Below are 55,954 nucleotides of genomic sequence, written 5' to 3' on the forward strand. Positions count from 1 at the left end.
CACTCACAGAGCACAAGTCTCGCCGGGGTCGCTTCTCTCCCCGGTCTCGCTATGCACTCACAGAGCACAAGTCTCGCCGGGGTCGCTTCTCTCCCGGTCTCGCTATGCACTCACAGAGCACAAGTCTCGCCGGGGTCGCTCTCTCCCGGTCTCGCTATGCACTCCACAGAGCACAAGTCTCGCCGGGGTCGCTCTCTCCCGGTCTCGCTATGCACTCACAGAGCACAAGTCTCGCCGGGGTCGCTCTCTCCCGGTCTCGCTATGCACTCACAGAGCACAAGTCTCGCCGGGGTCGCTTCTTCTGAGCCTCGCCATTTAGGCAAAAGAACCCTCTTTTTCAAAAGGACATTTTTCCCGACTTCCTCTCAGCGGCTCTCCAGAATCAGAGTCACCGGGCCATCGTTGGTCAGTTCCACCTGCATCATCGCCCCGAACACCCCGGTTTCCACCGGTACACCGTGGGACAACAGCTGTTGGTTGAACCGGTGGTAGAGCTCTTCAGCCACCTCCGGGGGAGCGGCGGCCATGAAATTGGGACGGCGGCCTTTCCGGCAATCTCCGTAGAGGGTGAACTGGGATACGGACAGGATGGCTCCGCCCACATCCAGGAGGGAACGGTTCATCTTGCCGTTTTCGTCTTCAAAGATCCGAAGGTGGACCAGCTTGTCCGCGATGTATCGGATCTCCTCCGGGCCGTCCCCTTCGGTGAATCCGACCAGGCAGACCAATCCGTGATCGATGGCACCGGTGGTTTCTCCTTCCACCGTCACGCGGGCGGCTTTCGCCCGTTGGATTACGACCCGCACAGTTTTCCTCCTCTGCTTTCAACGGTTGGGTGTGTGGATGACCCCTATGGGGTCGGCGGACGTGTTTTGCCACGCGACCGTTGGCCATCCAGCATGGAAATGGAAGTGCTGACTCTCCGCTCGAATCATCCTGTCGGCAGGGACAAAGCCCTTCGGGGCGCTTCAGCCTCTGAGTGCCCTCCCCCGAGATCCTTCGCGAACAGGATGGCAAAAGTCGCTTTGGCAATAACGCCTCCTCCACACGAGTGAATGGTGAATCGACAGTGGGGTTATTGCATGATTCGACGGACGCTGTAAATATCGCGCACCCTTTTGATTCTCTCCACCACAGATTGCTAGTGATTGATGTTCCGGATCGAGATCGACATGTTGATGGTGGCCATCCCCCGACGGTCGGCTTTCCCGTTGACGGCGGACAGATTGACCCGGCATTCCGAGACAGCCTGAAGCACCTCGTTCAGGAGCCCGTTCCGATCGAGACCCGAGACTTCGATGTCCACATTGTAATACTGATCGGGGACGCCTTCCCACTCCACGGGAATCATCCGGTTTTCTTCCACTCCCTGCAGGTTGGGACAGTCCGCCCGGTGGACCGAAACCCCGCGTCCCTGGGTGACGAAACCCTTGATTTCATCACCGGGTACGGGATTGCAGCAGCGGGAGAGCCGGACCAGGAGATTGTCAACGCCCCGCACGCGGACCCCGTGACCGACCCGTTTCCGCCGGGTCGGCATCGCTTTGACGTCGGGAAGAACCAGGGGTTTCTCTTCTTCCGGACGAAGGCCTTCCGTCAAGCGGTTCACCACCTGGGCCGGTGAGATTCCCCCATAACCGACGGCGGCGTACATGTCGTCTTCATCGGGAAAGTTGAACGTGTTGGCCACTTCCTTGACCCGGTCTGAGGAAAGGACGGAAGCGGGATCGAAATCCTGCTTTTTGAGCGCCGTCTCGATTGCTTCCCGTCCCTTGGCGACGCTTTCCTCCCGCTGCTCTTTTTTGAACCAGTTACGGATTTTGTTTCGGGCATGGGAAGATTTAACCAGTTTCAACCAGTCCCGGCTCGGTCCGTAACTGTGTTTGGAGGTTAGAATCTCCACGATGTCCCCCGTTTTCAACTGGTAATCCAGGGGAACCATTTTATTGTTCACTTTGGCCCCGATGCACCGGTTGCCCACTTCCGTGTGAATCCGGTAGGCGAAATCCAGCGGAACGGACCCGGCCGGCAACTCCAATACGTCCCCCTTGGGCGTGAAGACAAACACCACGTCAGAAAACCAGTCGACCTTCAGGTTTTCCACGAATTCCCGGGCATCACGGGTTTCCTGTTGCATCTCCAGGATTTCCCGGAAGTATTTCAGCTTTTCGTTAAAGGTCGTCTCCGCCTCAACCCCTTCTTTGTAGGCCCAGTGTGCGGCAATCCCGTACTCGGCGACACGGTGCATTTCACGGGTTCGGATCTGGACCTCGATCGGTTCTCCCTTCGGACCGATCACTGTCGTGTGGAGGGACTGATACAGGTTGGCCTTGGGCATGGCGATATAATCTTTAAACCGGCCCGGCATCGGTTTCCAGATGGTATGGATGATTCCCAGCACGGCATAGCAGTCCCGGATGGAATCGACCAAAACCCGAACGGCCAACAGATCGTAGATTTCGTTGAATTGCTTTTGGTGTTTGACCATCTTACGGTAAATGCTGTAGATGTGTTTCGGCCGTCCCGATATTTCCGCCTCCACATCCATGTCCTTGAGGCGTTCGCGAATCGTCGAAATCACTTCTTCCAAGTTCTTTTCCCGTTCCGCCCGCTTTTGTTTCATCAGGTTGACGATCCGATAGTATTGCTGGGGATTCAGGTTCCGGAGGGCAATATCCTCCAGCTCCCACTTGATCGTCGAAATCCCCAACCGGTGGGCAAGAGGGGCAAAAATCTCCAACGTTTCCTGGGAGATGCGACGCCGTTTGGCTTCCGGCAGATACCGCAGCGTCCGCATGTTGTGGAGCCGATCCGCCAGTTTGATCAGAATCACCCGGATGTCCTGGGCCATCGCCACAAACATCTTTCGGTGATTTTCCGCCTGATGCTCGGCGTTGGATTTATATTTCATCCGCTTTTTCAGTTTGGTGAGGCCATCCACAATCTGGGCCACCGTTTCCCCGAACTCTTCTTCCAAAGTTTCCAGGCTGACCCCGGTATCCTCCACCACGTCGTGAAGGATGGCGGCGGTCAGGGTGGTGGCATCCATCTGCAGTTCCCCCAGAATCCCGGCAACCGCCACCGGATGGTGAATATATTCTTCCCCGGATTTGCGGGTTTGGCCTTTATGCGCTTCAGCGGCAAAGAGATAGGCCCGTTTCACCTGTTCCAGTTCTTCTTTTGTTAAATAACGGGCCACGATCTCCATTAATTTTTCAATCGGCATATCTCCACACCCTAATAGCGTGATCCAACATTTTTCCTTTCATTATCTCTAAATGGAACGATGAAGTAAAGAGATAACCTCCGCCGGGGAAAGGAACGCGGCTCCCCTTCAAACAGGACAAACCCGGCGGATAAGCCGGGTTTGGTTGAAAGCTGCGGTCAACGATGGCGGCGACGGAAACCGAAGCCGCCGCTCTGGTAACGAATATACAGAAACAGGGCGGAAGCGAGGATCGCCAGGATCATCATCACCGTATACTGTGCCACCCCGTCTTCGCTGTCCTGCATCATGATCGGTGCCACAATCACCCCGCCGTAAGCGGCCAGTTCAAAGGAAAACAAAAACCTTTTCCAGGCCCGATAGAGATAGTCCCGTACATTGATATCACCGGGGGTGAACAGTTCCCTGAAAAAGAGAAGCATAATGAAGACCATCCATATGAGAAAACCACCTACCACCAGTCGGGCAAAACCACCTACCAAATCTGAAAAGAAATCTTCAAACATCGGTTGCCCTCCCTTCTTCCATGCATTTAAGGATAACAGAACCGTCAACGGAAAAGCAAAAGGAGGAGCGGGATTTCCCGGCCCGGGATCAGTCACGCTTCCATTCTTCCATCTTTTTCTTCCATTTCTCCCGCTTCTTTTTCAGCTCTTTCTCCCACTTGTCTTTCTTTTTCTCCCACTCCTTCTTCAGTTTTTCCCTCAGATTTCCGTCTTTCTTTTCATTTTTCTCCTTCTCCCGTTCCACTCTGGGGGGTTCCTTCCATTTCACGGTGGAAAGATCGAACTTCCCTGCCGGTTGCCCCCGGAGGGCGCCGGTCATCAACTCCCTGAAAACGGGAGCGGCTGTGGAACCGCTGGAGGCGTTCAGATAATGTTCGGAATCCGTCTTGTCATAACCGATCCAGACCGCCCCCACCAGGTTGGGGGTGTATCCCACAAACCATACGTCTTTGGCACCGTCCCCGCCGCCGGGAAGCTGGGTCGTGCCTGTTTTTCCCGCAGTGGGATGACCGGGAATGAGAGCGTTTTTACCGGTTCCTTCCCTGACCACCCCCTTGAGCATGTAGGTGATGTGCTGAGCCACTTTGGGCTGGGTGACCCGGACCGATTTTTTGTACCATTTTCCCAACAGCTTCCCGTCCGCCGTTTCCACCCGGCGGATGGTGTGAGCATCGACCATGATGCCGTTGTTGGCGAATGCGGAGTACGCCTGGGCCATCTGCAAGGGCGAGACCCCCTCGTTCAACCCTCCCAGAGCGAGACCCAGTTGACGGTCCTCCTTGGTCAGCGGGATCCCGAGGGATTTTGAAAAGCGGTACCCTTTTTCCACTCCGATCTGGTCCAGCAGCCAGACCGCCGGCACATTGAGGGAATCGACCACGGCTTCATACATGGTCACCCCGCCCCGGTACCGTCCGTCATAGTTTTTGGGGGCGTAATCGCCAAACTGCATCGGTTCGTCCTTCAGGCGCATGTCGATCCCGTGTCCCTCCGCCAAGGCGGGAGCATAAACCGACAGCGGCTTCATCGTGGACCCGGGTTGGCGTTTCAATTGGGTGGCCCGGTTAAACCCACGGAAAACGTGTTCTCCACGGCCTCCCATCAGGGCACGCACCCCACCGGTTTTGGGATCCACCAGAACACTGCCGCTTTGAACGAGCCGGTCTCCCGCACCCGTGGGAAAGAGATCGTTCCGGCTGTAAACTTTTTCCGCCGCCCGCTGCATGCGGGGGTCCAGCTCGGTATGGATGCGCAGCCCCCCGGAAAGGACCTCTTTTTCGGTCAGATCGTAGCGCTGAATCGCCTCTTGGATAATCGCGTCGACATAGGAGGCGTAACGGCCCCGGTAATCATCCGGTTTCTGCCCTTGCAGCACGATGTCTTTCGCTTTGGCTCGTTCGACGGCCTGTTCGTCGATAAACCCTTCCTCTTCCATCCGCTTCAGCACCACATCCCGGCGTGCCATCGCCGTGTTGAAATTCTTGAAGGGGGAAAGGGAAGAGGGGGCTTTGATCATTCCCGCCAACAGGGCCGATTCCCCGAGGGTCAGTTCCTTCGGCTCTTTCCCGAAGTACGTGTGAGCGGCCTTTTTCAGTCCCCAGGCCCCTTCACCGAAATAAACGGTGTTAAAGTAGTACTCCATGATCTCTTCTTTGGTGTATCGACGCTCGATCTTTTTGGCCAAGAGAATCTCTTTCCATTTTCTCTTATACGTGCGGTCCTGGGTGAGGAAGACGTTTTTGGCCAACTGCTGGGTGATGGTGCTCCCGCCCTGAACCGTCTCACCCGCCCGCAGATTGGCAAGGCCCGCGCGAAGGGTTCCCCAATAGTCCACTCCGGAATGGCGGTAGAAACGGTGGTCTTCGATGGCCACCACCGCCTGAATCATATGGTTGGGAACTTCCTTCATATCGACGCTTTCCGATTTGGAGGCGGAGATTTTACTGGCCACCTCCCCGTTCCGGTCCAGAATGACGGTCGGCTGGGGTGACGCTTTCTCCAGTGCGCTCACATCCCGGGTCCAGATCATGAGATTGAAGATGAGTACCAGGATCACTGCAAAAGCGGCCAACCCCCAGACGGTCTTCCGGAACCAGCCTGTTTGCCACCAACGGAATACGGTGCGCTTCAATCCCTTTCGATCCAATTTCGGCTCCATGATTCTGATCTCCTTCTGATTCTGTGCCCCCGAAGGGACACCCCATCCCCGCGAGAGGGCGGCCCGCCTGAAGCGGAACCGCCCTTCCCCGGGATGGATGACGTTCCTGTTGTGGCGTTTGACGCAAAAAACCGGGGCGATCCCGATCAAAGGGGCATCCCGTGCCCCGGGCCCTCTGATTCACCCCGACTTACAGCTAAATTGTACCAGAAAACATTTGCCTTGAGGAGAGTGGAGATCCGCAATGGATCCACTTCCCCCTACATCCTTTTCCCGCCACAGGGACACCCTTTGGAATACCGGGCCGCCGATGGGATCACTTTCGGAAGGGGGAAGGAAATTTGAAACCCAAAGACCGCCGCATGAAAGCGGAGATGAAAGCCGAGAACCTCCTCTCGGCTTCGGATGCGAATGAAGACGTGAGCCCGCCCGGGTCCGGACGGACGGAACGCCGGATTTCCACCTCATTCCGCTCCGATAAGGGAAACTTCACCGGACCCTTGCCGAATAAGGAGCAGGACAGCCGGGATGAAGCATGAACCATCCAAGATCGCCCGGTCCATTGGGGCCGGGCCGCTTTATTCCGGATCATGCTTCACGGCACTTTTTTTATGGTATTATAATGGATCGGACCGATGAGGGGGGTGTTTTCCATGACAGATGCATTTCTGAAAAAGATCGGCCTCTTCCGGGAGGTGGAGGAACCGGTCTTGGAATGGCTTCAAAACAGTATGATCCAACGGAAATATTCAAAAGGAAATACCGTCTTCTTCCGGGGGGAGGAAATCAACCGTCTCTTCATCGTCCGAGCGGGACGGATCCGGTTGTCCGGAACGGATCCGGAGGGACACAGACTCTTCCGGATCGACCAACTGGAAGGAGATTGGTTTCCCAAATTCGGTTTTTTCCACCCCGCCACCTTTCTGTGGGACGCCCAGGCCACGGAAGAAACCACCCTTCTTGTCCTCCCGGCAGAGTGCATCAGAGAAGGTTTTGACACCTCTCCTCCATTCGCCCGCTCCCTGCTCAGGGGAATGAGCCTCTGGATTGCGTCCTTGGAGGAACAGCTGAAAGAAATGGCTGTCTATCAAACACGGGAACGCCTCACATCGCTTCTCCTCCGGCTCGGCACTCCACCTGACCGAAACGGCTGGAGTCGCATTCCTGTCTCTTTCACCCACCGGGAGATGGCCCAGATGATCGGGTCCAGCCGGGAAACGGTCAACCGGTTGATCGCGCGTCTTACAGCAGAAAACATTCTACGGTGGGATAAGGGAACCTGGATGATCCACGTGGGAAAAGCCGATTGCCGGATTAACGGGCAACATGACTGGCCGGGTGGAAACCCATGACAAGTGTGACCCAGGTCATACTTGTCATGACCGGAATCTGTTAAAGTAAGAACTGGTTACCCTCTGTTCCATGTTCATTCCATCCGTCGTGCAACCCGTTCCCATCTAATATGAGAGGGGGGACCATGGATGACCAACCATTCTCTTTATGAGGCTCTTGGTGGAAAAGAAGGAATTGCTGCAGTGGTCAATGAATTCTATGATCGAATGATCACCGATGAAAGCGTCAGCCATTATTTTTTGGATACGGATACCGATGCCCTGCGGGACCATCAGATTACATATTTTATCAGTCATGTGCTCGGAGGGCCGAAAGAATACAAGGGAAGCACCCTTCGCCATGCGCATAAAGGCCTCCATATCACGTTTGAAGCTTATGAAACGGCGATCCGTCACATGAACGGAGCGTTGAGAAAGTACAACGTACCGATCGACATACGGGTGACCATCGAAGCTTTTCTTCGCTCGGTCAAGCCCCACATCATCGAAAAGTAAACGGAGACGGTGCCGTGGCGGCTCCGTTTTTTTTTGCCTCTCCCGCCCTGTGATAAAATGAAAGGAGACCGATTCTTACGATTAGAAGGAGAGACCGTCTCATGAGAGACATCCATATCCGTCAAGCGATCAAGGAAAAAAACGTCCGGTGGATCGACGTCCGATCCCCCGGTGAATATGAGACCGCCACCGTACCCGGGGCGGTCAATATTCCTCTCTTTGACAATGAAGAACGGGCGCAAATCGGAACGGTCTACAAAAAAGAAGGGCGCGAAACAGCGGTTCGGCTGGGGATGGAAATCGTCTCGCCGAAAATCCCCCGACTGGTGGATACGGTCCTGTCTCATTCCATGGGACGGACTCCCTTGTTGTTCTGCTGGCGTGGAGGTATGCGCAGCCGCGCCCTGGCCACGTTTCTCGACTTGGCTCAGCACCCGGTGCTGCGGCTTGAGGGGGGCTACCGGTCCTACCGGGAATATGTGGTGGAACGGCTCTCCGACGAACCGTTGACATCCCGTATGATCGTGCTGCACGGTTTGACGGGAGTGGGGAAAACCGCTCTCCTGCACCGTCTGAAGGCCCTCGGCGCCCCGGTCCTGGACCTGGAAAGCCTGGCTGGACACCGTGGATCCGCCTTCGGCAGTCTCGGAGAATTACGGCCCCGCAACCAGCGTATGTTTGACTCTTATCTGCTCGAGCAGTTGGAAAGATACAAGGACGAACCCTACCTCTTTATGGAAGCCGAAAGCAAACGGATCGGCCGCGTCCATCTTCCGGATTTTCTGGAAAGGGCCAAAAAGGAAGGGATCCCCGTACTGGTGGAGGCCTCGGCGACCGTAAGGGTGAACCATATCCTGGACACCTACCTCGGGGAGTCCGGTAACCCCGAACGATTCCGGCAACAGTTGGCCGGTTCGATCCGCCGGATTGAACGCCGTCTCTCGCCGGATACGCGGAAAAATCTTTGGCAATGGATCGCAAAAGAGGAATACCGTCCTCTGGTACAGGCGCTGCTCAGGGAATATTACGATCCCCGTTACCGGCACAGCCTGGAACAATACGAAGGACGTTTCGCCCTTCGAATCCGGTCCGACGACCCGGATTCAGCAGCACGGAAACTGAGAGAATTCCACCGGCATCTGATCGGGGAAAAACCGGCAAAAATCCTCCTTTAAGAACCTGCCGGTTTTTCTTTCTCATACGGGGGCATAAAGTTGCGGACTGCCGGCTCTTTCCGGCCGGAGAGGGCATCCGTCAGCCGAACCCTCATCCATCTCCATGTCACTTTCTTCAAGGCTTCCTCCTTGGAAAAAAAACCGGCTTCCACGGCTTCGTCGGTGGGACCTGGATCCCCCCCGAGGGCACGACACAGAAACACCAGACTGACCACATGGAGCTTTTTTTTACCGACGGTTTTGTAGACCCCTGTCAGCCGCACCACTTCCGCATCCACCCCGGTCTCCTCCTTCACTTCCCGCACCACGGCCGACTGAAGTCCGTCAGCCAGTTCCACCACGCCACCGGGCGGCTCCCATCGGAAATTATCCGATCGGCGGATCAAGAGCACTTCTTCCGACGGGTTCAGCACCACCCCAGTGACAGCCACGTAATGCTGGGGGAACACGGGTTGCCTTCCTCCCTTCATCGGTTCCCGACCCGGTTCCTTTTCAGGAAAGGCTCTGGAGGGAAAACGGAATCCTCTCCCCTTCCAACACCTTACGCTCCCGGTTTTGACATATGAACAGGATCACCCGGCGTTCCGGCACCAGCTTCCCGAAAATCCCAAGAAGCGTTGTGATGAATGTTCGTTTCGAGAAACGCCGGAGCGGCTTTGGGTAAATGCTGGCCGCTCACTTTTTCCAACGCTTCAAGAGATCTTCGGAGACGCCTCCCATCAAAACTGGTTCCGACCGATCATCCAGAATCATCGGCAGAGGGACATTTCCCTGCCCGGAAAAAACCGAACAACCAATATGCTACTTGAAGCGTTGTGATTGATGGTCAGGCTCAGAAGAAGGGAAGCGTTAACAGCGACTTTGCTGTATAAAAGTGAAAGGCTTCATCAGGCACCTCGTTCGGGGAGCGGGGGTATGTTCTCACCCTTTTTATCGCAGACTGGTAGCAAGAACTCTGTCAAAAGGAGATTCGGGAATGAACGTATCACGTTGGTTCCTCTGTATTCTTGTGCTTTTGGTGATCCCCTTCCTGACTTCCGTTCTCCTCGGTCGGGCGGATGCCCGCCCCGAAGCCATACCCCCGGCCAAGATCTCCCGGGTGGAAGGGTATCGCGTCATCGCCGGGAAAAAAACGCCGATCCGGATCAACCGAGCCATGCAGACCGAGCTGGAACGGGTGCTCGATGGGGTCCGACAGATGGCCGGGGTACGCTTCGACCTCCCGGAACGTTATGTGCTGTTTCACCTTCCCAGTCCGGCAGTGCTCCCTCTTACGCCGATCGGTCACCCGGTGAAAGAAGTGATTGTCACTCCCGCCCCTTCTTTATGGGAACCACCGCAGCTCCTGATTAAAAACCGTCAGAACCGGTGGGTGGTGTACAAGACCCAACGTTCTCTCCACCTGTTGGTGGACCAGGTGAATATCCCGGTTCCTCAGCCGGGAAAACAGCCGACATTCCGGACCCATTGAAAAAGGCGGCCCGCGATCCGGGTCGTTTTTTTATCCGGTGAACCATGTTATAACATGCGGTCGGATCCATTCCGTGACAACCGCTTCAAAGGGCGATCGTCACCGCTTCTTTCGGCAAACGGTGCCAGCCTTCCGGAAGGAAGCTTCCCCCGACGGAAACCCCCAGCCACACTGTTTCCCCTTGCCCGAAATATTCCCGGAATATGGTCCACATCTCGTCTTCCCACACGATGCCCTCGCATACCGTTTCTCCCGAACCGGAACAAACCGTGACGCGAAGGTCGCCTCCAGGCTCCGGATCGATCCGGGTCAGGAGGGAACCGGCAGTTTCGGAAAGCCAACGGGCGGCGCCCTTGGCTTCTTCTTCCCTCTCAAAATTCAGGGCCACAAACGGATCGGGTTGCTGCTCTTCCTGTTCGTAACCGCCGACAAAGAGAACGGCGGAAGGAAAACGAATCACGGACATCCCTCCCCAACAGATTCTCTTTCAGAATAACACAGATCTTCCCTCCTGCGGCGAACCGATGGACGTCTGGCCTTCCCGGATATGACAAAGGCTGCCACGCCCGTGACGTGACAGCCTGTCTCTTGTGCTCAATGAATGGATACAATTTTAAATTCAATGGTCCCGGAAGGAGCCGGAACCTTGACGATTTCCCCTTCCCGCTTTCCGATCAGCTCGGCGCCGATAGGGGATTCGTTGGAAATTTTTCCGGATACCGGATCCGACTCGGCGCTTCCCACGATGATATAAGTCTCCTGGTCCCCGTCGGGCATCTCCTGAATGGTCACCTTGGTTCCGACGCTGACGAAGTTTTTGTTCTGTGTGTCTTGATCGATGATTTTAGCGTTCCGAATCATGTTTTCGAGCGTCACGATCCGGGATTCCACAAAGGCCTGTTCCTCTTTGGCTGCGTCATATTCGGCATTTTCGCTTAAGTCCCCCTGGGCGATCGCTTCCTTCAACCGGTTGGCCACTTCCTGGCGCTTTTTTGTTTTGAAAAGCTCCAGTTCTTCTTTGACCTTGGCCAGACCCTCTTCGGTCAGAAGCACTTCTTTTTTCTGCACCATACCGATTCCTCCTTGAGAAGACAAACGGGTTGATTCATTTTCCATTTTGTATTGAATGCCCTTTCACAGCGAGAACCGCAACAAAGGGAAACATCCGATTTCAATGATTGTATGCGGCGGGAAGCCTTTCAACACCCGTTGTTTGGCGGAAAGCCTTTGTGTCGGTTCAAACCCGTTTGTGTTCATAACGTCAACAGTCCGGGAAGAGACTGAATGATATATTATCACAAATCCTTCCACCGTAAAAGTGACCTTCCGCCTGCCGGCCGCACGGATGGGGTATAATGGTCGGGAAAGGAGCGGAGAAAATGAGATGGTTCATGTTGGGTGCCAAAATCACCTTCACCTTTCTGATGGCGTTTGCGGCACTTTTCTTTTTCAGTTTGTTGCTCGCTCCCTTTTTTTCTCCCGATGAGTTCGATTTCCCCTATATTATGGCTCAAAACATGGCCTTTGTCCTCGCGGCCTATGTATCCTGGAGACGATTCGAAAAAAAACCGGCTTCGCGACTGGGGTTCCAAAGCCACCGACCCGTGCGGGATTTTGTGCATGGAAGTTTGCTCGGCATCACACTGATCGGCGGCTTGTTTCTGCTGCTGTGGATGACACCGTGGATGAAACTGACAGGGATCCGGGGAGCCGGAGTGCTCATTCCCGCTCTGTACTCGGCCGCCCTGTTCCTGATCGTGGCAGCGGGGGAAGAAGTGTTCACCCGCGGTTACCTCCAAACACTGATAACCGAACGGTTGGGCGTCGGGTGGGGGATTTCCGCCACCTCCCTCATCTTTTCCGCCCTTCATTCACAAAATCCCGCTCTCAGCGCAATCCCCGTGGTCAACCTTTTTTTGGCGGGAGTTTTGCTGGGGTTTGCCCGGTGGGTGACCGGCAGTCTGTGGCTGCCCATGGGGCTTCATTTCACCTGGAATTGGACACAGGATATGCTCTCTCTCCCCGTTTCCGGACTCCGCGTGACACCGGCTCCGTTTATTACAGCGGCGGAGACGGGGCCGAACTGGCTCACCGGCGGCGCCTTCGGTTTGGAAGGCGGAGTCGCCGTCACCGTCGCCCTGGCCGGTGGAATCCTCTGGCTGTACGGCCGACATCATTCATTCGGGTGGAACACGCGTTGAGGAGCCCTCGCCGAGGAGCTCCGCGACGATGTTTTCAGCCGCCCGCCTGGCCATTTGTCCCCGGGTTTCCCGTGTGGCACTCCCCAGATGGGGAGCCAGCACGGCGTTCGGAAGTTGTTTCAAACCCGGGGAAAGACGGGGTTCGTCCTCATACACATCCAGGCCCGCCCCGGCGATCTCCCCGGCTTTCAGAGCTTCCACCAACGCCTTTTCATCCACCAGCCCGCCCCGAGCGGTGTTAATGAGAAACGCCGTTTCTTTCATCAGGGAAAGTTCTTCCCGACCGATCAGGTGGCGGGTCTTTCGAGTGTACGGGGCATGCAGGGAAACAAAGTCCGCTTCCCTGAGAAGCTCCCGGAAGGGGAGATACCGGATCCCCAGTCTGTTTTCCTCCTTCGGATCTTTCCGCCTCCGGGAAAAGTAAACGACTTTCATGTCGAACCCGCGGGCCCGTTTGGCCACCGCACGGCCGATCCGTCCCATTCCCACGATTCCCAGGGTGGAGCCGGTCACTTCCTTCCCCAGATGAAACATGGGGGCCCATTCTTTCCAACCGCCGGCCCGGTTCAAACGATCCCCCTCCGTCACCCGCCGTGCCGCATCCATCAGGAGGGCCCAAGCGAGATCGGCCGTGGCATCCGTCAGCACGCCCGGAGTGTTGGTGACGGCGATGCCTCTCCGGTATGCTTCTCCCACATCGATGTTGTCATACCCCACGGCATAATTGCTGATCACTTTCAGCCCAGGGGCCGCATCCATGACTTCCCCGTCCACCCGATCGGTCAACATGGAAAGCAGTCCGTCCATTCCGGGAATCAGGGCCAGCAGCTCTTCCCGCTTCAACATGCGGTCTTCGGCTCCCACCGTGACCTCACAATGCTCTCTCAGTATATCCATCCCCTCGGCAGGAATTTCCCGGCTGACCAACACTTTGGGGCGAATGTTTTCTTTCAAGATGTCGCCTCCCCATTCTACTTCTTAAGCCCGATCCGGGCAGGAACGTTCGGTTCCGGACTTTTGATCCCTGTGTCGTTCCCGATGTGCCTTCTCCACCTTTACGATTCGCTTTTCCGACCGTTTATTCCTGCTCCAGAAGGGGAACCCGCCGAATGGCGAGCCAGGCGAACAGTTGGACAAAACCGACCGGCATCAGCAACCATCTGAGCTGAATCAGGTCGGGAATCAACCGGATCCACCACAGGAACACGACCACGCTCAACACACGTCCAACATTCAGAGCCAGCTCCCGTGCGACCACATATTCCACCCTCAGCCGGGCTGTATCCTGGTTCTCGCCGATCACGTCAAATACGGCGGAGGTCAATGGCACCATATAGACCGGGTAAAAAAGGGCGGCTCCCACCCCCAGCACCACCAACGTCCAAGTGTTGATATCCCAGATGAGAGGTACAACCACAATCCCCAGCATCGACGCCCCCAGGAGAATGCTCTCGTCCCGCCAAGACAAACGCATGCAACGACCCACCACAAAGTAGGAAATCAGAGCAACGATCGAAGCCGCGGTGAGATAACCGCCGAGAGCCAATTCGTTCCCGGTGCTCACAAAAATCAGCAGGCTGACCAGAAATGCAAACAAACCCTCCCGAGCCCCCTGCGCCACCATCGCCAGGTTCACCCAGTACCAGTGGTTGCCCCTTTGGAGAGCCAGCCGGAGAATCTCTCTCAGCCGGTACTCTCCGCGGGCGTTGCGCCGCTTTAAAAGAAAGCTGACCACGACAGCCGCCATGAACACAGCCAAGGAGAAAGCAAAGATAATGCGGTAACCGGTGAAATGATCCACACGGGTGATGATCCAGCCCGAGATGACCGGGGCCAAAATGCCGGCACCGGAGGTGAGCAGTCCATTGATGCCGTTGTAGATATCCCGGTTGTACCGCTCGGTGATCTCAAAATACAGCACGTTGTAGGACAGCCAGAAAAAACCGGCTCCCACCCCCAAAAACATACCCAACAGAAAAACCAGATCCACGGAACGCGGCCCCAGGAGAAGAACGGCTAAATAAAAAAGAGCCTGCAATGCCACCCCGATCCGAATCGCGATTACCCGGTCCACCTGTTTGGAAAGGCGTCCGGCCAGGACAAAGGTGACGGCCATCGCCAGATAGTTGGCCAAATTGAACCGGCCGATCACCGCAAAATCCTGTTTCAGTTTCCAGAGATAGACGTTGACAAAGGTGTTGGACATCGCGGTGGAGACGGCAAACAACCCGCTGATGATCAAGAGCAGCCATGCCGGGCGGTCCAATCGGTTGGTTTCTCCAAATAAGCTCATTGACCTCACCAGGCATAGCTTAACCAAACCCCGCAGGATTTACGATGACGGAAAGAGGTAAAAACTTCAGCTTCCCCTTTTCAACCGGAGCAACGGACCCGCCAGCAACAGCCCCGATACCAACCCCCCGAGATGGGCGACCAGATTGATAGAGGGATCCATGAAGCTGAGGATCAGATTGATTCCCAACAAAGCCAGCAGCCCTTTTCCCGTCTCCGGATCCATCGAACCTTTTCGGAAAAGATACAGATAGATGTAAACCCCGAAAAGACCGTAGAGGGAACCGGAAGCCCCGGCGCTGATTCCCGAAAAATCGGAGTATACGGTGGCCAAGTTGCCGCACACACCGGTCATGAGATAAAAAAACAAAAACCGCCAGCGGCCGAACAACCATTCCAGCTGGGGACCCAGGATGTACAGGAAAAAGCTGTTGAATAAAAAATGGACAATACCGATATGCAAAAAGATGGGCACCACCAGACGCCACCATTCCCCGGAGTGGAACAGCGCCTTTTCCAACGCACCGAAACGCAGCAAAACAAGGGAATCGTGGGAACCTCCACTGAAGGTCATTAAAAGAAAAAGCAGCGTTTGCAGGACCAGGATGCCGGTAATCACCGGAAAATACGATTTAAATCGCCGAAAAGGCAACCGGGTGTGTTGAAACAAAACGCGATCCCCTTCTTTCTCAATTCGTCTTCCCGGAAAGAATCCGGGCGATCGGCTGTCCCATCCGGACCCGGGTTCCAGGGGAAAGTTCACCGATCCATTCCGTTTTCCCGGGTTCCAAAAGCAATATGACCGTCGATCCGAACTCAAAGCGCCCCAGTTCCTGCCCTTTTTCCAGTTCATTCGATTCGGGATAAATCCGGGTGACCATCCGACGTTTTCCCGGGTGGTTCGTGGTGATTTCCGGATCATAAACCACCCGGATGCTGCCTACATTGGTCGCCCCCACCTTGACCAGGGCCACTTTCCCCGCCGGGCTGTCGAGATACGTGATCAGCCGCTCGTTTCTGGCAAACAGTCCCCGGACACGCTTGACCCCCAGAGCATTGACCGGAAAAAGGCTTCCCGGAATATAAGTGAGACCCTTCACCTTTCCTGTAACCGGTGTGTGGATCCGATGATAATCCCGGGGGCTGAGATAGAGGGTGATAAAACGGCCCCCTGAAAAAAGGCGGACTTTTTCCTCATCTCCCCCGAGCAGCGCCTCCAACGTGTACGTAACCCCCTTGGCTTGGAGAAGCGTCCCGTCGCTGACGGTACCGCACTGGGAAACCATACCGTCCACGGGGCTGACGATGAAATCAGGATCCGGATTCACCGGTCGTGCCCCTTCCTTCAAACCCCGGACAAAAAAATCGAGCAGGGTCGGATAGTCGGAGACCGGCTTTTCCACTTGGGTCAGATCCACATCGAAGCGGCGGATGAAATAGGGGATCAGGCGACGGCTGAAGGGGGAACGTGCAAACCGCCCCATCCAGCGGGAGATCGTATTTTTCGGCATGCAGTTGAGAATCGCCATTAAGATTCTTTCCTTCATGGTGCCTCCTTAGGCAATAAATGTTTCTATATCCAACGAGTGAATCCCCTGTTTCGGGATACAATACTTAGCACGGAGGTGATACAAATGGCTTACCAACCCAAAGGCGCTGCTAAAACCAACGCCCAACAAGTGCGCCAGAAAAACCAACAGGCCGCCCAGGGCTACCAGCAACAACAGCAACAATTCGGCACTGAGTTTGCTACCGAGACGAACGCCCAACAAGTTCGTCAACAGAACCAGCAATCTCAAGCCCGCAAAAACCAAAACCAACAGTAACATCCCGATAACGGATCCCATTCTGCCTCAGGCAGAATGGGATTTTTTTACTTTCCGGCAATTCCTGCCGACAGCACAATCCGAAGCGCTTCATCGACAGAAAGATCCAATACCTCCACACGGTCGGCTTCAAACCAGTGAAGATCCCCGGCGAACTGCATGCTTTGCGGAAAGTACACCCCGACATACTCCTTCCCGTCCGCTGTCCGGAAACGGGGTTCTTTCACGGTGAGGAAGCCGATCCTTTTGGAATCCGCCACGGTGACGAAAACCACCGTGTCAAAGGATGTTTTGTCCCCAAAAAAGGAATGCATGGTGTCCTTCAAGGTTCCATACACTCCCTTGACCAGCGGAATCCGGCTGATCACGGCCTCCATCCCGTCAATCAATTTTTTCACCGCAAACCAGCGGGCGAACATTCCGGTCAGTGTCACCACTGCCAGGATCAGAAGAATGCCGGCACCGGGAAGCTCCATCAGATCCGAAAGCCACGGGAGCCCCGACGATCGTTCCGGAAGCCAGCCGACCCCCCAGTCGTTGACCAGTCGGTAGAAGTATTGCAACAGATAAAGCGTGCCCGCCAGAGGAAGAATCACCAGCAATCCGTTGAAAAAGTACAGAGTCAAACGTTTCAGGATCCGTCGACCCATGATCTCCCGACCTTTCGTTATTTTTCCATAAATTCCCGGTAATATAAACGGATCATTTTTTCGGCGATGGGTCCGGCGGCGATCCCCCCGTACCCTCCTTCGGGAACGACGACCGCAACGGCGATTTTGGGATCATCCGCAGGTGCGAAAGCGATAAAAACGGAATTTTCCACCCGCCCCCGTCCGGGAATGTCCTGTTCGGAGGTCCCGGTCTTGGCCGCCACCTTGAAGGGGAGATCTTGAAACAGCCGGGAAGCTGTTCCCCCGGGTTGGGTCACTTTCACCATGCCGGACTTGACGGTCTGAAAGTGTCGGGGATCGATTTTGGAACGGTTGAGTACTTTCGGCTTGAACGTTTTGACCGTTTTCCCTTCGTGGGTTTTGACGGCTTCCGCCAACACGGGTTTCATCCGTTTTCCCTCGTTGGCCAGGGTGGCCGTATACTGAGCCAGTTGCATCACGGTGTAGCGCTGCGCCTGCCCGAAAGAACCAAGCACCATGGCCCCCATCGGGGAAAAGTGATCGGCGATGGACAGGTAGTCTTCCGTTCCGTCCTGTTCCCCTTTTAACGGCACTTCTGTCGGGACACCCAATCCGAATTGATGGGTGTAATCCTTAAACTGCCCGACACTCTTCTTCCCTTCTTTCCGGTACCACCGGCTTCCGGTCCAAGCAAAAAAGGTGTTGGCCGATTTTTGAATGGCTTTTTCCACGTTCATGACCCCATAGTTGTGATTCCCTGAGTTCCGCACCGGAGGGGTGGCCGGAGCGTAATAATACGTTCCCGGATCCCGAAACAGGGTATGGGGGCCGATCAGTCCTTCGTTGAGGGCCATCAGGGACATCATCGGTTTGAAGGTGGAGCCGGGAGGGAGAACGGAAAGGGGATGCCGTTGGTACTCCTTCCCGGGGTTGTCCGCATAACGGGCATCGTATGGAGCTTCCCGGATCGTCCCGTTTCGGATGGTATAGGTCAAATGTTCATAATCTTTGGCAGTGACCGCGCCGTTCCAAATATTGGGGTCATAATCCGGATAGCTGACCATGGTTCGGATTTTCCCCGTCTTGACTTCCATCGCCACGGCGTAGGCATTCCGGGCATAAGGGGCTCGATGGCGGCCCGGGGCCTGGGTTCTCAGCCATTGAAGCTGTTGCTCGATGAATTCTTCCGTTTCCAATTGCATTTTCTTATCCAGAGTGAGGACGAGGTCGTTTCCAGGGCGTGGGTTAACCTCCTTGATCACCTCCACCGGCTTGCCCGTGGAATTGACCCGGACCACTTTGTAACCGTGATGACCGCGCAGCTCGTCCTGGAAACTGTACTCGACCCCGTCCATCCCCACCTGCTCCCAGTCAAGATAACCGTCGTCGTCGGGTTCCTTCTGCGCTTTTTTGTATTTCTCCAGGGACGCTTTCGCCCCGGCGAAGGGACGAACATAACCGATGGTCTGCACGGCGAACGTGTCTTCCCGGTAATCCCGGATGGGTTCGAGAAAAACATTGACCCCTTTATAGTCGGAAGGATGCTCCGACAGCTCCACCACTTCCTCTTCCGTCAACCGGTCCTTGATCTTTTTGGGATAATAGGGAGGTTGTTTTCGGGGAACGGTTTTCCCCTTGACATCCAATCCCACGTCCATCTTTTCCAACACTTTTTTTACGGGCATATCCAGCGCACGGGCCAAGTTTTTGGCCGTTTTCAGTTTGGCTTCCGGTTTATCATCGGTTTCCAGGTAAATGGCGGCGAAAAGGGACTCATTTCCCACCAGAAGCTTTCCGTCCGTGTCATAAATCCGCCCCCGCGGAGCAACGACGGGAATTTGTTTATAGTTGTTTTCTTTTGCCAGCTTCTGAAATTTTTCCCCTCCGCCCAGTTGCACCCAGGACAGGCGCAAAATCAGAGCCACAAACAATAAAAAAACGATCAGCCACAAAATGTGCAGCCGGTTGAAGTTCATTTCCCTGTGTCCGACGGTACGCGGTTTGGGTCTGATCATCTCTTTCGAATTCAACCTCTCTGTCCACAGCGATTGGCAATTTAAAGTTTAACACAAAGGGATCGGTTTGTGGCCGTGAAGGTCCGGGGTCGATTTTCTGACAAATGCCTTTTCCGCCGATGGGCAACGGCTGTGACCGTCTCCTTCTATGAAACATAACTTGCTCATAGATATAAATTCATAGACAGGAGACATTTACATGACCCAAACCCAATATCAATGGATCCGCAAACACGGACGAAGGATGGATTCCGACCTCCGGAGCTCGGTGATTCAACGTTTGCAGATCCTTCGCTACCTTCCGTGTATACTTCACCCTGCCACCGTGGCTCTCATGAGCCGGTTGACCCGCGTCCCCGTTCTCGTGCAGATCGACCGGGAAACCGGCATAAGCAGCCAATTTGAGAGGACACTCTTCAGCCTTTATTCTCCCGTGGATTATTTCAGCAGCATCCATACCTTCCGCATGAACCTCAGTCTGAACCAGCTCCATCGGATGATGACGCTTCCCGAGGTGAAAAGGGTCTTTCTGGACCGGAAGGTCTACACCCTTCTGGACACGGCGAGCCCGACAGTCAACGCCCCACTGGGCTGGTCCTATGAAAACCGCGGAGAAGGGGCCGGGATCGCCGTAATCGACACGGGGATCCACCCCCATCCCGATCTGACGAAACCGGAACTCCGGATCATCGCTTTCAAGGATTTCATCAAAGGAAAAACGAAACCTTACGACGATAACGGCCACGGAACCCATTGCGCGGGAGATGCGGCAGGAAACGGTTACTCTTCACAGGGGAAATACAAAGGCCCCGCCCCCGGGGCGAAATTGATCGGTGTGAAAGTTTTGGGCAAGACCGGTTCCGGAAATCTTTCCGATGTGATCGCTGGGATTGAATGGTGTATTCTTCACCGCAAAAAATACAACATCCGGGTGATCTCCCTTTCCCTCGGAAGCCGAACCCAGGTTTCCTATCGGGATGACCCGGTTTCACAGGCAGTGGAAAAGGCGTGGGAGCAGGGAATCACCGTCGTGGCAGCAGCCGGAAACGACGGCCCCGAAGCCGGGACCGTGGCCAGCCCGGGTATCCACCCCCGCATCATCACCGTGGGCGCTTCCGACGATAAAAACTCCGATGAAATCCGGGATGATGGGGCAGCTTCTTTTTCCAGCCGGGGACCCACCCCCGACGGGATCACAAAACCGGATATCCTGGCTCCTGGTGTCAATATCACCTCTCTTCGAGTCGCTTACTCCTATATTGACAAAATCTCCCCCGATAGTCGCGTGGACCGGCATTACACCACCCTTTCCGGCACCTCCATGTCCACTCCGATCGTTGCCGGATTGGCAGCGGTGCTGCTGACCCGTCATCCGGAATGGTCACCGGATCAGGTGAAAGAAACCCTGATTCGTTCGGGCCGGGATCTGGGTCTTCCCCCGAACACCCAGGGTGCGGGACTGGTCCGGGAGGACGATCACTGGTTTAAGGAATGAACCGACCCATGGAGCGTGCCAGGAGCTGGACCGATTGAAAAGCGTTCAGTTTCCCGTACTGCGGGTGGGTTTGAATCGGCCGGGCGGAATGGATCAACAGATCCCTCACTTGAGCCGGGGTCAAATTCTTTCTGAGATACAAGAGAAGCGCCACCGTCCCGCTCACATGGGGAACCGCCATCGAAGTTCCGCTCATCACCCGGGTGGTCCCGTTCAGCCATGCGGAAGAAATTTTATCCCCCGGAGCGGCCAGATCCACTCCCTCTCCCGTATTGCTGAAAGCCGACAACTTTCCATCCTTCGAGACTGAGGTCACGCCAATCGTCTCTTCATAACGGGCCGGATAATCCACCGTTCCCGAGATTCCCTGATTGCCTGCCGCAGCCACCAGCATAATCCCTTTCCGATGGGCCGTCTGGATCGCCTGACGCAATGAATCGCTCACTTTCGACATTCCAAAGCTCATGTTGACGATATCCATGTCATTTTCGATGCACCAATTGATCGCGCTTAACAGATCAGAGAGGTTGGCACTTCCTTTTCGATTGAATGCTTTGACCGCATAAATCCGAACCCGCGGAGCGACTCCCACCACATTCAGCTCCGTGGCGCGACCGGCGATGGTCCCCGCCACATGGGTGCCGTGTCCGTTGTAATCATAAGGAGTGAACATGGGTGACAGGATGTTGACCCCTCCGGCGTAGTTTTTTTGAATGGACGGGTGGTCGTTTGCGATTCCGGTGTCGACCACCGCCACTTTGATCCCCCGCCCTTTGGTGTACGGCCAGACCTTATACGCTTCCACTTCCCGGATTCCCCAAGGAAGTGGGTCCGTCGTTTTCTCTTTGATTTCCCCTGCGTAAGGGTCGGTGATGGTCACCCTGGAATCAAACTCCCAGTGGGCTACATCCGGATGTCCTTCCAGACTGCGGGGGCCTTCTTTCCCCGCGAATTCGCCGATAATGATACCCAATTGGGGAAGGATCCGCACGGGACGGCCGCCCGCCCGATTCATCTCCCGGATGCAGCTTTTGGGATTGTGGAAGTGCCGTAAATAAAAAATTTTACGAATTCTCTTCGGCTTCCGCTTCATGGGCTCCGGTCCCTGAAACCATTCCGGCTTCGGCATCTGCGCTTCACTCCTTCTCCTCACTAATAAGCTCCCCGTTGAATAGGATGGGAAAGCGACTCAACCACCCGAGGAGTGTGGTATGGATGAAACCGCCCAAGCTGTACACCAACCGCCGGAGTCCAAGCAGAAACCAACGCTCGCCGCGGCCGGCCGCCTCTTCCCGGAATCAAACGGAGGAATCATCCATTTCCGGACGGATGGAGGAAATCCGGAATCTCTCCAGGGAGATTACCGCCGCCACCTCAAAAATGGAACAGTGGCTCGCGGCCATGACCAATCTGAGTTACGCTCTGGAAGATAAAAACGTACTGCAGGATTTCATCGCCAACTTATCCAAGATGCAACTGAAAACTCCCTCAGGAAGCAAAGCCGAATCCTCAAAACCACCGGCCTCAGCCCCCAGTAAAGGAAAAGAAGAATCGACTTCGAACCCCAGTCCCTTTTCCAAAGATGGAGACAGCCTCTATGATTTGATCAATGCCCCGGGGATGGAGAAGATCGTGGACAAAGTGATGAAAAACAGAAGAGGAAGAAAGAAACCGTAGCAAATTCCGAATAATGGGCTGCCGAAGCAGCCCCACTGCTTTTTCAGGACTTCTTTTTTCGAGTGCTTGGCTTCCGTTGTTCCATCGCACGATCCAACCGTCGATCGATTCGCTCGGCCTGCTCCCGGGGAAGCCAATTCTGGTTCACCAGACTTGACAATGCCTTATCCGTCCTTCCGGCACCCACCACGAGATCCATGAGTTGCTTCAGCTCCTGATTGGAAAGCGGTGCCCCCGTTAATCGGCGGATGTATTCGAAAAAACCGTCCAACCCGTTGCGGTTGTAGCTGTTCTTGGCGTTTTTCAGGATGTCGTCCATCATTTTGTCATTGACCACGTTTTGACCCACCATCTGGTTGACCAGATCAGCAAAATCTTTCTTGGACGGACCGGTTGCTGTCATGGTTAAGAGCCCTCCCTGTAGCTCGGCCTGTGAATCCAGCCTTTCACCATAGATGTATGTAAATCGCCCGGAGTTGCACATGACAAACACCCACCGTCCGGGAAAACAGGCCGACGCCCACCAAAAAAAAAAGCCGCCCATTCGGGGCGGCTTTTTGCATCGGAAAGGTCTGGTTCCGAAGATGGTTCTCACTTTAATCCGCGACGGACAATCCCTCAAAAAGCAGAACCCGGGCGGGGGCAGCTTCTGTATCTCTCAGCTTGATGGGTACCGCTGTCAGGAAATACTCCCCCACCGGCACATCTTTCAAGCGGAGGCCTTCCACAATGAGAATCCCGGCACGGAACAAGGTTTTGTGAGTGGGGTGACCAGGCTGACCCCGTTCGATGCCGAGAGCGTCAATCCCGACTCCCCGGACACCGATGGAAGTGAGATACTCCGCACCGTCTTGGCTAAGAAAAACAAACTCAAAATCAAAATCTTCCCTGTCAGAGTTCCGGGTTTTCAGGAGAACAAAATCCCCTTCCCGAATCCCCACACCTTCCAGATCCGCACGTCCGATCCCGCCCGTTACATGAGTCAGATCCAGCAAACGGCAGGGGCCCGTCAGTTTTTCGATCTCAAGCGTCTTCATGGTTCCTCCGTCAGGCAACATATGAAGAGGAGCATCCACATGAGTGCCCGTGTGGACATCCAAATGAATGCGGGACTCCCGGGCGGGACTGGTATCAAAGTCCTGAATCACTTCGATCTCCGGCTTTTTCTCAGCTTTATTCTTGTAGACCGCCATCTCTTCATGAATCGTCATGGAGACATCATAAACTTTGTAACCCATTAAGATTTCCCCTTCCCCTCTTCGGTTATTTGGTTCCCCCTCACCACGGAGGTTGAAAGTCCGGAAGAGTGCCACCGGTAACCATCCCTCGCTAAAAGCGCATCGGCCTCCTTGGGACCGGTGGTGCCGGCCTCGTAAAAACAGAGCGTGGAATCGGTCTGTTGATCCCAGGCTTTGCGGATGGGGTCGACAAATTTCCAAGCAAGGGAGACTTCATCCCAGTGGGTGAAATACGTGCGGTCCCCCTCCACCGCATCCCGAAGCAAACTTTCATACGCCTCCGGGGAACTTTCTTCACAATCATGACAGAAATCCATCGCGATGGGAACGACTTCGTTTTCCGCACCCGGTTTCTTTGCGTTGATTTGAAGGGAAAGACCCTCTTCCGGATTGATCTTGATCACCAGGAGATTGGGATCCAGGTTGTTGTCTTTGTTGAAATAGAGTTGACCGGGAACGCCTTTGAACTGAATGACCACTTCCGTGGTTTTTTGGTTCATCCGTTTGCCGGTTCGTATGTAAAAAGGAACACCGGACCAGCGGAAGTTGTCGATGTACAACCTGCCGGCAACGAAGGTTTCATTGTGAGACCCCTCACGCACCCCGTCTTCCTCCCGATAGCCCAAGACCGGCTTTCCATTCTGGAACCCTCCGGTGTACTGTCCACGGACCATGTTGCGGTTGACCTCTTCTTCTTTCCAACGCCGGAGGGAACGGAGCACTTTGATTTTTTCATCGTGAATCGCTTCCGGTTTGAGCCGGCTGGGAGGTTCCATGGCCACCAGCATCACCATTTGAAGGATGTGATTTTGCACCATATCCCTGAGAGCCCCGGCGCCATCGTAATAACCCGCCCGGTCCTCCACTCCCACCACTTCACTCGCTGTGATTTGCACATGATCGATATACCGGTTGTTCCACATGTTTTCAAAGAGGGTATTGGCAAAACGGATCACCTGGATATTCTGCACCATCTCTTTTCCGAGATAATGATCGATCCGGTAGATCTCGTCCTCCTGAAACGTTTCACGAATCCGGTCGTTCAGTTCTTTGGCGGAGGGATAGTCGTGCCCGAAGGGTTTTTCGATTACCAAACGTTTCCATCCATGGGTCCGGGCCAGCCCGCAGTCCCGCAGGTGGAAAGAAACCTCCCCGAACAGTCCGGGAGCGATCGCCAGATAGAATAACCGGTTTTCCGGAATCCCGAGCCCCCGTTCCCGGTCCTCCACCCGTTCCTTCAATCTGTGGTAACCTTCCCGGTCATGGACATCCAATGAAATGTACTCAAAATGGCGGGAAAAGGCTTCCAGTTCTCCCCTGTGTTCCACCGGCAGCCGAAAATGCTTTTCCACCGACTCCATGATGATCTGACGGTAGTCTTCCGTTTCTCTCGGGGACCGCCCCAACCCGATGACCGAAAAACGTTCATGGATTAATCCATTGCGGTAAAGTCCGTAGAGGGCGGGGATCAGCTTTCGCCTGGCCAGATCCCCCGCCCCCCCGAACAGAATCATCACGAATGGATCCAACTGGGAGGTTTTTAAATTTGACACCTTGCCTTCACTCCTGTTCCGACCGTTTCTACTGCTCCCCCGGATCGACAGGTCTGCTTTCCCTTTCATTTTTCCCCGAAAGTAAAGACTCAATGAGCGGCCGACAGGCCGGGACAGAAAAAAGCTGTTGACAGCAAAACCGACGTCAACAGCCTGTCCATTTTATATATAACACCACGGGTTCCATATAAACCTGTCATTCACTTTGAAGAGCTTCCTTGAAGCCGGGAGTCACACAGCACCCGTTTCCCTGAAAGTCCGTATCCCGACCCAAGTCCCGAATTTGGTTCCAAAACTCGACCACACAATCCAGGGGACGGGACACGGGTTCAATGGGTGCCAGAAAAAGGGTGGCCTCCTGTTTGGAACCGTTCCCTTCCGCGTTGAAAGTCACATAATAAACCGGATAACGAATCACGCCCCGGGAGGGTTCGTCGATATCGAACCGGACCTCATGGCTGCGGTCCAAATGGGAAAAAGGACGGGAAATGCGATGGATCTCGCCCTCATCCGACCGGGTGACGACTTCCACCCGGTCCTCCTCTTCGCTGACAGTAATCCTTTCGGCCTGTCCATATACATATACCGCCTCTTGCTCCATATCCAACAGTCCCGCCAAAAGCGGTCCGTCGTCAGAAAGGGCCTCTTTCAACAAGCGTTTCAGCCAAGGGGCTTTCATCTCCCGGACCGAACCTTGAAAGTTGATGATGTTACAGTGGGGGAAAACGCGCATCTGTCATCCGGCTCCTTCACTTGCGATTCCCTCAGATTATAACCCAGCAGAAGACCCGGTTCAAGGAGCTTGTCTTTTCCTCTTCTTCTCCAAATTCCGGAGTTCCACCCGCCGGATCTTGCCGCTGGCAGTTTTGGGCAGTTCAGTGACAAATTCGATTTCCCGGGGATATTTGTAGGGAGCCGTTGTCTCTTTTACGTGATGTTTGAGTTCCTTCACCCGCTCTTCCGAGGAGGAGTAACCGCTTTTCAATACGACAAAAGCTTTGACAATCGAACCCCGGACCGGGTCGGGACTGGCCACCACCGCACATTCCTGCACCGCCGGGTGTTTGACGAGAGCATCTTCCACTTCAAAGGGCCCGATTGTGTAACCGGAACTGATGATAATATCGTCAGAGCGACCTTCAAACCAAAAATATCCATCTTTATCCCTGCGGGCCTGGTCACCGGTCAAATACCAGTCTCCCCGGTAGGCGTATCGGGTTTTTTCCGGATCCCGGAAATAACCTTTGAAGAGTGCGGGAGCCTCTTTGTGAACAGCAATATCCCCGACTTCGCCGTCAGCGACAGGTCTTCCCTCTTCACCGATCAGTTCAACCCGGTTGCCCGGTGTGGGTTTACCCATGGAGCCGGGTTTCACTTCCATTCCCTTCAACGTTGCGACCAAAAGGGTATTTTCCGTTTGTCCGTAGCCGTCCCGGACATCGACCCCGAAGTGGCGGCGGAACGTGTCGATCACTTCACGGTTCAAGGGTTCGCCGGCACTGACAGCGCTTCGGAGCCCTTCCAACCGGTATTCACCCAGATTGTCCACCTTGGCCATCATCCGGTACTCGGTGGGAGTGCAACACAGAACGTTCACCCGGTATTTCTCCATCAACGCCAAATAACGGTGGGCATCAAAGCGCCCCTGGAATACCAAGGCCGTTGCACCGTTTCCCAAAGTGGAAATGAAGGGACTCCAGACCCATTTCGCCCAACCGGGCCCCGCGGTGGCCCAAACCGTATCTCCTTCGCGGATGTCCAACCACTCCCGGCCCGCCACCGCCTGATGGGGAATGGCCCAGCTGTGATGGTGAACGACGCCTTTCGGGCCCCCGGTCGTGCCCGAAGTATAGGAAATGAAGGCCACGTCGTCGGACCGGGTTTTCGGCAGTTTCTCCCCGCTCCCTTCATCACCCAGGGAGAAAAACGAAAGCCAACGATCCGTCTGCTCCCCCGTCACCCAACCCATTTGAAGGGATGGACAATCAAGAACCGCTTTTTCCACCCGTTCCCGCAAGGAATGGTCAAAAATCACCGCCTTTGCGTCCGCATGGCGGATGCGGTAGGAAATATCTCCTGGCTGAAGCATTTCCGAACCCGGCACCACCGTCAGTCCTGCCTTCAGTGCGCCCAGGTAAGCCACATAAGCCTCCGGGGTCCGGGGAAGAAGGATCATGACGCGATCCCCTTTTTCCAGCCCTGCCGAAAGGAGCCCTCCGGCCACACGATCCGAATCGGCTTTCAGTTCGGTGTAGGTTACTGCCCGTGTCTCGCCATTTTCGTTTTCCCACCGAATCGCAACCCGTTCGGGATGATCGGCAAAACGGTTCACATCCTGCGCCATGTTGTAATATTCCGGAATTTGAAACGGTTCCATCTTTATCGCCCTCCATCCGTTCCGAGTGGTTCATGCCCTACCAGAAGTTTTTTCGACACAGATGGCTTCTTTCCTTTTCCCAATATCATAAAAAGGGCAGCGGTAAGTGCCGCTGCCCGAAGGTACCAGTTATTCATTTTGTTACTTCAATCCGCCACCCAGTTGTTGCTCGGCCAGGGCGACCAGACGCTTGGTAATTTCACCACCGACCGAACCATTGGCACGGGAAGTGGTGTCAGCGCCCAGTTGAACGCCAAACTCGGAAGCGATTTCGTACTTCATTTGATCCAGAGCTTGAGCAGCACCTTCAACCAACAGTTGGTTGGTGTTGCGCTCGCGGTTTTGTTGTTGTTGCATCTTAGGTCTCACCTCCTTGCAGATGGTACTCTTATATTGCTTAGAATGGCTGAGCCCGATGCGTGTGAATTTCTGGAATGGACCTCCTTCAGCTCAATTTGGGCATCTGCCTGAGTTGCTCATGGCCAAATTGGGACATATGATACTCTCAAACAGCCGCCGTCACGAACTGCGGGATTGTCGGCTTTTCGGAAACCATTTTCGTTTTAGCCGCCATTACGGATTTTCTGCGAGGTGTTTTTGATGAAACAGGATTATTATCGTCTGCTCGGCGAACTTCAAACCGTTGATTTTTTCCTGTCGGAACTCAACCTGCATCTCGCCACCCATCCTCAGGATCATCGTGCCCAAGCACAGCGGAAGGAATATCACAGGATCCGCCAGGATCTCAACCGTGAGTATGAACATTGCATCCGGTTGATGCACGCCACTCAAGAACAATTGACCATGCGGAAAGCCCGCAAAAAATAAAAAGGCGCCTTTCGGGCGCCTTTTCACAATTATTATCCGGTTTTCTTTGTCAACTGAGCCCATTGGTTCCTCAGGATTTCCAACTCTTCCCTGATGTCGTGTTGCTCCAGGAATTCATGACGTTCAACCGCCTGTTTGTATTCTTCTTTTTTCACACGATATTTGTTTTTGATTTCCAAGAGTGGATCCTCCAAGGATACACACCTCTTTTACAAGGGAATGCCCAGATGGTATGTTATCTTTACCCTCTCCCTGAAAGGCTCAAACCTCCAGCCATCCCCTGTAGTGATGAAATCCTTGTATCAAGGGAACAAATAAAAAGACGCACTGTTTATCCGTTGTTTTTTCCCTTTTGCCGTTGGTCCAACCACATATTTCGAACGATGACGGAAGAACGGAACAACCGGTACATTTTTGCGGCATCGACGGCCGTCCACAATTTGGTCCCCGCGACGATCCGTTGCCCGTCTCTTCGATACCGAATGTAATCATGGGCTTTCAGTTGCTTCAGCACGTTGTTCCAATCGGAAGCTGTTCCCAGGTAATCCCGGAACAGATCGTAAACCTCATCCTCACGTACCGAAGGTTCCCTTTGGGTTCTCAATTCCGGATCCAATGCCGGATAAACCAAAAGCCCCCACAAAATGACCAACGAAGCCCTCGAACGTTCATCCCAGTCTTTATGTATGGAGGAATCCGGTCGGTGATCCGGTTCTTTTTCAGAAGAAGGCGATCGGGACGTCAGGAGAGAACTGAGCTTTCGAGCGGATAATTGAGACATGAACCCCACCTTCTTTCCTTGATTTGGTTTAAAAAGTCGTATTTTGGGATGTATATATAAAATAAACCATTATTCTCTTTATGACCATCTCAACATAGGTTTATACTACTTCATGATCCTTTTTCCGCCCCTTTGTTATAGGAAAAATATTCTTTATTTTTCTATAAAATATGCATTGATACGAAGGATATTTTGGTGGATAACGGTATTTCTTTTCTGTTATATTTATTAATATAGAAAGTTAAGACAGGGAGAGGGATGGCTTTGTTCGATACGAAAAAGGGAAAGTATACCGCCCAAGAGAATGAACGGATTATTCAAAAGATTAATGAAGGATTGGAACAAGGAGTTCGGGAACGGGAGATTTTGAAGGAACTCTCCGCGGAACTGAACCGGGGTTTTGCCGGCGTAATGTCCCATGTGCGGAAGTTACGAAGTCAATTCCCGGAGCACTTCAAACCGGGGATCGGCTCCGACCGGGGAAACGGAGAAAGGCGGTTAAACAGCTGGACCGAAGAAGAGGAAAACACCGTGATCGAAACGGTCAACCGGTTCCTCGCTCAGGGAAAACCCCTTTCGTCCGCCATCTCCCAGCTGGAAAAAGAATTGAATCGCACCCAGGGAGCGATTTATCAACGGATTTACACTCTTCGGAGAAAAACTCCGGAACGGTTTCACCGAACGCCGGGACCTCGCCCCCGAAGACACAGCATATCGGGATGGCAGGTTCAACGCCCCGAGATCCGCGACTTGGAAGAAATCCGCCGGCGGGAATTGGAATTGGCCGGCCATGAAACCGCTGCCGCTGCCGAATCCTCCGGGACAGCAAACCTCCCGTCAAAAGAGGGTTCCCATTCTACTGCCAACCTCTCCGAAGAAGATCTGGTGTTAATGGCTTTTGAAAGTCAGTACGGCAAACCCGGCCCGACCATCCGACGCCGACTGACGGATTTGATGCGCAAATACGGTCATACCCGTGTCTCCATCGCCCTGTTCACCCTGCATGAGGACAAAGAATTCCCCTCTGTCATCACCCGGTTCCTGGAAAATCACCTGAAACGAAACTCACCGGTGAATGAAAAAAAGGCGGGCTCCTAGGAGCCTGCCCTTTTTTCGTCTTCGGAATCACGAAGCCGGACCGGTATACTGGCGTTCAATACCGTGGTATTGTCCCGCTGCCTGGATTGGGGCCGGATTTCGACCTGACCCACGACGTCATAGCCGAATTCATCACACAGTTCGATCAATCGGCCCTGGAACTTTTTCAGCTTCCGCTCATCAATATCCGACCGCTGGTAACTGAGAACCAGCGACAGCCGGTCATCGGCCGTGGCAGCCGTCGGTCGCTCTTTGTCTTTATTAAACATGTTCAAAAAAACCACTCTGTTCACCTCGTCCTTTAATCAGGCGATGTGGAAAATCCGTTTAATCCGATTGATGAGGCTTGTCTCCTCCAACTCCAGATAGGGGACTTCTTCTCCGTTAATCCGGCGGGCGATGTTGTTGAAAGCCCGGCCGGCCATCGACTTATCGTCCAGCACAACCGGTTCACCGGTATTGGAAGAACGGATGATGCGACGATCCTCGGGTACAATCCCCAAGAGGTTGATCGCGAGGTGGTTCTGGACCCGTTCCACACTCAGCATGTCACCGTCTTTTACCATACCGGGTTGCACCCGATTCACCACCAAGTCGATGTGGTCCAGGTTGGCCGACTCCAGAAGTCCGATCACGCGATCCGAATCCCGTACAGAAGGGATTTCGGGATTGACGACCAAAATGGCCCGGTCTGCCGGAGCGATCGCATTTCGAAATCCGCCTTCGATCCCGGCAGGGGAGTCGATCAGGATAAATTCAAATTCCTCCCGCAATTCGTCCACAAGCTGTTTCACCTGCGCCGGTGTAACCTCCTCTTTGTACCGTGTCTGAGCAGCCGGCAACAGGGCCAGGTTGTCGAATTCTTTATGTCGAACCAAGGACTGGCGCAGTTTACTCGTTCCTTCGATCACATCCACCAGGTCATAGACAATCCGGTTTTCCAAACCCAGCATCAAGTCCAGCTTCCGGAGGCCGATGTCGGTGTCCATCACGCAAACACTTCTCCCCAGCTGGGCCAGAGCCAAACCGACCGAAGCGACGGTTGTGGATTTCCCCACTCCGCCTTTCCCACTCGTCACGGTAATGGCTGTGGATTTATGCTTCATAACTCTTTACCCCTTTCCAAAGCCTATCTATCTAAAACAGCTGACCAGGGTAAACCCTCATGGAAGAAAGAGAACTTTGCCAAATTTTTTAATGATTTTGTTTTATTGACAGATTGAAACAAGTTTCTCTGTCATTGTACCAGATATCGGGCCCCAAAAGAAGGGAATGGATGAAAATCCTGTTTTATCCGGCCCGTTCTCTCGCGAAGCGTTCCAGCTCGCGGCTGAGCAACTTCCAGATGATCGCGACGGCGGCCGCATCGTCCACATAACCCGCGATCGGCAGGAAGTCCGGCAACACATCGGTCGGGATAATGAAATACAAGAGTGCCGCCCCCGCCAACGCTTTTTGGGCCCGGTGGGTCCCGGGGTCGCGGAAATATCGGTAAAGAAGTTTCAATTTGTCGATAACCTGTTGAATGCCGCCGACACGCCGGACTTTGTCGTTAAATTCGTCAATGATTTTTCGTTTTCCTTCCGGGGTTTCCGCGGTTTTTTTCAGCGGTTCGAGAAAATTTTCAACCTTGTTGTTCAGACCAGACGACATCGAACTCCCCCCTTCAGTCATGATAAACATGTTTTTTGCAGTGCGAACAGATCACCGTTTTTTCTTCGATCTGATCCCCGCAATGAGGACAGACAAAAATCGCCTCCCCTTCCCCCAAAAATGGGGGGGCGGTATTTTCCTCCTCTTCTCTCGACGGGCCCGGCGGAGCCGGTTTTTCTTCCTCGACCTTCTCTTCCTCCGCTTTGCTGTATCCGGAATCCGGAGCCGGAATCTTCTCTCGGTTACGTTCTTTTTCTGGAGGGGGAACTTCCTCCTGTTGTTTCAACTTTTCCACCGACTGTTCCAGTTCCGCGATCTTTTCCCGAACATCCCGGATCTGTTGAAGCGTGGCCCGGGTCAGATCCGTCAGATCCAGACGCCCTTTCATTTCCCAGTATCGGTGGACTTCCCTTCCAAGCCGGCGGTACAGTTCATCTTCATTCTCTTTTTTGTTGCGGATCAACAGCGTGATCCGGCTGATGTGCAACACCTTTTTTGATCGCTGGCTGGTGCTTTCAATTCCCTTTTCCAGCTTTTGTCTCAGCCCGGTCAGCAAATCCAAAGCGCTTCGCTCCCCTTTTCACGGCTGTGTTTCTTTATTGTACGATGAAATCTGTCTTCCTTCCAGAAGGGAACTCGCTTTCGCCTTCAAACAAAAAAGCCCCGTCGGGGGCTTTCAACACACACCTAAAAGCGTTGTGAAAAAGCGAGCGGCAGCATTTACTCCAAGCCCCCTTTCTAGAAACGAACATGAAATCACAACGCTTCTAAAAGTCGTCGGGACCGGGGCCCAAGCCGGGTCCGGAGCCGAATTCCGGATCGAAGCCGGGACCCGGGCCGAATTCCGGATCCGGGGGAGGACCCGGAGGAGGTCCCGGCGGCCCCGGGGGAGGCCCTCCGATTCCCGGGCCCCCAAACCCTTTCGGTCCTTTGAAGCCTTTCGGTCCCGGGCCGAAACCTCTTTTAAAGGGGCCACCCAAGAACCTTTTTCCAAGAAAGAATCCGAACATGCTTTTCCCTCCTGTGATCATAAGCTGAAGTGGGTCTTTACCATTCTATGCCGGACTCTTCTTGGCAGAGTGGGACACCCCTCTTCGGTCAAAAGCGGAATTTCACCGTCAACTGGAATTGACCACCCTCCGGGATACATGCCGGGAACCGGAAGAGGCCCGGCGGCTCTCGGAAGCAGCCGAACGGCGAAGCCCGCTTCGCAACCAGAAGGCTCCCGCCACCAACAGACCTGCCGTCAGCAGGAACAACCCGCGGATCCCGATCCACCCGGCAAGAAAACCGCCGGTGATCGGTCCGAGCATGTGCCCCAGAAAGACGGCGCTGGTGCTGTAACCATAAGCCGTACTCTCTTTCCCCCGGGGGGCGTTTTTACGGATGAGGGAATGCAGCGAAGGCAACAGCCCTCCCATGCAGAGTCCCAGAAGAAAGCGGAGCACCAGAAGCTGCCAGACGGACGTAACCATCGCGTGGGGCACAAAGGAAACAGCCGCACCCAACATCGCGAAGAACAACACCCGGTCCGAACCGAACTGATCCCCCAGGCGTCCCAACCGGGGGGAAGCCAACATGTTGGCCGAACCGGTTACCGCTGTCACCAAACCGGCAAAAAAGGCAAGATATCCTCCGGGTGCACCCAGTTGGTCCACAAACAGCGACATCTGGGGCATCGGCGCCAACATGGCAAACTGAAGCATGAATCCGACGGAAAAGAGAATCGGGAGCGGTTTTCGGTGAAAGATGTGGGATCCTTCCGCCAAGAAGCCGGCCCGTTCCTGTGCGGGTTCGGGTTTCGATACTTCTTTCACGGCAAATGTGACCACCAGCGTGGCCAAACCGATCATCAAGGCGGTCAGGGAAAAGATGGTGCGGTAATCGACCACCTCGGCCATGATGCCCCCGATGAAAGGCCCCATGATGCTTCCGGACACAGCTCCCGATTGCAACATCCCCAAGGCGTAACCGGTCCGCTCCTTCGGCGTGTTGGTTGCGACCAGGGAGATGGATGCCGGGATAAATCCGGAAACCGTCCCGTTTAACAGTCGCAGAATCAAAAGTTGCAGAGGACTGGTGGCAAGGCCCATCAGAAAGATGACGATCGTCATCCCGAATCCGGATCGCAGGACCATGATCTTGCGGCCCACTTTATCCGCCAGACTTCCCCATATCGGAGCCATCACAAAGGCCGACAAAAAGTTGATGCCGAAAATCAGCCCGGCCCAGAGCTGGGTTTTTTCCGGATCCGTCACCCCCATCTCATCCTTAAGGTAGAGAGGGAGAAAGGGGATGATCATGCTCATCGCACCCATAACCAGAAATTGGGATGCCATCAGGATATAAAGATTCCGTCGCCAAATTTCCATAACGGAGTGAACCATCTCCTTTTGATTTGTTCCTTCGATCATTTATTTCGTTCGGCGAAATGTTAATCCAAAAAAAGCTGCCTCGTTTACAGACCAGGCAGCGTCCTTACGGTAAATCACCCGCTTGTCAAGCGGGTCGGTTTATGAAACTCGGTTTCCAGCTCACGGCGGAGGGAACGGTCCACCCGTGTCACGAAGTGCATCTGCTCAATCCGCCGGATCATTTGGTCCGCTTTTTTTCCATCCACATAAAGAAAAACGTATTTCAACCGCTTGGACATATAGTGGATATTACCCAAGCGCCCCAGAGAACGAGCTGCCTTGAGATCCTTCACCCAAACAGCCAAACCCAGCCGTTCCGCGATCTCATAAGACATGAAAGGTATCTCCTTTTTTGCTTTTTTACAGGCTCTTTCCTTTCCGCAAACAACAAAAACGGAATGCGAACACCTGAAAGAAGATCCTAATCAATGGTAACACGCTTTGAGAATCAAAGCAAACGAACCGCTCGTATTCCACTACGCTTTGAAACGGTATTTCTGATACAATGGGACCGGGAGGTGGGCATGTGTCCGATACATTGGAAAACCGGTTCGTCAAAAGACTGCGTGCTGCGGGATTCGGCGACACGGAACTCCGGACCTTTGCCGGCACCCACTTTTTGTATCTCTGTCCCCGGAACGGGGAAACGGCTGCCGCAACCCGACTATCCCGGGCGATCCGGAAAGCGGCCCGTCCACTTCTTCTCCATACGAAACTCACCTTGGAATGCCATTTTGTCAGAAAGGCCAAAGACCGGTGGGTTTATCGCATTCGCTTTCGGGTCCCCGACGAAAAGAGCTTCTGTTGCGGCAATCAATGTCCGGACTGTGTTCTTTTGCGCTCCCGTCGCTCTTAGAACCCCTGCCGGACTTCCCCCTTAAGCGGGACCGACGAAAATTCAGCCGCAGCCCTTTCGCCGTCTGCGCAATTCCCTGGGATCATTGATGGGAACCTTGATCGAGTCGGATACAGACCGGGCGATCGTTCGGCTCACCTCACTCAAAAGATAATCGAGCCGTTCTTCTAAATCGAGGTACGCCCGGATTTTGGGATGTTTTTTCAGCTCCTTAAGAAAGGCTTCCGCTTCGTCTTTGGCTTTATGGTAATCAGGATGGAAGTGACCGAAGCGTTGACAATCTTCGAAGACCTCTTTTTTCCGCTGAAATTCCCGGATCAAGCGTTGTGCTTCCTTGTCGTTTTGGATCTCTTTCTTCAACTTAAGGTATTGTTTCACTTCTTCGGATTCGTTGATCCGGTCCGCCAGTTTATACGTTTCGAGCAAAAGCTCGGTCATATCGATGGAATTCACTTGGGATCCCTCCATTTTTCCATGATAACATACACCCCTTCTGAAAAAGAAAAAGCTTCCCCGGCAAACGTCGGGAAAGCGAAGGAGGGCTATACCACTCCTTTATGGGGGCGGGGTTTCGGATCATGGCTGTTTACCGCCTGTTCCACTTGGCTGTCGATTCGTTCGGGTGTCCAGGCGCGCCGGGTATCCAGTCGGTTTCTTTTTCGATATTTTCCTTTGGCGTTAATCGGCTCTTCGTCCGGTTTTTTTTCAATCATTCCAACACCGCCTTTCTGCCGCTTCAACCCCGGTTTACCGAAGTTTCCTGACGGCGGGTGTTCAGGATGCGCGAAGCCACCAGGAGAAGGTGTTTGTTTTCCAACATTATATCACACAAAGCCGGGGTTGCTTCATCCAGGTCGAGGGTATCCAGCCGAAACATCAGAACGAACAACCCGCTTCGGAAGACAGCGGTCACCATATATTCGTAAGGATATGCTTCGTTTTGTGACACGATGTCGGCACCCGTGGCCCAGCTTTCCGTTTCCGGGCAATCCGCATCCGCTTCCAGGTGGAAAGAGAGCTCAAACCACGCTCCCGCCGAACCTCGGAGGCGGAGTGTGTCCCCTTCCGATTCGTAGCAGGCGACCGCCACGCAGGCCGGATCCATTTCCTTCAGCACACGCTCCATCAGGAGGTGGGGGGCCACCGGATGCCCCCCTTGAAGCATCACTTCATACAGCCGGACTTCCCCCCTTAATTTTGCCGCGAGACGAACCGACTGTTCCAGCTTCTCCTTCCCGTTTGCCAATCGCTCTTTCAGCTTTTCGTTTTCCTGGCCGGTTTCCTTCAACCGGCTTTTCAGTTCCTTCACCCGGGCCCGCCACTCTTCGGATCCGCCCTTTTCTTTTTCCCATTTCCGCCTTTCGTCGAACTGCTTTCGGTTAAAGAGATATTCAGCGAAAGGACTGTAAAAGTGGGAATCCCGCTCGCACATTTTCCTTGCGGCGGATTGACTGAGAATCAGGACGATCAACGCTACATACACCAAAGCCACTGCCGGATGGTTCGCCCAAACCTGCCGAAAGTCACCGTTCCATACCGGCGTGAAGAACAACACCGTGACCAAGGTGGCGCCGTAGCGAACCCACTCTCCCATCTTTCCGGTCCACATGACAGCAGATGCGAAAAAGGCACCCATGAATTTCCATATAAAATCCCCCGAAAAACGGGGGTGCTCTAAAGCCCGATTCCTTTCTTCAGGGCGGCGATGAGGCATCGGTTGCATGGACTTCCCTCCCCCCTGACACATTCGACCCGGGCTTGGAAAGTCCTTCCCATCCCCACCGTTTCAAATCAGATCATGCCAGGGGGCCAAGAGCTGAACCTCCGCAAACGCCTCCATCGGCAGGTGGCGTTTCTTTCCTGATGGATCCCTGCCCCGGACTTTCCACCCTTCTCCGTCCGGAACAATCTTGGTTGGGGTAAAACGGTCCGGCTCTCCCTTGCCGGAAGAATGGAGGACATCCAGTTCCATGGAAACCGCCCGATTCAGGAGTTCCCGCAAGGTTGAGGGGTGATAACGGCGCATTCCGGATGTCCAAAGCTTGGGCAACTGTTGGAACCCCGGAACGGCTTCCTCCGGCGAAGGATCACGACCGTCCACAGGGGCTACTTCTTCCTGCTCTCCCTCCCCCCTCTCTCCCTCCTTCAGATCTTCCCACCAAGAGTCCTTCTCTTCCCTCTGCAAAATGGAAACTCCTTTTTCCGCCAACCGTTTTTCCACCTCTTTCACCCGGTTGCTGGGAACGAGATAGATCCCATCCCCAACGGGATCCAGATTCCAAGCCGTCCGATCTTCTTCCGACACCCATCTTCCGCAAGCTTTTGGCTCCCGAAGAAGCCACACCTCCTCCAAAACGGGGAGATCCCCCGCCCACCGACGCAGGGTTACCGCGACGTTTTCCGGCGCCGGATAGCCGGAGATCTCCTCCAGCAGCTGAAGCATTTCCTCCGGGGAGATCCCCTTTTCCGCCCCCCGGCGGACAGAATCAGCATTGAGTTCGTAGGTAATGTATTGGTCCTCCCCCATGCAATCGGCAAACAGGGCGAGCAGAAAACGGCGGTGAAGGGGGAGAAAGGGCGGGACCAGAATTTCAAAATCCGGCTTCACATATCCTTTCATTTCGGGAAAGTCTCCCCCGACCGGGGGAGCCCACGGAAGCCATCGCCAGAAGGTCTCTCCCCGGTGTTTTGCCCGTTCCACCCATCCCATCGCTTGCAACGGCCGCAACCAACGCCGTTCCACCTCTTCCGCAAAGAAGGGAAGTTTTCCGGCTCCCCCGCTGAGCGCCAGCCATCCCAAGCAGGTCTCCCGGAAACGGAACCATCCTCCTTGACAGCGTTCCATCTGCCACCACAGTCCGTCCCAACGGGGCCGGTCCTCCAACAAAAAATCCCGCGTCAGACAGAACAACTCTTCGATTCGGGCATCCCAGGCTAAACACAACCACCGGTGCAGACGGTTCGATCGGGGAACCCAGCGCCCTCCCTCCTTTTGCAGTATCCCGAGCCGTTTCGTAAAGCCGGCTGCCAGTCTGACCGCCGGAGAGCCCGTTTCCCTTTCCCACCGGGATTCGGAGAATGATTCTTCGTCCATATTCAGCTCCACCGCCAGTTTCCGCTCCACCGTAAGGGGAACGTTTCCCTCACGGGTAAGGGGAATCCCTTCCCGCTCCAGCTGGACGGCGAATTGAAACAAGGGGTTCCAGATTCCCCTGGCCGGGTCGGCATCTTCGATCTCCTCCGGCACCTCCCTTTCCTTCGGTGCTTCGCCGATGCGGGATCGACTGTAAGCCCGCCGGACTTCCCGCGGACACCAGAGCAACCACCCCGCCGGCCGGTTCCGGAGGCGGAACAGTAGACCTCTCCTGCGGAGAAGCACCAATGCGGTCCGGAAACGGGAAGGAGAAAGGACGGAAGGACGACCGGAAGTTTCACCCTCCGGGATTGGACGGTCCCCTTGGGTAAACACCAAAAATTCCAACGCCACCCGCTCCCAGGGATGCAGACGTCCTTCAAACCCGTCTTTTTCCACCTCGTCAACAATCGCCTCCGCCAGGGAACGGGGATCCTTTCCGCATTTGTGTTCCCGTGAGAGACGTGACCGTGCTTCATCGGTCAAGCCATTCAAACAGCAAACCAGTGACGGCTTCATCCTTCACCCTCCCATGCTTCCGATTCGGTCACCTCATATCGGTACCCCCGCTCCACGAGAAACAATTGCCGGTGCATGGCATATTCCTGATCCACCGTATCCCGGGAGATAATATTGTAAAAAAACGCCTCATTCTCCCCCTGTTTCGGCCTCAGAATGCGGCCGAGGCGCTGGGCTTCTTCCTGCCTTGATCCAAACGTTCCCGAAATCTGGACAGCCACTCTCGCATCCGGCAGATCCACGGCAAAATTGGCCACTTTGGATACCACCAGGACGGATTCTTCCCCGCGGCGAAACCGATCAAAAAGATCCTCGCGATCTTTCTGGGCCATTGCTCCAGTGATCAGCGGCGCTTTTAAAAGAGCCGCCACTTCCTTGAGTTGGTCCAGATACTGCCCGATGATCAGTGTTTTCAGACCCTGATGCTTGTGGAGAACCTTTTTCAGCACCTCTATTTTTCCCGGGTTTTCCGCTGCGATCCGGTAGCGGCGTTGCCGGGGAGCCTGGGCATATTCCCGTTTCCGGTCCGTGGACAGGGGGGTCCGGACCTCGGTGCACCGGGCGCGGGCGATCCACCTGTCGTTCTCCATTTCCTTCCAATTCGCTTCGAATTTTTTGGGTCCGATCAGCGAGAAGACATCCTCTTCCCGTCCGTCCTCCCGCACGAGGGTGGCCGTCAGTCCGAGCCGCCGACGGACCTGGATGTCGGCCGTCGCCCGGAACACCGGAGCCGGCAGGAGGTGTACCTCATCGTAGATCACCAACCCCCAATCTCTCTGTTCAAAAAGGTTCATATGAATAAACGGATCCGAATCCCCCGAGCGGTGGGTCAGGATCTGATAAGTGGCAACCGTGACGGGTCGGACTTCCTTTCGGGATGCGGTATACTCTCCCACCTGTTCTTCGGTCAGATCCGTTTTGTCCAACAGTTCGCGGATCCACTGCCGAACCGAGGTGGTATGGGGCGTAAGGATCAGTGTCGCTTTTCCCACTTTCTCCATCACAGCGATTCCGATGACGGTTTTTCCCGCACCGCAGGGAAGGACGAGCACCCCGTTCCCCCCGGTCACGTCCCCTTCGCAATGGAAAGCGTCCACCGCCCTCTGTTGATAGGAACGGAGCCGGAAAAGGGAACCTTCGGACCGGGTTCTCTCCCTCAAGCGCAAGGGAATCGATTCCCCGCGGGCATAACCGGCCTGGTCCCCGACGGGATACCCCCACCGGATTATCTCCTGCTTGACCCATCCTCTGAGATGCTTCGGAACCTCAAAACATCCCTTTGAAACCGGAGTGAGGCGATGTTTCCAGGGGGTGCTCCGGCGAAGGCGCCGGAAGAGATCCGGATCTTCCACCGACAGGATCAACCGGTTGTCCCGGGTGATCAATTTCAACACCCCGTACCGGCCCACCGTCTCCTCCACTTCCTTTCGAAGGGAAGCGGGGAGGCCGAATTTGCTCTCTTCGTTCAAAAACGCATGAATCTCTTCCGCCGACCAACCCGATGCAGCGGCATTCCACAAAGAGAGATCGGTGATGCGATAGGTGTGAAGGTGCTCAGGTGTTTTCACCAGTTCGGCCAAAGCGGATAACCGATCCCGCACTTCCGTGAACCTCGGGTGGTCCGACTCAAGCAAAACCGTCCGGTTTCCCTGCACAATCAAGGGGCGGTCCGGTCGGTATTTCACATGGATTCCCTCCCCGAAAGAAAAAATCTTCCTGTACGTGGGCTGACTTTGTTAGGGATGGGCTCAATTTTGAATCATCCCGCTCGGACAAAGACCGGTGCCCAGCTTCCCCGACGCCTTTTCTCCTTATTCTTAACGGGAAGTTGGTGAAACATGACAGAAGGGAACAGGCTGTGATAAAATATCCGAACAACACGGTCGAAAAATTTCTGCAACTTTCCCCCTTTGGTTCCCGTCCATAGAGTGAGAACCATTGACGGGAGGCACAGTATGCGAAAGTGGAAGGTGGCTCTGTTCATGTTGTTGATGGTGTCCCTGATCGGCTCCGGCGGCTGCGGAAGCCCCGATGCTTCCGATGACTCGAAAGGGGGAGCTTCGAACTTCGAAAAGCAAACCCTTTCCTTTCAGCAGGAATCACCGAAGCAACTTCCCGAAAAAGTGAAAAAGGAACAGGCGGAAGTAATGAAAGAAAGCGCCGACAGCGGCAAGTCATCCCTTACCGAAGTCCGCGCCGGGGACCGCACCTATCTTATCCTCTCTCTCGGCCAACGGCCCACCGGCGGATACTCCATCCGGGTGAACGAGGTCGTGAAAAAAGGCGATACGATCCGGGTGGTTGCCGAGGAAGTCCCTCCGGCAAAAGGAAGTTTCACCACCCAGGCGCTCACCAAACCGACCGTCGTCATCTCCGTGAAATCGCCGGATGAGAAAGTCCGGTTCCGCTACCAGATCAAAGAACCGGATACGGAACAACAACTCCCTCCCGCAGACGATCCGGATGTGAAAAGTTGAGCGCCCCCTCGAAGCGTTGTGATTTCATGTTCGTTTCGAGAAAAGAGGAAGCGTTTACCCAAAATAGCGACTTTGCTGTCCTGCCCAGCGGAGAATCAGCCTGCAAGGGCGTTCAGGGGCAAAAGCTTCTCTGTGTTGCATCCGAAGGCGTTTTGCCCCTGCCCGCAGCAGGATGATTCGGAGCGGACCGTGCAACCATCTCTGCAGGACAGCATAGCGAGACCGGGGAGCGTAAGCGACCCAGGCGAGACTTGTGCTCTGTGAGTGCATAGCGAGACCGGGGAGCGTAAGCGACCCAGGCGAGACTTGTGCTCTGTGAGTGCATAGCGAGACCGGGGAGCGTAAGCGACCCCAGGCGCGACTTGTGCTCTGTGAGTGCATAGCGAGACCGGGGAGCGTAAGCGACCCCAGGCGCGACTTGTGCTCTGTGAGTGCATAGCGAGACCGGGGAGCGTAAGCGACCCCAGGCGCGACTTGTGCTCTGTGAGTGCAACCGGAGCGGCTTTGGGTAAATGCCGCCGCTCACTTTTTCACAACGCTTCTTGGGTGCACAGTGTTCCGGCGGACCGGCATCTCTCCGGACGAATGAATCTCGGAACCAAAAAGCCCCGCGCCAAAAACGCGGGGTTTTTTTGTTCAAAGGAGGGGACCGGCTGTCCAATCTGTCCGCTTCGGAAAAGTCACTTCTCCTTTTGTTCCCGGCCGGGTTCCTTCTCCCGCCGTTCCGGTTCCCCACGGTCCGGTTGTTCCGGAGATGTGGTGATCGGTTCCCGGGGAGTGGAGATTTCCGGTTCCCGGCGCGGCGTGCCAATCTCGGGCATGCGCATAAATTAAGTCCTCCTTCTCGTTTTGCCGTTCCCGGCTTTTTTACTTTGCCCGGATGCCGGATCCCTTTATGATGGAAAAAATCCCTTCCAATGGAAGGGATCAGCTTTCTTTATCCACGATCGACCGGAAGTGTTTCCGCCTTTCCGTTCATACTGTTACGGGACGGATCTTTTGGTCAGCCACTCTCTTCCGCATTCTGAAGCCACGGGGACTCCGGAGACTCCGGGGACTCCCACAGGGGGGTGAAGGGTGAAGGAGCTTCCTGTCCCCTTTCTTCGTTTGAAGGGGTCGGTTCCGGGTATGGTGGAGGGAAAGGGTCGGTTGGACTCCCCGTCACCCGCCCTCGTGGAAAACCGGCGTCGGGAGGCGGAAACAGAGCCGGATGCCCCGGCAGCGGTGGAGTCGGACCCGGAAGACGGGGAGCCGCCGGAACGGTCCACGGAGTAAACGGCGGCGCGGGAGAGGCCATCGGAAACATGGGCCAGGGATAAGGAGGCCGGCTCCCACCCGGGTTCGGGGGAGGAAAGGCGGCCGTCACGGGCTCCCGCCTCCATGGATACGGATGGGGGGGTGGATACATCGGAATCCCTCCTTTTCGGCCGTCCGGGGCCGATTAATTATCCATATGTGAAAAACCCTTCTATTATACGGTGTCAGCTCTTATCACCGTTTCCAAACGGATCTTCATCTGATATGATGATGAAGGTTTTGAACCCTTGGGGAAAGGAGGAAAGGAACGATGCCTGAAACGGAAGAGCGGCAGCGAGAGATCGACCTGGACCCGATCAAAGTGGCCCTGCAAAAACGGGAAAAACGTTTCTTGCGCCCCTTGATCGCGGAACTTCAGCCCTACGATCTGGGCCAGATTTTTTTCCGGTTGTCCGGCCGCTACCGTTCCCACTTCATCCGCATGCTGGAACCCGATGAAATCGCCCAGCTTCTGGAGGAATCCGAATCGGTGGAACAACAGGAAATCCTGGCCAAACTGGGACCCGAGAAGACCTCAGAAGTCCTGAACCGGATGTCCTCCGACGAAGTGGCCGACCTGATGGGCGAACTGGAAGAAAGCAATGTGCAAACCCTGCTCCGGTTCATGGAGAGGGACGAAGCGGACAAAGTCCGGGCCCTGCTCCATTACCCGGAAGACACCGCCGGCGGAAAAATGACCATGGAGTACGTCAGCGTGTACGATTACTACACGGTGGAAGAGGTCATTGCCTACCTTCGCCGGGAAGCGCCGACGGCGGAAACGGTTTACTACATCTATGTCATCGACGCCGATGACCGGTTGGTGGGGGTGGTCTCCCTGCGGGAGCTCCTGATCGCCTCTCCGGAAAAGCCGATTACGGAGGTTATGTACGAGCGGATCATCTCCGTTCCCGCGGGAATGGACCAGGAAGAAGTGGCCCAACTGATGGAGCGGTACGACTTTTTGGCCATTCCCGTCGTGGATGACGAAAATCGTCTGCTCGGGATCATCACCATCGATGACGTGGTCGATGTGCTGATCGAAGAAGCCCAGGAGGACATCTCGAAACTCTCCGCCGTCGGGCAGACGGAAATGGATGTCCTGACCCATCCGTTTGCATCTGCGCGACGTCGAATTCCGTGGCTGGTGCTGCTGTTGTTTATCGGAATGTTGACAGCCTCCCTCCTGAGTACCTTTGAAGAGACCATCAACCGAGTGGCGGCCCTCGCCTACTTCATGCCGATGATCGCCGGGATGACCGGAAACACCGGAACCCAGTCTTTGGCCCTGGTGATCCGGGGACTCAGCTCCGGTCAACTGACACGGGATAAGTATATGCAAATCCTGAAGCAGGAAGGATTGGTCGGCATCATCATCGGCAGCGTCTGCAGTGTCCTCATCGTTGTCATGGTCACCCTCCTGAACGGTCAACTCTCCTTGGGACTGGTGGTGGGGGCCTCCATGTGGTGCACCCTGATCCTGGGAACGTTGGGGGGGACGTTGATCCCCCTGACCCTCCATCTGTTGAAAGTGGACCCGACTGTGGCCTCGGGACCGTTGATCACCACCGTCAACGACGTCTTTTCCCTGTTGATTTACTTCGGCATGGCCACGATGTTTCTCCACTACCTTCTCTGACCTCTTCCACAAAAGGGGTTTCTTTCCCTGAAGAACCCTCCGGGTTTCATCTTTCCCAGGCAGGGTAAAGTTTTTCAAAACTCCCCTGCTAAAAGCGTTGTGATGAATGTTCGTTTCGAGAAAAGGGGAAGCGTTTACCCAAAATAGCGACTTTGCTGTCCTGCCCAGCGGAGAATCAGCCTGCAAGGGCGTTCAGGGGCAAAAGCTTCTCTGTGTTGCATCCGAAGGCGCTTTGCCCCCCTGCCCGCAGCAGGATGATTCGGAGCGGACAGTGCCTGCATCTCTGCAGGACAGCATAGCGAGACCGGGGAGCGCAAGCGACCCAGGCGAGACTTGTGCTCTGTGAGTGCAGCCGGAGCGGCTTTGGGTAAATGCTGCCGCTCACTTTTTCATAACGCTTCTAATGAAATGGTTTTCTGGTAAGCTGGATTCAACCGATGAAAAACGGAAAGTCCGCACAAACTGAAATCGATACGGGTAAATTGACACGCGGGAGGTCGCTTCTTTGGAATTATTCCTGGAGATCATTTGGAACCTGATTCTGGTGATCTTTCTCGTATTCCTTAACGGCTTTTTCGTTGCCTCCGAGTTTGCCATCGTCAAAGTTCGGGGAACCCGAATCGCCCAACTTTCCCAGGAGGGCAACCGGCGGGCGAAAGTCGCCGACAAAGTGATCCGAAATATGGATGCCTATCTGTCGGCCACCCAGTTGGGGATCACCCTCGCTTCACTGGGGCTGGGTTGGATCGGGGAGCCGGCGGTTGCCCACCTGATCGTCGAACCCTTGTTAAAGGCACTTCCCTTCGGTGTTCCCGAATGGCTGGTGAACACCCTTTCCTTCGGAATCGCCTTCGGGATCATCACCTTTCTTCACATTGTTCTCGGAGAAATGGCCCCCAAATCCCTCGCCATCCGGCGGGCGGAAGGGACGACATTGTGGACCGCCGCACCACTGAACTGGTTTTACAAAGGATTCTATCCCTTCATCTGGGTTTTGAATGGGGCCGCCAACAAGATTCTGAGCTGGCTCGGTATTGAACTGGACCCGGAACAGCAACAGGCACACACAGAGGAAGAGATTCGGATGCTGGTGGCCCAAAGTCATAAAAGCGGGCACATCGACCAAACCGAGCTCTCTCTCTTTGATAACGTCTTTGAATTTACCGACCGAGTGGCCCGGGAAGTGATGGTTCCCCGGGTGGACATGGTTTGCCTCTACACCGACGATTCCTTGGACGAAAATTTGAAAACGATTCGGGAAGCGCGGCACACCCGTTTCCCCCTGTGCCGGGAAGACAAGGACGATATTATCGGCATCGTGCACATCCGCCACGTTTATGAAAAGCTCCTCTCCCAAGAGACGCCGGATCTGACGGAACTGACCCGCCCGGTGATCCGGGTGCCGGAAACGATGGAGATCAAGGATGTCTTACGCATCCTGCAGAAAAACAAATCCGAAATGGCCATTGTCGTCGACGAATACGGCGGCACCGCCGGCCTCGTCACCACCGAAGACATCATCGAAGAGATCTTCGGGGAAATCCAGGACGAATTTGACGACGAGCGTCCCTTCTTCCAGAAGACCGGGGCTGAAACGTCCATCGACGCCCGTCTTCTGATCGAAGAAGTGAATGAGTACTTCCGGACCGACATCGAAGATCCGGACAACGACACCATCGGCGGTTGGATCTTCTCCCGGTTGAATGAAGTCCCGGAAGTGGGAGACGAAGTCTACTACAACGGTCTCCGCTTCAAGGTCCAGGAAATCGACCAGCACAGCGTGGGAAGGATTCTGGTGACCCGTACTGAAAATAACGGAAAAACCGGTCCAAAAAACCGTTAAGGTACCCGTGCTGATTGCTGTCCTGCAGGGATGGATGCACTGTCCGCTCCGAACCATCCTGCTGCGGGCAGGGGGGCAAAGCGCCTTCAGATGCATTTTGCCCCTGAACGCTGATTCTCCGCTGGGCAGGACAGCAAAGTCGCTATTTTGGGTAAACACTTCCCCTTTTCTCGAATCGCCAAGTTTCGCTCCTTTAACTGTCTCGAAGCATGGACTCATCCGTAAATGTTCAGCCATCGCATCTTTTACGGATAGAATTGCCAATCTTTCATGAGAGCGTCAGCATCCCGTATGTGAATGAAGTTTTGTACTTGATTACCTGAACCGTTATGGTGATCGGCCCCTTCCGGAGGACCGATTTGCAAAAACTTTCTATCACCGTTGAGGTAGGGATATTCCAATTTGCTTATGTACTTCTCTAAAGAAATAGATCATAACTGCTTTTATCAGGGAAACAAATAAGCATTGAGAAAAACTCAATGCTTAAGGGTTCGTGCATGGATACTCGGAAAGGACGAGCACACCGGAACAGACACTTTCTGTAACCCTGAGCGAAGCTTATCCACTCTTTAACGGCCGGATCCGTACCAACCCCTTCCCGTAAAGGCGGACGGGACCGAGGGGGATCGCCCGTTGGTATAAGCGGCGCAAGGTCTGGGAAGGGGTGAGTCCCCGTTGCCGGAAGACGGCAGCCACGCCGGATACGTGGGGAGCGGCCATCGAAGTGCCGCTCAAAATGGCGTATCTGTCATCGATGTAGGCACTGGGAATATTGACACCCGGTGCAGACAGGTCGAGAGCGGAACCCGTGGATGAGAATGAAGCTCTCCGGTTGGACCGGTTGGTCGCAGCAACGGCGACGGCTGCCGGAATCCTCCCGGGGCTCTCGATGTTGTCTCCCGTTCCCCGCGTATTTCCGCTGTTCCCCGCTGCGCAGATCACAAGGATCCCGCGATTGACCGCAGCGTTGACCGCACGGACCAGAGAGGCGGGGGTATCAAAACCGATCGCCAGACTGAGGTTGAGGATGTGCATCCGATGATCGATTCCCCAGTCAATCCCCCGTATGAGGTCGGTGAGGGTCCCCGTCCCCTTGTTATCGAGCACTTTAATCGTATAAAGACCGGCCGACGGGGCCACCCCCACCACCCCGACCCGGTTGCTGCGGGCTGCCAGAATCCCGGCCACATGGGTGCCATGGCCGTTTCCGTCCTGGGGAAGGCGCCCCGGATTGACAAAATTGACCCCGCCCCGGATGTTTCGCCGGAGGTCCGGGTGATTCAAATCAATTCCCGTGTCGATCACCCCCACCCGGATTCCCCTCCCGGCGGTGACGGGAGGGCGACCGTCCCAGACACGGCGAATGTTCCAGGTCAAGGTCTGTCTGGCGGCCCGAACGGCTTCCTCGTATTCCTCCCGTGTGAGGATCCGGCGCACCTTCGGTTTTGGAAGGGAAAGAGCCCCGTCCTTTTCAGACAACAGCACATCGGATTGCTTCAACAACTGATTCGCTTCCCGGGCAGGGATCCGGGCGGATATAAGACCGCTGTGGCGGCTGACATAATCGATCCGACCGCCTGATTTTCGAATCCGGTCCACCACGGCTCGTTTCTTGGTCAGAAAAATATAGCGGACATTCGGATCGTTTGGCATGAAAATCACCTCATACGCAGGGTATGAGGCAACGTTTTCCGATGCTTGTGCGGATATCGCGGAAATGAAAGATTATAAGAAACGGGCAAGGAAGGGGCAAAAAAAACGGGCGGCCCGGCCGCCCGATCTTTCACAGCTCCTCCACCGGTGCCACGTAGACAATGGCGTCCCAGCGGATATGATATTTTTGATCATCTTTGGAGATCAAAAGGTGATCCGGATACACACCGGCAATATCCCCGTCCAGATCCCCCTTCAGTGTGGAAACTTTCACCCGTTGGCCCATCACCCGGTACATCTGGTGTGACAGGAGATAGTCTTTCGGTCTTCTCCGGAGGAGACCCTTGAAGGGATTTTTGAAGCTGCGGCCGAACATGGGCCGTGAAGATTCCGGCGGCATCGGCGCCATTTCCCCCGGCAAACCGGGCAAGGGTTGTGGAAACGGGTAGGGCGGCTGGTCCAGCGGCGGTCCCGGCGGACCCGGAGCATATCCGGGCATCTGGGGATATCCGTAGCGGGGGACCATCGGGTGGAAGCACTCGTCCATGGAGATTCACCCCCAATCAGGTCTACATGATACCCTATGCAGGAGCCCGGCATTCGGAACCTGGCCCGTCCCGTCGTTAAGCATTTTGCCTGGCCTGCATCCCGACGGCCGGCTGGTGGAGTTCCTTCATCATGGAGTGGAAATTCTCCAGTGTCAGGGACTGCGGACCATCGGAGAGAGCCGATTCCGGATCCGGGTGGACCTCCACCATCAAACCGTCCGCCCCGGCCGCCAATGCCGCCCGGGACATGGGGGCCACATAGCGCCATTTTCCCGTTCCGTGGCTGGGATCGACCAGAATGGGCAGGTGACTCAAGTGTTTGATCACCGGTACAGCAGAGAGATCCAGCGTATTCCGGGTATGGGTTTCAAAGGTGCGGATCCCCCGCTCACACAAAATGACGTTGGGGTTTCCTTCGTTCAGGATGTATTCAGCCGACATCAACCACTCCTCAATCGTCGCTGACAAACCTCGTTTCAGAAGAACCGGTTTGTCCGCCCGGCCCACTTTTTTAAGGAGGTGGAAGTTCTGCATGTTGCGCGCACCCAACTGGAGGACGTCCACATACTCCTTTACCATGTCGAGGTTTTCCGGATCCATCACTTCGGAAATGACCGGCAGACCCGTTTCTTCGCCGGCTTCCGCCAACAACTTTAACCCTTCTTCCCCCAGTCCCTGGAAGGAGTAGGGCGACGACCGGGGTTTGAAAGCTCCGCCGCGGAGCAAGCCGGCTCCCGCTTTTTTTACCGAACGGGCCGTCTCCAGGATCTGCTCCCGGCTTTCCACGGAACAGGGCCCCGCGATCACCACGGGATCCTCCCCGCCGATCACCACTTCCCCCACGCGGATCCGGCTGGGCTCGGGATGGAAAGAACGCCCTGCCAGCTTGAACGGCTCACTCACATGGACCACTTTTTCCACTCCGGAGAACCGTTCCACCGGCAGACGGCTCAGGGTCTGCTTACTCCCGATCAATCCGAGGATGGTTTTATCCACCCCCTTGGAATAGTGGACCTTCACCCCCTTTTTCTCCAGCATCGTTACGATACGGTCCACTTGTTCACGGCTTGCGTCTTGTTCCAATACGAGGATCATTTCCACAACAACCTCCCTCGAAAAAATAAAAACCCCGTCCCTTAAGGGACGAGGTTGACTCGCGGTACCACCCTTATTGGACCCGGACCGGGTCCCGCTTAAGCGACACACGTGATGGATCCCATGTGCCTGATCCGGATAACGGCGGACCTCCGGAACGGTGTGACCGGACGGCCGGCTCCACCGTCAACTCCAAGGTGTACTTCGAAACTCGGGCCGATACCGGTTCACAGCGGCCACCGGCTCTCTGCCATCGGATCCCCGGTCTCTACTTTGCCTCTTCAACGTGTTTGGGTGATGAAGTTTGAATTGCTGATAATCTAACACGTCGGCCATACCGTTGTCAACAAATTTTTTCGCGTTTTCTTGACCGCCAAATGATGAGACATCCCGTTGCCATCCGTTGTAAAATGGAAGCGGGGTTTTCACCCCACAATCCAATCGGGAGGTTTGGCCTTGACACTTCCCACGATCTCCTTTGACCTTGATCACACCCTGATGATCAATCCCTTCCGGAAATGGATCTTTCCGGAACTGGAAGAGTGGTTCCGCCCGCGGCTTCCCGCCGGCTCCCCCTCTGTCCTCCAACGGATGGCCGAGGAACACCGGTCCCGGCTGAAACGAAAGGACTTTGTCCGAGCCTATGACTGGGACGATATCTGGAACCGGCTGACGGCGGAGGTGGGCGAGCCTTCTCCCTTTACCGTGGAGGAGCTTGTCCGCCGTCATGCGACAATCGGCAAAGTCTGGCGATTCTCAGATGCCATGCCAGCATTGGAAGAACTTCAGTCCAGGGGGATACCGCTGGTCGTGGCCACCAACGGCTTGGAAAAGTACCAGCGTCCGGTCACCGACTGCCTGGGACTGACCCCTCTGTTCACCGATTTCCACACCCCGTGCAAGCAGGGATGCGCCAAGCCGGAAGCGGATTTTTTTCGGTCCTGTCCCCGGCCCCTGCTGCACGTGGGGGACCGGTTGGATCAAGACATTCTGGGCGCCAACCGGTCCGGCGCAGTTTCTGTTTGGATCCACCGCGATCTGCCCGCCGAATGGCGGACCCTGTCGCCGGAAGAACGGAAAAAACATCCCAAATGGCGTCACCTCCTTCAGGAAAAGTTGAAGAAGGAAGGGTGCGAAGGTCCCCTCACCCCCGAACTGGAACCGGATTTCCCGATTATGTCGCTGGAAGAGTTACCGGCGGTCTGGGAACGAATCCGGAATCGGTCCCGTGCCTGACATATCAAACCGGAGCCGTCCCCCACACAGGGAAGCGGCTCCGGAATGTTTTAGGGAACGACGGTTTCCGACGTTTGATTTTCCGTTTCCGATACGGCTTCTTGATCACCAGCCGGGATCCCCGCCGGTTGAATCGCTTTCCCGAACAATCGGGCCAGCACGTTATAGCCGTTCTGGTTGGGATGGACCTCGTCGGCGAAAAAGTCCTTGCGGTGCAAAAAGGAATCAAAAGGATTGACCATCTGGGCTCCGTATTTCCGGCACGAGTGGTCATAGTTTTCATTCATGCTTTTTAAAGCGCGGGAAGCGAACAAAAATCCCATTTCATAGGCGGGAGGAGGGAGATAAAATCCCATCAACTGAACCGGAACCTCCGGGTTCAGCTCCCGAACCAACCGGAGGATGCGGCCCACCCGGTCCCGTACCAAGCGCATGGTTTTGGCCAACCCCGATAGGGAAGCACCCGCCTCATACCAACTGATGAAATCGCATCCTCCCGTGGTGATGGTCATATGGGAGACCCGGGGAATCAGTTTCCGGATGGCGGGGGTTTGGATCAGCTCATACAGTTCTCCCGATGTCAGACCCGAAATGCCCATATTGATCAGCCTGCACCACTCGGTTTTTTTCATATGGCAGAAATGTTGAGCCACGAAATGAGAGTCGGGTCCATCGGCACCCACCCCTTCCGTCAGGGAGTCACCCAGGGCCAGATAGGTAACCGGCTTCATCTCAGTTCATCCCCTTTCTTTCCAAAATGACCGTGTGGGAGATCCAGGGTGGATTTCCCGTTGACAGGAATCAGGTTTCATCCGGGCCCCGGTGACCACCATCGTCCCGTTTTGATCGCCCCTTTGTCATTTCCCCAATGATATGGCCGCAGGTGATTGCTGCGCTGCCGCACAGCCCCCTCCCTCCCGCAAATGCGCATTCTCCCATGGGATATCCCTTCCCGGAAAGCAGACGGCCGACAAAATCATATCTTCAACAGTAGGGTTCGAAGGAAAGCCCACATTTATTCCTTCCCCGGCAACACCCGAAAAAAGGAAACCCGCCCGAAGGCGGGAAGCAAGACATAGGTGAGCGGATCCTCTTTCACAAAAACAGAAGCCCCAATCCAATCACCACTCCCGAATAAAAAAGAGCCAGGAGGCAAAACCCCATGATGTCGCGGGCGCCCAGTTTGGCAATGGCCAACAGCGGCAAGGCCCAAAAAGGTTGAACCAGATTGGTCCAGGCGTCTCCCCACGCCACTGCCATTGCCGTTTTGGCGGGGTTGACCCCCAGGGCTTGGCCCGCCGGGAGCATGATCGGTCCCTGAATTGCCCATTGACCGCCTCCCGAAGGGACGAATATGTTCAGAACCCCGGCACTCAGAAATGCAAACAAGGGGAAGGTGGTCTCCGATGAGAGGCTGACAAACCCTTGGGATATGACTTTTCCCAGACCGGAGAGAGACATCATCCCCATGATTCCCGCGTAAAAGGGAAATTGGATGACGATTCCGCCTGTTTCCCGAACCGCTCCGAACAAAGCCCCGAGGTACCTTTTCGGGGTTTGATGCAAGATCAATCCGAGAATCAAAAAGATGAAAATGACGATATTCAGATCCAACTGTCCCCCGTTTTCCGAAAGGAACATCCCGATATAAATCAAACCCATCGCACCAATGATCCAGGAAATCCAACGGCTTTGCTCCAGTTTTTCCGCAGGAGTGGATACCTCTTCCCGTGCCGCTGAAGGAAACGATGGGGAATCCTCCAGCAAACCGGGATCCACCATCACCCGCTCTTCTTTACGCGGTTGGAGAAACCGGATAAACAAGGGCAACGTTAAGATCAGAAATAACGCCGGCCCCAGGCTGAAAGCGGCAAAAATGGTTTCCGACGTGGGAACCGTGATACCAAAGGAGTCATCCGTGGCGATCTTCAGAGGAACGGAACCGGAAATTCCGGCATGCCATACGATAAACCCGGTATAAGCACCCGCCACCAACACCCGGTAGTCCACATCCGTCACTTTTTTGGCCACTTCTTTGGCGATTAAAGCCCCCACCACCAATCCGAAGCCCCAACTCAACCAACTCGCCACCGCGGATACGAACGTTGTCAGCATCACCGCTTGTCCCGGTGAACGGACCATACCCGCAATCCGGATCAACAGACGGCGAACCGGCGGCGCCTGTGCCAGGACATACCCCGTTACCAGAACCAGCACCATCTGCATGGAAAACTCCAGCAAGCCCCAGAAACCTTCCCCCCAATGCCGGACCATCTCCAGCGGCCCGGCGGGAGTGAACCACCATCCGGCTGCAAAAACAACAAAGGTCAGCAGAATCGCGAAAAGAAAAGGATCCGGCAGGTAACGCTGAACCAAGCGAACCGACCATCGGGTGATTGGTTGAAACAAAGCGGACCCTCCTCAATATTTTGAAATCATTCACTATTCATTGTACAGAAGCCTCCTCCTTCTTTCCATTCTGCAAAGGCAAAAGCGGACGCAAGGTCCGCTTTCAACATTTCCTGCCCATGACTGCTGCCAGTCCGCCCAAGACAATGTGAGCCAGTCCGAAGCCGAAGATTCCGAAGCCCCATGCCTGCCGACCTCGGAGCTCACTGACCGTTTTTTCCCTGGTAAAAAGGAACAACAGTCCCGTCAAGGTGACGATCATGCCGAGAAACAACGTCACTCCCGTTCGTTTCACCTTCATCCCTCCCTTCCTTTCATAATGTGTTCGCCGGGGGGATTTTTCCCGCTGGTATTTTTACCCGCCCAACTGCGGAGAAGAAAGTCTTCACATTCACTCCGAAGCCATCCGTTCAGGTAGCGCATGGTATAAACGTACCCTTTAAACCGGGCTCTTACTTCCCTGCAATCCCGGCACTGACGGACTTCCACAATCCGGCCTCCCAAACGGAAGAGCTCCATCCGGGTTTCCACAAGCTCCCGGCGCACTTGTTCGGTTGTCCTGGAAAGCCAACGGATCAGCGCTCTCCGGGTTTTTAAAGGAAGCTCCTCCAAGCGTGCCCGGTCCCGCCGCAGGACAAGCAGCAACACTTCCAACAGGATCAGTCGCTTCACCTGTTCCGAGAACCGCTCGTATTCCCCCTCTTCCCGCATCTTGGTTCACCTTCCCGAAGTCATTCTTTGTTCTTTTTATTATATGAGAACATACGTTCCGATAACCCTGGTACTTTCCGGAAGTACCGGTCAAAAAAACTCCCTTTCGGGAGGTTGCTCCGGTTATGCGGGGAGCGGGGTCGGATTCAGGGGTCAGACATTTTCACTGAGGCAAGATTACCGCCGGTTTCTAAAGTCTCCGTTCAGTGAGGAAACTGTTCCGGCTTTCTTCATTCCTTTTCAAACTGTGCCAGCACAAACACCCGGTGAAGCGATACCGGTTGTCATCCATCTCCCGAATCGACATAAAACCGATCCTCACTTTCCGGTTTGGAAGCATACAGAATTTTTTTCAGATCCGTGTATCCCTGTTCTTTCAAGCGATCCTTGAGCCAATCTTCGTCTTTTCCGATCCGTTGAAGGTTTTTTTTTTGGATCTGTCCGTCCACCACCAGAGCAAGAGACACTCCGGTACAGGGGACAGAGAGTTTCAAATCTCTCGGGGTGACCGGATACAAGTCATCCTTGGGGAGGACGGAAACGTCCCCGGTGGGTTCCAGGATGGCGTACTGCACGAAACGAATGTCCGGGAAGCCTTTCGATCGGATCGTTGAAAGTAATTCCGCCACTGAAATATCGCAACGAGCCAGGTTCTCCCGGATCATTTTCCCGTGTTTCACCAGGATGGTGGGTTCCCCCAATATCCACGTATTGGCCCGCCGGTAGAGCGTCAGCTTGGCGAACAGGATGTGAAGCCCCGTCACCAGGGCGATGGCGAGCAGTGTTTGATAGGTATCCTCCACCAACATCGGGTTCGTCACCAGAGCGGCGATCACCACGATCGCCATCAGATCATGGGGGGTGACCTGGGCCATCACCGATTTTCCCATCAACCGGAGGGCAATGATCGCGGAGGTAAACAGAGCGGCTACTTTCAGAATGTACCACATGAGAACCCTCACCTCTTCAGTCAAAAAAGCCTGCCTTCATGGGAAGGACAGGCCTTTTCGGGCAAACGGGAGTCACATCCGGGGAGAACTTGGCTCCGAGATGTTGCTGAGAGCCTGACCCGCTTCATTGGCAAAGGGTTGCCGAACCGCCAGGTCCCCCAAGGATACAATGCCCACCATTTGATTGTTTTCCACTACCGGAAGGCGGCGGATCTGGTTCTGTGCCATCAGGCGGGAGGCCTCATCCACACTCATTTCGGGATTACCGGTGATGACGTTGCCGGACATCACTTCTCCCACCGTCACCTGTTCGTTTTTCTGATCGGCGAGCGCACGAAGAACCAGATCCCGGTCGGTGATCATTCCGCGAACCTGACCGTTCTCCACAACCGGTACGGCTCCGACATTGTGCTGTTTCATCAGGGAAGCGGCTTTATATACGTTGTCCTGCGGAGAAACGGCAGCCACGTTCTTGGTCATGATGTTACGTAATTGGCTCATTCAAGTTCCCTCCTTTTCTCCGGTTATGTTTTCCATCCGGAAAAATATCATACACCGGATCGTTTTCAAGAAACGGGACGTGAGCTTAAACGGAAAAAAGCCGCTGCCAAAAAGGCAACGACTTTCTTCATCGACAAAAGGATTCTCAACCTGCGGCTTCCGACTCCCGTTCCGCCGTGAGGCAGGCCAGGGCGCTCCGGATCATCAGCTCCGCCGACACCTTCATCGCCCGTTCATCCAGGTCAAACAGCGGATGGTGGTGGGGATAAATCCATCCCTTTTCCTTGTTTCCGGCTCCCACCAGGGAAAAAGCACCCGGACGCTGTTGAAGATAATACGCGAAATCCTCTCCGGCCATGATCGGCGGCACTTCCCACACCTGTTCGTTTCCGAGCATTTGCCGGGCGACGCCGGCCACCCGGTGGGCTTCCTCCCGGTCGTTGACCACGGCGGGGTAACCCCGGCCATAATCATACTTGCACCGGGCTCCGAACATTTGAGCGGTCTGTTCCGCCACTTCTCCGATCCGTTGTTGCAGAAAAGCGCGGACTTTGGGGTCCAAGGTGCGGACCGTTCCCGTGAGCGTGCAAGTCTCCGCAATCACGTTGAAGCTTCCGCCCCCCTC

At 54.9% G+C, this 55,954-nt stretch carries 60 protein-coding genes, 1 pseudogene and 1 other annotated feature (1 of these 62 cut by a window edge); of the genes and pseudogenes, 17 read left to right on the top strand and 44 right to left on the bottom strand.

Annotation, left to right across the window (positions count from 1 at the left end):
* Positions 1 to 365: 365 nt before the first annotated feature.
* The 4 genes and pseudogenes from dtd to C8P63_RS12115 all read right to left on the bottom strand — a co-directional run bounded on the left by dtd (position 366) and on the right by C8P63_RS12115 (position 5,890).
* On the bottom strand, positions 366 to 806 hold the full coding sequence (gene dtd, locus C8P63_RS12100) for a D-aminoacyl-tRNA deacylase (protein WP_108024538.1): 441 nt from the start codon (positions 804 to 806) through the stop codon (positions 366 to 368).
* A gap of 269 nt (positions 807 to 1,075) precedes the next feature.
* Positions 1,076 to 3,226: pseudogene (locus C8P63_RS12105) on the bottom strand (RelA/SpoT family protein).
* A gap of 158 nt (positions 3,227 to 3,384) precedes the next feature.
* Positions 3,385 to 3,732, bottom strand: a complete 348-nt coding sequence (locus tag C8P63_RS12110; RefSeq protein WP_146172172.1) for a hypothetical protein — start codon at positions 3,730 to 3,732, stop codon at positions 3,385 to 3,387.
* Between the two features lie 88 nt (positions 3,733 to 3,820).
* A complete protein-coding gene (locus tag C8P63_RS12115) occupies positions 3,821 to 5,890 on the bottom strand; it encodes a transglycosylase domain-containing protein (RefSeq protein ID WP_108024713.1) in 2,070 nt (689 codons plus the stop codon).
* A gap of 341 nt (positions 5,891 to 6,231) precedes the next feature.
* Here C8P63_RS12115 and C8P63_RS12120 point away from each other — a divergent pair, with 341 nt between their 5' ends.
* The 4 genes from C8P63_RS12120 to mnmH all read left to right on the top strand — a co-directional run bounded on the left by C8P63_RS12120 (position 6,232) and on the right by mnmH (position 8,912).
* Positions 6,232 to 6,429, top strand: a complete 198-nt coding sequence (locus C8P63_RS12120; protein WP_108024542.1) for a hypothetical protein — start codon at positions 6,232 to 6,234, stop codon at positions 6,427 to 6,429.
* 114 nt (positions 6,430 to 6,543) lie between these two features.
* The gene (locus tag C8P63_RS12125; RefSeq protein ID WP_170109634.1) at positions 6,544 to 7,242 is read left to right on the top strand and encodes a Crp/Fnr family transcriptional regulator; all 699 of its coding nucleotides are present in this window, start codon (positions 6,544 to 6,546) and stop codon (positions 7,240 to 7,242) included.
* A gap of 129 nt (positions 7,243 to 7,371) precedes the next feature.
* On the top strand, positions 7,372 to 7,737 hold the full coding sequence (locus C8P63_RS12130) for a group I truncated hemoglobin (RefSeq protein ID WP_108024546.1): 366 nt from the start codon (positions 7,372 to 7,374) through the stop codon (positions 7,735 to 7,737).
* A gap of 101 nt (positions 7,738 to 7,838) precedes the next feature.
* Complete coding sequence (mnmH, locus tag C8P63_RS12135) at positions 7,839 to 8,912, top strand: tRNA 2-selenouridine(34) synthase MnmH (protein ID WP_108024548.1); 1,074 nt, start codon at positions 7,839 to 7,841, stop codon at positions 8,910 to 8,912.
* Here the strand turns inward: mnmH and C8P63_RS12140 are convergent.
* A complete protein-coding gene (locus tag C8P63_RS12140) occupies positions 8,909 to 9,361 on the bottom strand; it encodes an NUDIX hydrolase (protein ID WP_211308280.1) in 453 nt (150 codons plus the stop codon). The genes mnmH and C8P63_RS12140 overlap by 4 nt on opposite strands.
* Positions 9,362 to 9,888: 527 nt before the next feature.
* Between C8P63_RS12140 and C8P63_RS12145 the strand changes: the two genes are divergently transcribed.
* Entirely contained in the window at positions 9,889 to 10,383 is a 495-nt protein-coding gene (locus tag C8P63_RS12145) for a hypothetical protein (RefSeq protein ID WP_108024552.1), read from the top strand.
* 85 nt (positions 10,384 to 10,468) lie between these two features.
* Here the strand turns inward: C8P63_RS12145 and C8P63_RS12150 are convergent, their stop codons facing one another.
* Together C8P63_RS12150 and greA are read right to left on the bottom strand one after the other, a co-directional pair.
* A complete protein-coding gene (locus tag C8P63_RS12150; RefSeq protein ID WP_146172173.1) occupies positions 10,469 to 10,843 on the bottom strand; it encodes a hypothetical protein in 375 nt (124 codons plus the stop codon).
* A 134-nt stretch (positions 10,844 to 10,977) separates the two neighbouring features.
* A complete protein-coding gene (gene greA, locus C8P63_RS12155) occupies positions 10,978 to 11,454 on the bottom strand; it encodes a transcription elongation factor GreA (protein ID WP_108024556.1) in 477 nt (158 codons plus the stop codon).
* A gap of 308 nt (positions 11,455 to 11,762) precedes the next feature.
* Between greA and C8P63_RS12160 the strand changes: the two genes are divergently transcribed.
* Positions 11,763 to 12,584: a CPBP family intramembrane glutamic endopeptidase gene (locus C8P63_RS12160; RefSeq protein WP_170109635.1), complete on the top strand. Its 822-nt coding sequence runs from the start codon at positions 11,763 to 11,765 to the stop codon at positions 12,582 to 12,584.
* On the opposite strand, the gene C8P63_RS12165 is transcribed toward C8P63_RS12160, so the two are convergent.
* The 4 genes from C8P63_RS12165 to asd all read right to left on the bottom strand — a co-directional run bounded on the left by C8P63_RS12165 (position 12,561) and on the right by asd (position 16,423).
* The gene (locus C8P63_RS12165) at positions 12,561 to 13,538 is read right to left on the bottom strand and encodes a 2-hydroxyacid dehydrogenase (RefSeq protein ID WP_245920871.1); all 978 of its coding nucleotides are present in this window, start codon (positions 13,536 to 13,538) and stop codon (positions 12,561 to 12,563) included. The genes C8P63_RS12160 and C8P63_RS12165 overlap by 24 nt on opposite strands.
* A 124-nt stretch (positions 13,539 to 13,662) precedes the next feature.
* Positions 13,663 to 14,877 (bottom strand): MFS transporter, encoded by a 1,215-nt coding sequence (locus tag C8P63_RS12170; RefSeq protein ID WP_108024562.1) that lies wholly within the window; start codon positions 14,875 to 14,877, stop codon positions 13,663 to 13,665.
* 66 nt (positions 14,878 to 14,943) lie between these two features.
* On the bottom strand, positions 14,944 to 15,546 hold the full coding sequence (locus C8P63_RS12175; protein WP_108024565.1) for a rhomboid family intramembrane serine protease: 603 nt from the start codon (positions 15,544 to 15,546) through the stop codon (positions 14,944 to 14,946).
* Between the two features lie 19 nt (positions 15,547 to 15,565).
* Positions 15,566 to 16,423 (bottom strand): archaetidylserine decarboxylase, encoded by an 858-nt coding sequence (asd, locus tag C8P63_RS12180; RefSeq protein ID WP_108024567.1) that lies wholly within the window; start codon positions 16,421 to 16,423, stop codon positions 15,566 to 15,568.
* Between the two features lie 87 nt (positions 16,424 to 16,510).
* On the opposite strand from asd, the gene C8P63_RS12185 reads away from it, so the two are divergent.
* Complete coding sequence (locus C8P63_RS12185) at positions 16,511 to 16,702, top strand: gamma-type small acid-soluble spore protein (RefSeq protein WP_108024569.1); 192 nt, start codon at positions 16,511 to 16,513, stop codon at positions 16,700 to 16,702.
* 47 nt (positions 16,703 to 16,749) lie between these two features.
* Here the strand turns inward: C8P63_RS12185 and C8P63_RS12190 are convergent, their stop codons facing one another.
* Both C8P63_RS12190 and C8P63_RS12195 read right to left on the bottom strand, forming a co-directional pair.
* Positions 16,750 to 17,352 carry a DUF502 domain-containing protein gene (locus C8P63_RS12190; RefSeq protein ID WP_108024571.1) on the bottom strand — a complete coding sequence of 201 codons (603 nt, stop codon included), beginning with the start codon at positions 17,350 to 17,352 and terminating at the stop codon, positions 16,750 to 16,752.
* A 17-nt stretch (positions 17,353 to 17,369) separates the two neighbouring features.
* Positions 17,370 to 19,349 carry a peptidoglycan D,D-transpeptidase FtsI family protein gene (locus C8P63_RS12195; protein ID WP_108024573.1) on the bottom strand — a complete coding sequence of 660 codons (1,980 nt, stop codon included), beginning with the start codon at positions 19,347 to 19,349 and terminating at the stop codon, positions 17,370 to 17,372.
* Between the two features lie 199 nt (positions 19,350 to 19,548).
* On the opposite strand from C8P63_RS12195, the gene C8P63_RS12200 reads away from it, so the two are divergent.
* Positions 19,549 to 20,844 (top strand): S8 family peptidase, encoded by a 1,296-nt coding sequence (locus C8P63_RS12200; protein ID WP_108024575.1) that lies wholly within the window; start codon positions 19,549 to 19,551, stop codon positions 20,842 to 20,844.
* Here C8P63_RS12200 and C8P63_RS12205 read toward each other — a convergent pair.
* On the bottom strand, positions 20,834 to 21,973 hold the full coding sequence (locus tag C8P63_RS12205; protein WP_108024577.1) for a S8 family peptidase: 1,140 nt from the start codon (positions 21,971 to 21,973) through the stop codon (positions 20,834 to 20,836). The genes C8P63_RS12200 and C8P63_RS12205 overlap by 11 nt on opposite strands.
* Before the next feature lie 86 nt (positions 21,974 to 22,059).
* Here C8P63_RS12205 and C8P63_RS12210 point away from each other — a divergent pair, with 86 nt between their 5' ends.
* Positions 22,060 to 22,521, top strand: a complete 462-nt coding sequence (locus C8P63_RS12210; RefSeq protein WP_108024579.1) for a hypothetical protein — start codon at positions 22,060 to 22,062, stop codon at positions 22,519 to 22,521.
* Positions 22,522 to 22,564: 43 nt separating this feature from the next.
* Here C8P63_RS12210 and C8P63_RS12215 read toward each other — a convergent pair whose 3' ends face one another.
* The 6 genes from C8P63_RS12215 to C8P63_RS12240 form a co-directional block, all read right to left on the bottom strand.
* Positions 22,565 to 22,924: a hypothetical protein gene (locus C8P63_RS12215; protein WP_108024581.1), complete on the bottom strand. Its 360-nt coding sequence runs from the start codon at positions 22,922 to 22,924 to the stop codon at positions 22,565 to 22,567.
* A 193-nt stretch (positions 22,925 to 23,117) separates the two neighbouring features.
* Positions 23,118 to 23,759, bottom strand: coding sequence for a cyclase family protein (locus C8P63_RS12220; protein WP_108024583.1), 642 nt, complete (start codon positions 23,757 to 23,759; stop codon positions 23,118 to 23,120).
* Complete coding sequence (zwf, locus tag C8P63_RS12225; RefSeq protein WP_108024715.1) at positions 23,759 to 25,273, bottom strand: glucose-6-phosphate dehydrogenase; 1,515 nt, start codon at positions 25,271 to 25,273, stop codon at positions 23,759 to 23,761. The genes C8P63_RS12220 and zwf overlap by 1 nt, the downstream gene beginning before the upstream one ends.
* 235 nt (positions 25,274 to 25,508) lie before the next feature.
* Positions 25,509 to 26,045, bottom strand: a complete 537-nt coding sequence (locus C8P63_RS12230) for a hypothetical protein (RefSeq protein ID WP_108024585.1) — start codon at positions 26,043 to 26,045, stop codon at positions 25,509 to 25,511.
* 60 nt (positions 26,046 to 26,105) lie between these two features.
* Positions 26,106 to 27,695 carry an acetate--CoA ligase gene (locus C8P63_RS12235; RefSeq protein ID WP_425437302.1) on the bottom strand — a complete coding sequence of 530 codons (1,590 nt, stop codon included), beginning with the start codon at positions 27,693 to 27,695 and terminating at the stop codon, positions 26,106 to 26,108.
* A 135-nt stretch (positions 27,696 to 27,830) separates the two neighbouring features.
* The gene (locus tag C8P63_RS12240) at positions 27,831 to 28,046 is read right to left on the bottom strand and encodes an alpha/beta-type small acid-soluble spore protein (RefSeq protein WP_108024590.1); all 216 of its coding nucleotides are present in this window, start codon (positions 28,044 to 28,046) and stop codon (positions 27,831 to 27,833) included.
* Between the two features lie 243 nt (positions 28,047 to 28,289).
* On the opposite strand from C8P63_RS12240, the gene C8P63_RS12245 reads away from it, so the two are divergent.
* Positions 28,290 to 28,517 carry a spore coat protein CotJB gene (locus C8P63_RS12245; protein ID WP_108024591.1) on the top strand — a complete coding sequence of 76 codons (228 nt, stop codon included), beginning with the start codon at positions 28,290 to 28,292 and terminating at the stop codon, positions 28,515 to 28,517.
* 32 nt (positions 28,518 to 28,549) lie between these two features.
* Here the strand turns inward: C8P63_RS12245 and C8P63_RS19155 are convergent, their stop codons facing one another.
* Both C8P63_RS19155 and C8P63_RS12250 read right to left on the bottom strand, forming a co-directional pair.
* Complete coding sequence (locus C8P63_RS19155) at positions 28,550 to 28,696, bottom strand: hypothetical protein (protein WP_170109636.1); 147 nt, start codon at positions 28,694 to 28,696, stop codon at positions 28,550 to 28,552.
* A 152-nt stretch (positions 28,697 to 28,848) separates the two neighbouring features.
* A complete protein-coding gene (locus C8P63_RS12250; RefSeq protein WP_108024593.1) occupies positions 28,849 to 29,298 on the bottom strand; it encodes a hypothetical protein in 450 nt (149 codons plus the stop codon).
* A gap of 264 nt (positions 29,299 to 29,562) precedes the next feature.
* Here C8P63_RS12250 and C8P63_RS12255 point away from each other — a divergent pair, with 264 nt between their 5' ends.
* The gene (locus C8P63_RS12255) at positions 29,563 to 30,396 is read left to right on the top strand and encodes a hypothetical protein (RefSeq protein WP_108024596.1); all 834 of its coding nucleotides are present in this window, start codon (positions 29,563 to 29,565) and stop codon (positions 30,394 to 30,396) included.
* On the opposite strand, the gene C8P63_RS12260 is transcribed toward C8P63_RS12255, so the two are convergent.
* The 6 genes from C8P63_RS12260 to C8P63_RS12290 all read right to left on the bottom strand — a co-directional run bounded on the left by C8P63_RS12260 (position 30,393) and on the right by C8P63_RS12290 (position 34,798).
* Positions 30,393 to 30,665: a cell division topological specificity factor MinE gene (locus C8P63_RS12260; protein WP_245920876.1), complete on the bottom strand. Its 273-nt coding sequence runs from the start codon at positions 30,663 to 30,665 to the stop codon at positions 30,393 to 30,395. The genes C8P63_RS12255 and C8P63_RS12260 overlap by 4 nt on opposite strands.
* Positions 30,666 to 30,701: 36 nt before the next feature.
* Positions 30,702 to 31,502: a septum site-determining protein MinD gene (gene minD, locus C8P63_RS12265; protein WP_108024600.1), complete on the bottom strand. Its 801-nt coding sequence runs from the start codon at positions 31,500 to 31,502 to the stop codon at positions 30,702 to 30,704.
* A 184-nt stretch (positions 31,503 to 31,686) separates the two neighbouring features.
* A complete protein-coding gene (locus C8P63_RS12270; protein ID WP_170109637.1) occupies positions 31,687 to 32,049 on the bottom strand; it encodes a YkvA family protein in 363 nt (120 codons plus the stop codon).
* A gap of 13 nt (positions 32,050 to 32,062) precedes the next feature.
* A complete protein-coding gene (locus C8P63_RS12275; protein WP_108024604.1) occupies positions 32,063 to 32,611 on the bottom strand; it encodes a zinc ribbon domain-containing protein in 549 nt (182 codons plus the stop codon).
* A 556-nt stretch (positions 32,612 to 33,167) separates the two neighbouring features.
* Entirely contained in the window at positions 33,168 to 34,421 is a 1,254-nt protein-coding gene (locus tag C8P63_RS12285; RefSeq protein ID WP_108024608.1) for an MFS transporter, read from the bottom strand.
* 116 nt (positions 34,422 to 34,537) lie between these two features.
* Positions 34,538 to 34,798 carry a YlbG family protein gene (locus C8P63_RS12290; protein WP_108024611.1) on the bottom strand — a complete coding sequence of 87 codons (261 nt, stop codon included), beginning with the start codon at positions 34,796 to 34,798 and terminating at the stop codon, positions 34,538 to 34,540.
* Positions 34,799 to 34,989: 191 nt separating this feature from the next.
* Between C8P63_RS12290 and C8P63_RS12295 the strand changes: the two genes are divergently transcribed.
* Positions 34,990 to 35,319, top strand: a complete 330-nt coding sequence (locus C8P63_RS12295; RefSeq protein WP_108024613.1) for a hypothetical protein — start codon at positions 34,990 to 34,992, stop codon at positions 35,317 to 35,319.
* A gap of 42 nt (positions 35,320 to 35,361) precedes the next feature.
* On the opposite strand, the gene C8P63_RS12300 is transcribed toward C8P63_RS12295, so the two are convergent.
* From C8P63_RS12300 to C8P63_RS12315, 5 genes are all read right to left on the bottom strand, one after another.
* Positions 35,362 to 35,772, bottom strand: coding sequence for a YlbF/YmcA family competence regulator (locus tag C8P63_RS12300; RefSeq protein WP_245920873.1), 411 nt, complete (start codon positions 35,770 to 35,772; stop codon positions 35,362 to 35,364).
* Between the two features lie 89 nt (positions 35,773 to 35,861).
* Positions 35,862 to 36,032 carry a hypothetical protein gene (locus C8P63_RS19160; RefSeq protein WP_170109638.1) on the bottom strand — a complete coding sequence of 57 codons (171 nt, stop codon included), beginning with the start codon at positions 36,030 to 36,032 and terminating at the stop codon, positions 35,862 to 35,864.
* 23 nt (positions 36,033 to 36,055) lie between these two features.
* A complete protein-coding gene (locus tag C8P63_RS12305) occupies positions 36,056 to 37,042 on the bottom strand; it encodes a hypothetical protein (protein ID WP_108024617.1) in 987 nt (328 codons plus the stop codon).
* Between the two features lie 63 nt (positions 37,043 to 37,105).
* Positions 37,106 to 38,971 carry a helicase-associated domain-containing protein gene (locus C8P63_RS12310; RefSeq protein WP_108024619.1) on the bottom strand — a complete coding sequence of 622 codons (1,866 nt, stop codon included), beginning with the start codon at positions 38,969 to 38,971 and terminating at the stop codon, positions 37,106 to 37,108.
* On the bottom strand, positions 38,968 to 40,656 hold the full coding sequence (locus C8P63_RS12315; protein WP_108024621.1) for a DNA repair helicase XPB: 1,689 nt from the start codon (positions 40,654 to 40,656) through the stop codon (positions 38,968 to 38,970). Before C8P63_RS12315 ends, C8P63_RS12310 begins: the two co-directional genes overlap by 4 nt.
* A gap of 270 nt (positions 40,657 to 40,926) precedes the next feature.
* Here C8P63_RS12315 and C8P63_RS12320 point away from each other — a divergent pair, with 270 nt between their 5' ends.
* Entirely contained in the window at positions 40,927 to 41,448 is a 522-nt protein-coding gene (locus C8P63_RS12320) for a protease complex subunit PrcB family protein (RefSeq protein ID WP_108024623.1), read from the top strand.
* Positions 41,449 to 42,128: 680 nt separating this feature from the next.
* On the opposite strand, the gene C8P63_RS19165 is transcribed toward C8P63_RS12320, so the two are convergent.
* Complete coding sequence (locus C8P63_RS19165; RefSeq protein WP_170109639.1) at positions 42,129 to 42,275, bottom strand: hypothetical protein; 147 nt, start codon at positions 42,273 to 42,275, stop codon at positions 42,129 to 42,131.
* Positions 42,276 to 42,525: 250 nt separating this feature from the next.
* On the opposite strand from C8P63_RS19165, the gene C8P63_RS18805 reads away from it, so the two are divergent.
* The 3 genes from C8P63_RS18805 (at position 42,526) to C8P63_RS12340 (ending at position 46,226) form a co-directional block, all read left to right on the top strand.
* Positions 42,526 to 42,723, top strand: a complete 198-nt coding sequence (locus tag C8P63_RS18805; protein WP_146172175.1) for a hypothetical protein — start codon at positions 42,526 to 42,528, stop codon at positions 42,721 to 42,723.
* A gap of 292 nt (positions 42,724 to 43,015) precedes the next feature.
* A complete protein-coding gene (mgtE, locus tag C8P63_RS12335) occupies positions 43,016 to 44,383 on the top strand; it encodes a magnesium transporter (protein ID WP_108024630.1) in 1,368 nt (455 codons plus the stop codon).
* 505 nt (positions 44,384 to 44,888) lie between these two features.
* Complete coding sequence (locus C8P63_RS12340; protein WP_108024632.1) at positions 44,889 to 46,226, top strand: hemolysin family protein; 1,338 nt, start codon at positions 44,889 to 44,891, stop codon at positions 46,224 to 46,226.
* A gap of 558 nt (positions 46,227 to 46,784) precedes the next feature.
* On the opposite strand, the gene C8P63_RS12345 is transcribed toward C8P63_RS12340, so the two are convergent.
* From C8P63_RS12345 to aroF, 3 genes are all read right to left on the bottom strand, one after another.
* Positions 46,785 to 47,879, bottom strand: coding sequence for a S8 family peptidase (locus C8P63_RS12345; RefSeq protein WP_108024634.1), 1,095 nt, complete (start codon positions 47,877 to 47,879; stop codon positions 46,785 to 46,787).
* A 130-nt stretch (positions 47,880 to 48,009) separates the two neighbouring features.
* Positions 48,010 to 48,426: a DUF2642 domain-containing protein gene (locus C8P63_RS12350; RefSeq protein ID WP_108024636.1), complete on the bottom strand. Its 417-nt coding sequence runs from the start codon at positions 48,424 to 48,426 to the stop codon at positions 48,010 to 48,012.
* Positions 48,427 to 48,502: 76 nt separating this feature from the next.
* Entirely contained in the window at positions 48,503 to 49,522 is a 1,020-nt protein-coding gene (gene aroF / locus C8P63_RS12355; RefSeq protein WP_108024717.1) for a 3-deoxy-7-phosphoheptulonate synthase, read from the bottom strand.
* A gap of 41 nt (positions 49,523 to 49,563) precedes the next feature.
* Positions 49,564 to 49,816: a binding site (T-box leader), on the bottom strand.
* A 162-nt stretch (positions 49,817 to 49,978) separates the two neighbouring features.
* Between aroF and C8P63_RS12360 the strand changes: the two genes are divergently transcribed.
* Positions 49,979 to 50,758, top strand: coding sequence for an HAD family hydrolase (locus C8P63_RS12360; RefSeq protein WP_108024638.1), 780 nt, complete (start codon positions 49,979 to 49,981; stop codon positions 50,756 to 50,758).
* Positions 50,759 to 50,808: 50 nt separating this feature from the next.
* On the opposite strand, the gene C8P63_RS12365 is transcribed toward C8P63_RS12360, so the two are convergent.
* The 7 genes from C8P63_RS12365 to C8P63_RS12400 form a co-directional block, all read right to left on the bottom strand.
* Positions 50,809 to 51,489: an SGNH/GDSL hydrolase family protein gene (locus C8P63_RS12365; RefSeq protein WP_108024640.1), complete on the bottom strand. Its 681-nt coding sequence runs from the start codon at positions 51,487 to 51,489 to the stop codon at positions 50,809 to 50,811.
* Between the two features lie 364 nt (positions 51,490 to 51,853).
* Complete coding sequence (locus C8P63_RS12370; protein WP_108024642.1) at positions 51,854 to 53,167, bottom strand: short-chain fatty acid transporter; 1,314 nt, start codon at positions 53,165 to 53,167, stop codon at positions 51,854 to 51,856.
* Between the two features lie 103 nt (positions 53,168 to 53,270).
* Positions 53,271 to 53,462, bottom strand: coding sequence for a hypothetical protein (locus tag C8P63_RS12375; protein ID WP_146172176.1), 192 nt, complete (start codon positions 53,460 to 53,462; stop codon positions 53,271 to 53,273).
* A gap of 2 nt (positions 53,463 to 53,464) precedes the next feature.
* Positions 53,465 to 53,878 (bottom strand): YhjD family protein, encoded by a 414-nt coding sequence (locus C8P63_RS12380; protein WP_108024646.1) that lies wholly within the window; start codon positions 53,876 to 53,878, stop codon positions 53,465 to 53,467.
* Between the two features lie 284 nt (positions 53,879 to 54,162).
* The gene (locus tag C8P63_RS12385) at positions 54,163 to 54,828 is read right to left on the bottom strand and encodes a DUF421 domain-containing protein (protein WP_108024648.1); all 666 of its coding nucleotides are present in this window, start codon (positions 54,826 to 54,828) and stop codon (positions 54,163 to 54,165) included.
* 72 nt (positions 54,829 to 54,900) lie between these two features.
* Positions 54,901 to 55,329, bottom strand: a complete 429-nt coding sequence (locus C8P63_RS12390) for a CBS domain-containing protein (protein ID WP_108024649.1) — start codon at positions 55,327 to 55,329, stop codon at positions 54,901 to 54,903.
* A gap of 145 nt (positions 55,330 to 55,474) precedes the next feature.
* Positions 55,475 to 55,954, bottom strand: the 3' portion of a protein-coding gene (locus tag C8P63_RS12400; protein WP_108024653.1) for a M20 metallopeptidase family protein. The gene runs 720 nt beyond the window's last position; 480 of the gene's 1,200 nt are visible here — the last part of the coding sequence; its start codon lies beyond the right edge, outside the window; it ends in the stop codon at positions 55,475 to 55,477.

The sequence above is a fragment of the Melghirimyces profundicolus genome (genome assembly GCF_003054245.1).
In the GTDB taxonomy this organism is placed as follows: domain Bacteria; phylum Bacillota; class Bacilli; order Thermoactinomycetales; family DSM-45169; genus Melghirimyces; species Melghirimyces profundicolus.

What these genes read in the sequence shown, in the direction of transcription:
- C8P63_RS12110 (WP_146172172.1), bottom strand. Translation starts at nt 3,732, where the DNA reads ATGTTTGAAGATTTCTTTTCAGATTTGGTAGGTGGTTTTGCCCGACTG.
- C8P63_RS12115 (WP_108024713.1), bottom strand. Translation starts at nt 5,890, where the DNA reads ATGGAGCCGAAATTGGATCGAAAGGGATTGAAGCGCACCGTATTCCGT.
- C8P63_RS12125 (WP_170109634.1), top strand. Translation starts at nt 6,544, where the DNA reads ATGACAGATGCATTTCTGAAAAAGATCGGCCTCTTCCGGGAGGTGGAG.
- C8P63_RS12130 (WP_108024546.1), top strand. Translation starts at nt 7,372, where the DNA reads ATGACCAACCATTCTCTTTATGAGGCTCTTGGTGGAAAAGAAGGAATT.
- mnmH (WP_108024548.1), top strand. Translation starts at nt 7,839, where the DNA reads ATGAGAGACATCCATATCCGTCAAGCGATCAAGGAAAAAAACGTCCGG.
- C8P63_RS12145 (WP_108024552.1), top strand. Translation starts at nt 9,889, where the DNA reads ATGAACGTATCACGTTGGTTCCTCTGTATTCTTGTGCTTTTGGTGATC.
- greA (WP_108024556.1), bottom strand. Translation starts at nt 11,454, where the DNA reads ATGGTGCAGAAAAAAGAAGTGCTTCTGACCGAAGAGGGTCTGGCCAAG.
- C8P63_RS12160 (WP_170109635.1), top strand. Translation starts at nt 11,763, where the DNA reads ATGAGATGGTTCATGTTGGGTGCCAAAATCACCTTCACCTTTCTGATG.
- C8P63_RS12170 (WP_108024562.1), bottom strand. Translation starts at nt 14,877, where the DNA reads ATGAGCTTATTTGGAGAAACCAACCGATTGGACCGCCCGGCATGGCTG.
- asd (WP_108024567.1), bottom strand. Translation starts at nt 16,423, where the DNA reads ATGAAGGAAAGAATCTTAATGGCGATTCTCAACTGCATGCCGAAAAAT.
- C8P63_RS12185 (WP_108024569.1), top strand. Translation starts at nt 16,511, where the DNA reads ATGGCTTACCAACCCAAAGGCGCTGCTAAAACCAACGCCCAACAAGTG.
- C8P63_RS12190 (WP_108024571.1), bottom strand. Translation starts at nt 17,352, where the DNA reads ATGGGTCGACGGATCCTGAAACGTTTGACTCTGTACTTTTTCAACGGA.
- C8P63_RS12195 (WP_108024573.1), bottom strand. Translation starts at nt 19,349, where the DNA reads ATGATCAGACCCAAACCGCGTACCGTCGGACACAGGGAAATGAACTTC.
- C8P63_RS12200 (WP_108024575.1), top strand. Translation starts at nt 19,549, where the DNA reads ATGACCCAAACCCAATATCAATGGATCCGCAAACACGGACGAAGGATG.
- C8P63_RS12205 (WP_108024577.1), bottom strand. Translation starts at nt 21,973, where the DNA reads ATGCCGAAGCCGGAATGGTTTCAGGGACCGGAGCCCATGAAGCGGAAG.
- C8P63_RS12210 (WP_108024579.1), top strand. Translation starts at nt 22,060, where the DNA reads ATGAAACCGCCCAAGCTGTACACCAACCGCCGGAGTCCAAGCAGAAAC.
- C8P63_RS12215 (WP_108024581.1), bottom strand. Translation starts at nt 22,924, where the DNA reads ATGACAGCAACCGGTCCGTCCAAGAAAGATTTTGCTGATCTGGTCAAC.
- C8P63_RS12220 (WP_108024583.1), bottom strand. Translation starts at nt 23,759, where the DNA reads ATGGGTTACAAAGTTTATGATGTCTCCATGACGATTCATGAAGAGATG.
- zwf (WP_108024715.1), bottom strand. Translation starts at nt 25,273, where the DNA reads ATGATTCTGTTCGGGGGGGCGGGGGATCTGGCCAGGCGAAAGCTGATC.
- C8P63_RS12230 (WP_108024585.1), bottom strand. Translation starts at nt 26,045, where the DNA reads ATGCGCGTTTTCCCCCACTGTAACATCATCAACTTTCAAGGTTCGGTC.
- C8P63_RS12240 (WP_108024590.1), bottom strand. Translation starts at nt 28,046, where the DNA reads ATGCAACAACAACAAAACCGCGAGCGCAACACCAACCAACTGTTGGTT.
- C8P63_RS12245 (WP_108024591.1), top strand. Translation starts at nt 28,290, where the DNA reads ATGAAACAGGATTATTATCGTCTGCTCGGCGAACTTCAAACCGTTGAT.
- C8P63_RS12250 (WP_108024593.1), bottom strand. Translation starts at nt 29,298, where the DNA reads ATGTCTCAATTATCCGCTCGAAAGCTCAGTTCTCTCCTGACGTCCCGA.
- C8P63_RS12260 (WP_245920876.1), bottom strand. Translation starts at nt 30,665, where the DNA reads ATGTTTAATAAAGACAAAGAGCGACCGACGGCTGCCACGGCCGATGAC.
- minD (WP_108024600.1), bottom strand. Translation starts at nt 31,502, where the DNA reads ATGAAGCATAAATCCACAGCCATTACCGTGACGAGTGGGAAAGGCGGA.
- C8P63_RS12270 (WP_170109637.1), bottom strand. Translation starts at nt 32,049, where the DNA reads ATGTCGTCTGGTCTGAACAACAAGGTTGAAAATTTTCTCGAACCGCTG.
- C8P63_RS12285 (WP_108024608.1), bottom strand. Translation starts at nt 34,421, where the DNA reads ATGGAAATTTGGCGACGGAATCTTTATATCCTGATGGCATCCCAATTT.
- C8P63_RS12290 (WP_108024611.1), bottom strand. Translation starts at nt 34,798, where the DNA reads ATGTCTTATGAGATCGCGGAACGGCTGGGTTTGGCTGTTTGGGTGAAG.
- C8P63_RS19160 (WP_170109638.1), bottom strand. Translation starts at nt 36,032, where the DNA reads ATGATTGAAAAAAAACCGGACGAAGAGCCGATTAACGCCAAAGGAAAA.
- C8P63_RS12305 (WP_108024617.1), bottom strand. Translation starts at nt 37,042, where the DNA reads ATGCAACCGATGCCTCATCGCCGCCCTGAAGAAAGGAATCGGGCTTTA.
- C8P63_RS12310 (WP_108024619.1), bottom strand. Translation starts at nt 38,971, where the DNA reads ATGAAGCCGTCACTGGTTTGCTGTTTGAATGGCTTGACCGATGAAGCA.
- C8P63_RS12320 (WP_108024623.1), top strand. Translation starts at nt 40,927, where the DNA reads ATGCGAAAGTGGAAGGTGGCTCTGTTCATGTTGTTGATGGTGTCCCTG.
- C8P63_RS19165 (WP_170109639.1), bottom strand. Translation starts at nt 42,275, where the DNA reads ATGCGCATGCCCGAGATTGGCACGCCGCGCCGGGAACCGGAAATCTCC.
- mgtE (WP_108024630.1), top strand. Translation starts at nt 43,016, where the DNA reads ATGCCTGAAACGGAAGAGCGGCAGCGAGAGATCGACCTGGACCCGATC.
- C8P63_RS12345 (WP_108024634.1), bottom strand. Translation starts at nt 47,879, where the DNA reads ATGCCAAACGATCCGAATGTCCGCTATATTTTTCTGACCAAGAAACGA.
- C8P63_RS12350 (WP_108024636.1), bottom strand. Translation starts at nt 48,426, where the DNA reads ATGGACGAGTGCTTCCACCCGATGGTCCCCCGCTACGGATATCCCCAG.
- aroF (WP_108024717.1), bottom strand. Translation starts at nt 49,522, where the DNA reads ATGATCCTCGTATTGGAACAAGACGCAAGCCGTGAACAAGTGGACCGT.
- C8P63_RS12365 (WP_108024640.1), bottom strand. Translation starts at nt 51,489, where the DNA reads ATGAAGCCGGTTACCTATCTGGCCCTGGGTGACTCCCTGACGGAAGGG.
- C8P63_RS12380 (WP_108024646.1), bottom strand. Translation starts at nt 53,878, where the DNA reads ATGCGGGAAGAGGGGGAATACGAGCGGTTCTCGGAACAGGTGAAGCGA.
- C8P63_RS12385 (WP_108024648.1), bottom strand. Translation starts at nt 54,828, where the DNA reads ATGTGGTACATTCTGAAAGTAGCCGCTCTGTTTACCTCCGCGATCATT.
- C8P63_RS12390 (WP_108024649.1), bottom strand. Translation starts at nt 55,329, where the DNA reads ATGAGCCAATTACGTAACATCATGACCAAGAACGTGGCTGCCGTTTCT.